The 56,861-nt window shown below is 45.7% G+C and carries 55 protein-coding genes and 1 pseudogene (1 of these 56 running past the window's edge); 29 read left to right on the forward strand and 27 right to left on the reverse strand.

All coding sequences use genetic code 11. The features are described from left to right. Positions 1-308: hypothetical protein (locus QUA20_RS15630; RefSeq protein ID WP_333189719.1), on the forward strand; the 308-nt coding region annotated here is incomplete at its 5' end. A 124-nt stretch (positions 309-432) separates the two neighbouring features. Further along, positions 433-1,674, forward strand: coding sequence for a protein kinase domain-containing protein (locus QUA20_RS15635; protein ID WP_333189720.1), 1,242 nt, complete (start codon positions 433-435; stop codon positions 1,672-1,674). A gap of 130 nt (positions 1,675-1,804) precedes the next feature. Here QUA20_RS15635 and QUA20_RS15640 read toward each other — a convergent pair whose 3' ends face one another. Continuing rightward, positions 1,805-2,023 carry a DUF4327 family protein gene (locus QUA20_RS15640; protein WP_006631282.1) on the reverse strand — a complete coding sequence of 73 codons (219 nt, stop codon included), beginning with the start codon at positions 2,021-2,023 and terminating at the stop codon, positions 1,805-1,807. A gap of 644 nt (positions 2,024-2,667) precedes the next feature. Here QUA20_RS15640 and QUA20_RS15645 point away from each other — a divergent pair. Further along, positions 2,668-3,648, forward strand: coding sequence for an aspartate carbamoyltransferase catalytic subunit (locus QUA20_RS15645; RefSeq protein ID WP_333189721.1), 981 nt, complete (start codon positions 2,668-2,670; stop codon positions 3,646-3,648). A gap of 137 nt (positions 3,649-3,785) precedes the next feature. Here the strand turns inward: QUA20_RS15645 and QUA20_RS15650 are convergent, their stop codons facing one another. Next, positions 3,786-4,241, reverse strand: a complete 456-nt coding sequence (locus QUA20_RS15650; RefSeq protein ID WP_333189722.1) for an SH3 domain-containing protein — start codon at positions 4,239-4,241, stop codon at positions 3,786-3,788. 578 nt (positions 4,242-4,819) lie between these two features. Between QUA20_RS15650 and QUA20_RS15655 the strand changes: the two genes are divergently transcribed. The 3 genes from QUA20_RS15655 (at position 4,820) to QUA20_RS15665 (ending at position 6,824) form a co-directional block, all read left to right on the forward strand. After that, the gene (locus QUA20_RS15655) at positions 4,820-5,311 is read left to right on the forward strand and encodes a molybdopterin synthase catalytic subunit (protein WP_190659969.1); all 492 of its coding nucleotides are present in this window, start codon (positions 4,820-4,822) and stop codon (positions 5,309-5,311) included. Positions 5,312-5,418: 107 nt separating this feature from the next. Then, entirely contained in the window at positions 5,419-6,078 is a 660-nt protein-coding gene (locus tag QUA20_RS15660; RefSeq protein WP_172193044.1) for a sigma-70 family RNA polymerase sigma factor, read from the forward strand. Positions 6,079-6,218: 140 nt separating this feature from the next. After that, the gene (locus QUA20_RS15665) at positions 6,219-6,824 is read left to right on the forward strand and encodes a zf-HC2 domain-containing protein (protein WP_333189723.1); all 606 of its coding nucleotides are present in this window, start codon (positions 6,219-6,221) and stop codon (positions 6,822-6,824) included. Positions 6,825-6,990: 166 nt separating this feature from the next. On the opposite strand, the gene QUA20_RS15670 is transcribed toward QUA20_RS15665, so the two are convergent. Next, on the reverse strand, positions 6,991-9,492 hold the full coding sequence (locus QUA20_RS15670; RefSeq protein WP_333189724.1) for an NACHT domain-containing NTPase: 2,502 nt from the start codon (positions 9,490-9,492) through the stop codon (positions 6,991-6,993). A gap of 202 nt (positions 9,493-9,694) precedes the next feature. Here QUA20_RS15670 and QUA20_RS15675 point away from each other — a divergent pair, with 202 nt between their 5' ends. Next, on the forward strand, positions 9,695-10,297 hold the full coding sequence (locus QUA20_RS15675) for an ATP-binding protein (RefSeq protein ID WP_333189725.1): 603 nt from the start codon (positions 9,695-9,697) through the stop codon (positions 10,295-10,297). An 85-nt stretch (positions 10,298-10,382) separates the two neighbouring features. Then, positions 10,383-11,102, forward strand: a complete 720-nt coding sequence (locus QUA20_RS15680) for a response regulator transcription factor (protein WP_333189726.1) — start codon at positions 10,383-10,385, stop codon at positions 11,100-11,102. Between the two features lie 20 nt (positions 11,103-11,122). On the opposite strand, the gene QUA20_RS15685 is transcribed toward QUA20_RS15680, so the two are convergent. Continuing rightward, on the reverse strand, positions 11,123-11,527 hold the full coding sequence (locus QUA20_RS15685; protein WP_333189727.1) for a gamma-glutamylcyclotransferase: 405 nt from the start codon (positions 11,525-11,527) through the stop codon (positions 11,123-11,125). 120 nt (positions 11,528-11,647) lie between these two features. Between QUA20_RS15685 and QUA20_RS15690 the strand changes: the two genes are divergently transcribed. Then, on the forward strand, positions 11,648-12,247 hold the full coding sequence (locus QUA20_RS15690) for a glyoxalase-like domain protein (protein WP_172193165.1): 600 nt from the start codon (positions 11,648-11,650) through the stop codon (positions 12,245-12,247). Between the two features lie 148 nt (positions 12,248-12,395). Here the strand turns inward: QUA20_RS15690 and QUA20_RS15695 are convergent, their stop codons facing one another. From QUA20_RS15695 to QUA20_RS15725, 7 genes are all read right to left on the reverse strand, one after another. Beyond that, the gene (locus tag QUA20_RS15695) at positions 12,396-13,673 is read right to left on the reverse strand and encodes a bifunctional sterol desaturase/short chain dehydrogenase (protein WP_333189728.1); all 1,278 of its coding nucleotides are present in this window, start codon (positions 13,671-13,673) and stop codon (positions 12,396-12,398) included. Positions 13,674-13,746: 73 nt separating this feature from the next. Next, positions 13,747-14,370: a restriction endonuclease subunit R gene (locus QUA20_RS15700; protein ID WP_333189729.1), complete on the reverse strand. Its 624-nt coding sequence runs from the start codon at positions 14,368-14,370 to the stop codon at positions 13,747-13,749. Positions 14,371-14,493: 123 nt separating this feature from the next. Further along, positions 14,494-15,390, reverse strand: coding sequence for a polysaccharide deacetylase family protein (locus tag QUA20_RS15705; RefSeq protein ID WP_333189730.1), 897 nt, complete (start codon positions 15,388-15,390; stop codon positions 14,494-14,496). Positions 15,391-15,651: 261 nt separating this feature from the next. After that, positions 15,652-17,295 carry a family 10 glycosylhydrolase gene (locus tag QUA20_RS15710; RefSeq protein WP_172192564.1) on the reverse strand — a complete coding sequence of 548 codons (1,644 nt, stop codon included), beginning with the start codon at positions 17,293-17,295 and terminating at the stop codon, positions 15,652-15,654. A 470-nt stretch (positions 17,296-17,765) separates the two neighbouring features. Then, entirely contained in the window at positions 17,766-18,164 is a 399-nt protein-coding gene (psb27, locus tag QUA20_RS15715) for a photosystem II protein Psb27 (protein ID WP_333189731.1), read from the reverse strand. A 147-nt stretch (positions 18,165-18,311) separates the two neighbouring features. Next, complete coding sequence (locus QUA20_RS15720) at positions 18,312-19,544, reverse strand: AAA family ATPase (protein WP_333189732.1); 1,233 nt, start codon at positions 19,542-19,544, stop codon at positions 18,312-18,314. Between the two features lie 307 nt (positions 19,545-19,851). Beyond that, positions 19,852-22,674, reverse strand: a complete 2,823-nt coding sequence (locus tag QUA20_RS15725) for a cation-transporting P-type ATPase (protein ID WP_333189733.1) — start codon at positions 22,672-22,674, stop codon at positions 19,852-19,854. A gap of 324 nt (positions 22,675-22,998) precedes the next feature. Between QUA20_RS15725 and QUA20_RS15730 the strand changes: the two genes are divergently transcribed. From QUA20_RS15730 to QUA20_RS15765, 8 genes are all read left to right on the forward strand, one after another. Continuing rightward, entirely contained in the window at positions 22,999-24,204 is a 1,206-nt protein-coding gene (locus QUA20_RS15730) for a transposase (RefSeq protein WP_333189734.1), read from the forward strand. Positions 24,205-25,365: 1,161 nt separating this feature from the next. After that, positions 25,366-25,884: a phycocyanin subunit beta gene (locus QUA20_RS15735; RefSeq protein WP_015175794.1), complete on the forward strand. Its 519-nt coding sequence runs from the start codon at positions 25,366-25,368 to the stop codon at positions 25,882-25,884. 102 nt (positions 25,885-25,986) lie between these two features. Further along, positions 25,987-26,475, forward strand: coding sequence for a phycocyanin subunit alpha (gene cpcA, locus QUA20_RS15740; protein WP_172185445.1), 489 nt, complete (start codon positions 25,987-25,989; stop codon positions 26,473-26,475). A 148-nt stretch (positions 26,476-26,623) separates the two neighbouring features. Beyond that, positions 26,624-27,439 (forward strand): phycobilisome linker polypeptide, encoded by an 816-nt coding sequence (locus tag QUA20_RS15745; RefSeq protein ID WP_333189735.1) that lies wholly within the window; start codon positions 26,624-26,626, stop codon positions 27,437-27,439. 219 nt (positions 27,440-27,658) lie between these two features. Continuing rightward, positions 27,659-28,528, forward strand: coding sequence for a phycobilisome linker polypeptide (locus QUA20_RS15750; protein ID WP_333189736.1), 870 nt, complete (start codon positions 27,659-27,661; stop codon positions 28,526-28,528). A gap of 115 nt (positions 28,529-28,643) precedes the next feature. After that, on the forward strand, positions 28,644-28,928 hold the full coding sequence (locus tag QUA20_RS15755) for a phycobilisome linker polypeptide (RefSeq protein WP_333189737.1): 285 nt from the start codon (positions 28,644-28,646) through the stop codon (positions 28,926-28,928). 233 nt (positions 28,929-29,161) lie between these two features. Beyond that, positions 29,162-30,001, forward strand: coding sequence for a HEAT repeat domain-containing protein (locus QUA20_RS15760; protein ID WP_333189739.1), 840 nt, complete (start codon positions 29,162-29,164; stop codon positions 29,999-30,001). A gap of 258 nt (positions 30,002-30,259) precedes the next feature. Further along, positions 30,260-30,520, forward strand: coding sequence for a hypothetical protein (locus QUA20_RS15765; protein ID WP_333189816.1), 261 nt, complete (start codon positions 30,260-30,262; stop codon positions 30,518-30,520). On the opposite strand, the pseudogene QUA20_RS15770 reads toward QUA20_RS15765, so the two are convergent. Further along, positions 30,412-30,636: pseudogene (locus tag QUA20_RS15770) on the reverse strand (IS1/IS1595 family N-terminal zinc-binding domain-containing protein); the annotation flags it as partial. The gene QUA20_RS15765 and the pseudogene QUA20_RS15770 sit on opposite strands and share 109 nt — an antisense overlap. A gap of 88 nt (positions 30,637-30,724) precedes the next feature. Between QUA20_RS15770 and QUA20_RS15775 the strand changes: the two are divergent. Together QUA20_RS15775 and QUA20_RS15780 are read left to right on the forward strand one after the other, a co-directional pair. Beyond that, complete coding sequence (locus tag QUA20_RS15775; protein ID WP_333189740.1) at positions 30,725-32,440, forward strand: hypothetical protein; 1,716 nt, start codon at positions 30,725-30,727, stop codon at positions 32,438-32,440. A gap of 198 nt (positions 32,441-32,638) precedes the next feature. Further along, the gene (locus QUA20_RS15780; RefSeq protein ID WP_333189741.1) at positions 32,639-33,265 is read left to right on the forward strand and encodes a HEAT repeat domain-containing protein; all 627 of its coding nucleotides are present in this window, start codon (positions 32,639-32,641) and stop codon (positions 33,263-33,265) included. On the opposite strand, the gene QUA20_RS15785 is transcribed toward QUA20_RS15780, so the two are convergent. Further along, positions 33,254-33,547 carry a DUF2103 domain-containing protein gene (locus QUA20_RS15785; protein WP_015175787.1) on the reverse strand — a complete coding sequence of 98 codons (294 nt, stop codon included), beginning with the start codon at positions 33,545-33,547 and terminating at the stop codon, positions 33,254-33,256. The two genes, QUA20_RS15780 and QUA20_RS15785, sit on opposite strands and share 12 nt — an antisense overlap. Before the next feature lie 100 nt (positions 33,548-33,647). Continuing rightward, entirely contained in the window at positions 33,648-34,115 is a 468-nt protein-coding gene (locus QUA20_RS15790; protein ID WP_333189742.1) for a response regulator, read from the reverse strand. Between the two features lie 429 nt (positions 34,116-34,544). Between QUA20_RS15790 and QUA20_RS15795 the strand changes: the two genes are divergently transcribed. After that, positions 34,545-34,871, forward strand: a complete 327-nt coding sequence (locus QUA20_RS15795) for an antibiotic biosynthesis monooxygenase (RefSeq protein ID WP_172185429.1) — start codon at positions 34,545-34,547, stop codon at positions 34,869-34,871. Here the strand turns inward: QUA20_RS15795 and cas6 are convergent, their stop codons facing one another. Next, positions 34,872-35,753, reverse strand: coding sequence for a CRISPR-associated endoribonuclease Cas6 (gene cas6, locus QUA20_RS15800; protein WP_333189746.1), 882 nt, complete (start codon positions 35,751-35,753; stop codon positions 34,872-34,874). A gap of 157 nt (positions 35,754-35,910) precedes the next feature. Next, positions 35,911-36,993, reverse strand: a complete 1,083-nt coding sequence (locus QUA20_RS15805; RefSeq protein ID WP_333189748.1) for a class I fructose-bisphosphate aldolase — start codon at positions 36,991-36,993, stop codon at positions 35,911-35,913. A 224-nt stretch (positions 36,994-37,217) separates the two neighbouring features. On the opposite strand from QUA20_RS15805, the gene QUA20_RS15810 reads away from it, so the two are divergent. The 4 genes from QUA20_RS15810 to QUA20_RS15825 all read left to right on the forward strand — a co-directional run bounded on the left by QUA20_RS15810 (position 37,218) and on the right by QUA20_RS15825 (position 41,600). Next, positions 37,218-39,854 carry a M1 family metallopeptidase gene (locus QUA20_RS15810; RefSeq protein WP_333189749.1) on the forward strand — a complete coding sequence of 879 codons (2,637 nt, stop codon included), beginning with the start codon at positions 37,218-37,220 and terminating at the stop codon, positions 39,852-39,854. 285 nt (positions 39,855-40,139) lie between these two features. Then, positions 40,140-40,556, forward strand: coding sequence for an NUDIX hydrolase (locus QUA20_RS15815; protein WP_172185421.1), 417 nt, complete (start codon positions 40,140-40,142; stop codon positions 40,554-40,556). A 124-nt stretch (positions 40,557-40,680) separates the two neighbouring features. Then, the gene (locus QUA20_RS15820) at positions 40,681-41,265 is read left to right on the forward strand and encodes a hypothetical protein (protein WP_333189751.1); all 585 of its coding nucleotides are present in this window, start codon (positions 40,681-40,683) and stop codon (positions 41,263-41,265) included. Next, positions 41,253-41,600: a hypothetical protein gene (locus tag QUA20_RS15825; protein WP_332957936.1), complete on the forward strand. Its 348-nt coding sequence runs from the start codon at positions 41,253-41,255 to the stop codon at positions 41,598-41,600. Before QUA20_RS15820 ends, QUA20_RS15825 begins: the two co-directional genes overlap by 13 nt. Positions 41,601-41,605: 5 nt before the next feature. On the opposite strand, the gene QUA20_RS15830 is transcribed toward QUA20_RS15825, so the two are convergent. The 6 genes from QUA20_RS15830 to petC all read right to left on the reverse strand — a co-directional run bounded on the left by QUA20_RS15830 (position 41,606) and on the right by petC (position 46,666). Next, the gene (locus QUA20_RS15830; protein WP_333189753.1) at positions 41,606-42,088 is read right to left on the reverse strand and encodes a hypothetical protein; all 483 of its coding nucleotides are present in this window, start codon (positions 42,086-42,088) and stop codon (positions 41,606-41,608) included. A gap of 51 nt (positions 42,089-42,139) precedes the next feature. Then, positions 42,140-43,270, reverse strand: a complete 1,131-nt coding sequence (locus QUA20_RS15835; RefSeq protein ID WP_333189755.1) for an FAD-dependent oxidoreductase — start codon at positions 43,268-43,270, stop codon at positions 42,140-42,142. A 192-nt stretch (positions 43,271-43,462) separates the two neighbouring features. Beyond that, positions 43,463-43,906 (reverse strand): photosystem II protein PsbQ, encoded by a 444-nt coding sequence (gene psbQ / locus QUA20_RS15840; RefSeq protein WP_172185415.1) that lies wholly within the window; start codon positions 43,904-43,906, stop codon positions 43,463-43,465. A 111-nt stretch (positions 43,907-44,017) separates the two neighbouring features. Then, on the reverse strand, positions 44,018-44,869 hold the full coding sequence (locus QUA20_RS15845) for an alpha/beta fold hydrolase (protein ID WP_333189757.1): 852 nt from the start codon (positions 44,867-44,869) through the stop codon (positions 44,018-44,020). A 105-nt stretch (positions 44,870-44,974) separates the two neighbouring features. Next, positions 44,975-45,964 (reverse strand): cytochrome f, encoded by a 990-nt coding sequence (petA, locus tag QUA20_RS15850; RefSeq protein WP_333189759.1) that lies wholly within the window; start codon positions 45,962-45,964, stop codon positions 44,975-44,977. A gap of 159 nt (positions 45,965-46,123) precedes the next feature. Beyond that, positions 46,124-46,666, reverse strand: coding sequence for a cytochrome b6-f complex iron-sulfur subunit (petC, locus tag QUA20_RS15855; protein ID WP_333189761.1), 543 nt, complete (start codon positions 46,664-46,666; stop codon positions 46,124-46,126). A 214-nt stretch (positions 46,667-46,880) separates the two neighbouring features. On the opposite strand from petC, the gene QUA20_RS15860 reads away from it, so the two are divergent. Further along, positions 46,881-47,198 carry a DUF3067 family protein gene (locus QUA20_RS15860; protein ID WP_333189762.1) on the forward strand — a complete coding sequence of 106 codons (318 nt, stop codon included), beginning with the start codon at positions 46,881-46,883 and terminating at the stop codon, positions 47,196-47,198. A gap of 411 nt (positions 47,199-47,609) precedes the next feature. Further along, positions 47,610-47,918, forward strand: a complete 309-nt coding sequence (locus QUA20_RS15865; protein WP_006631236.1) for a carbon dioxide-concentrating mechanism protein CcmK — start codon at positions 47,610-47,612, stop codon at positions 47,916-47,918. 196 nt (positions 47,919-48,114) lie between these two features. Here QUA20_RS15865 and pip read toward each other — a convergent pair whose 3' ends face one another. From pip to QUA20_RS15890, 5 genes are all read right to left on the reverse strand, one after another. Next, entirely contained in the window at positions 48,115-49,062 is a 948-nt protein-coding gene (gene pip / locus QUA20_RS15870; protein WP_333189764.1) for a prolyl aminopeptidase, read from the reverse strand. 50 nt (positions 49,063-49,112) lie between these two features. Beyond that, positions 49,113-49,958 (reverse strand): twin-arginine translocase subunit TatC, encoded by an 846-nt coding sequence (gene tatC / locus QUA20_RS15875; RefSeq protein WP_333189766.1) that lies wholly within the window; start codon positions 49,956-49,958, stop codon positions 49,113-49,115. 137 nt (positions 49,959-50,095) lie between these two features. Further along, positions 50,096-50,245 (reverse strand): hypothetical protein, encoded by a 150-nt coding sequence (locus QUA20_RS15880; RefSeq protein ID WP_246276607.1) that lies wholly within the window; start codon positions 50,243-50,245, stop codon positions 50,096-50,098. A 454-nt stretch (positions 50,246-50,699) separates the two neighbouring features. Beyond that, positions 50,700-51,647 (reverse strand): NAD(P)-dependent alcohol dehydrogenase, encoded by a 948-nt coding sequence (locus tag QUA20_RS15885; protein WP_333189768.1) that lies wholly within the window; start codon positions 51,645-51,647, stop codon positions 50,700-50,702. A gap of 401 nt (positions 51,648-52,048) precedes the next feature. Beyond that, positions 52,049-54,199 (reverse strand): EAL domain-containing protein, encoded by a 2,151-nt coding sequence (locus QUA20_RS15890; RefSeq protein WP_333189769.1) that lies wholly within the window; start codon positions 54,197-54,199, stop codon positions 52,049-52,051. Between the two features lie 419 nt (positions 54,200-54,618). Between QUA20_RS15890 and kaiC the strand changes: the two genes are divergently transcribed. The 3 genes in view from kaiC to QUA20_RS15905 are tightly spaced (at most 30 nt apart) and all read left to right on the forward strand, a layout consistent with a single transcriptional unit that may run on beyond the window. Next, positions 54,619-56,316 carry a circadian clock protein KaiC gene (kaiC, locus tag QUA20_RS15895; protein ID WP_333189772.1) on the forward strand — a complete coding sequence of 566 codons (1,698 nt, stop codon included), beginning with the start codon at positions 54,619-54,621 and terminating at the stop codon, positions 56,314-56,316. 25 nt (positions 56,317-56,341) lie between these two features. Beyond that, positions 56,342-56,668 (forward strand): circadian clock KaiB family protein, encoded by a 327-nt coding sequence (locus tag QUA20_RS15900; RefSeq protein ID WP_333189774.1) that lies wholly within the window; start codon positions 56,342-56,344, stop codon positions 56,666-56,668. A 30-nt stretch (positions 56,669-56,698) separates the two neighbouring features. After that, positions 56,699-56,861, forward strand: partial view of a circadian clock KaiB family protein gene (locus QUA20_RS15905; RefSeq protein ID WP_333189775.1) — the 5' portion only. It continues 230 nt past the right edge of the window; only the first 163 of its 393 coding nucleotides appear in the window; its start codon is at positions 56,699-56,701; its stop codon lies beyond the right edge, outside the window.

Below are 56,861 nucleotides of genomic sequence, written 5' to 3' on the forward strand. Positions count from 1 at the left end.
AAGCTTATATTATCAAGGGACTTGCGAGTTCATTCATCTTTCTAAATGCTGTTTTCTTACTTTTTCAGCAAGCCCTACATAAAGATGTGGGACGTAAATCACAACCTGCTGCTACAGCAAAGTTACCTAAAAGTTTAGCGATTGTTTACCTACTTTTTGTAGTTTCAAGTGTTAAATCGATCGAGTATGTTTTGAGGAGCGATCGACCACTCAAAAATTTTACTGATAATTGTTTACAAAAAAATATTAATAACTTAATTGTTTATGGAATCTGTAATCATAATCAGGATATTATAAAGTTTTCGTAAAACTAACCTGTGCAGCTTATAAGTAATTTTTAATTCCTAATTTTTCAAAGCCCTAGGCCCCAAATCTATAAATTCCCGCCAACTCTCACTGCCAAATCACGGATCTCAACCACATCAATCGAAAATGCTGCTGACTCTTTTAGATCCAGAAAAACAGACCCCCCTGCAACAGTGGAGTTTCCAGAGCGAATCCATTATTCGCATCGGCCGCTCTCCAGAAAATCACGTTGTGATCCCCAATGCTCTAGTGTCGCGGCAGCATCTGGAATTGCAAAGAGTTAATAGCGGCACGTCCAGTCAGTGGTACTTAGTCAATTCCGGGACAAATGGCACTTTGGTTAACGGTATTCTCATGTCTCAGGGTTGGATATCCGACGGTGCTCTGATCCAGTTAGCGCGGGGCGGCCCAATTCTGCATTTCCAAGTTATTACGATTGAACTCGGCGGCAAAATTGAGGCGAACCCCACCGTCAATTTCGCCGCCCCGAGGTGTACCCACGCGGGAAACCCGCCGGGGAATTTATTCTGTATCCACTGCGGCGAACCGATTAAAGTCGATCGCACCGTGCGCCACTACCAAGTGCTGCGAACTTTGGGCCAAGGCGGTATGGGGACAACCACTTTAGCTTGGGATCGAGAGAAAGCGAAAGCTCAACAACCGGGAAGTGCCCCCGCAGCATCTCTGGTAGTTCTCAAGGAAATGAATGCTGATATGGCTCAAATCGCCAAAGCTCAAGAACTGTTTGAACGTGAAGCTAAAACTCTCAAGGCCCTCCACCACCCGGGAATTCCTCAGTTTTTTGACTTTTTTGTGGAAGGGGGCAAAAAATACTTGGTGATGGAAATGCTCCACGGCGAGGATTTAGAAAAACGCATCTACAACCGCGGGCCTGTTGCTCCCCAACAAGCAATAGAGTGGATGATCCAAACCTGTGAAGTTTTGGACTACATTCACTCTCAAAAACCCCCGATCGTCCACCGGGATATTAAACCTGCTAATTTGCTGGTGCGCCACCGCGACAATTGCATTACACTGCTGGATTTTGGCGCCGTTAAAGAAATCGGCACTCCTCCGGGCACTCGCATCGGCGTTGAAGGCTACACCGCACCAGAACAAGACCGGGGACAGCCTCTACCTCAGTCGGATTTATATGCTATTGGGCCTACTTTGATATTTTTGCTGACGGCCCAAAGCCCTCAAAACTTTTACGGGAAAATAGCTGGAGGTTACGGGTTTAAGCTCGAAAATATTCCGACCATCGCCCCCAAGCTGCGAGAAACCATTTTGCGAACCACGGCAACTAAGCCTGGGGATCGCTTTCAAACTGCTCAACAATTAGCTCGAGCTTTAGCCGCTTCCCTTTAATAGAAGTCAGAAGTTAAAAGTTAGAAGCCATTAGGAAGAGGGAAGAAGCTAGCAACGGAAATTTATGAAAGAAAATTTACCCCATCGCCTCGGAATTTCTCTCCGACAGCCCAGTCCTCCGTCTCCTCTGTTATTCCTCGTCCCAAGCTTCTACAGCTATCAACTCGCTCACGGGGTCTTGCATAGAAAAATCAAACTCTAGCAATTGCTGTTTCCAGTACGGCCATTCGTCGCCGTAAAGCAGAGCAATTTTCCAAATGCTGTCTGTCGGCTTGATAATGTCAGACGTGACGAGAGAATGCACCTGACGCTGGAACTTAACCATCGGCTGTATAACCTGCTGGCTCATAATACCTCTTGAATTGTTTAAATCTTGTGTAATTACCACTTCCCAGCTCTCACTTTTTACCGCAGTTTCGCCAAGAACAGTCTCGCCAAGATACGTGTAGATTTTTGTCGGGAAGCTACATATTCAACTTGTATCTTAACACTGTTCGTTTTGACAAGGGGCTATAAGCAGGACTGAAGAGTCAAGACCGACTTCAAAGAATTAATCATCTTTAAAATGTCCCGCTATATGCTGTCGATCGGCGGTCGGAGGTTTGCCGCCTCGATTGTTTGCACGCAAGTGGCAGATGCAAGGGCTGCGTTCGGCTTGTTTTTGAGAAGGCACAGGAAAGCGAGAAACTGCAACTACTGCTCGAACGCTTGCGCAAGCCTAATTTCCGATTTGGGGCAGCTCTACCGTACCTGTTCCACCTTTAACGCTCGGTTTGGTGTGAGAGGGGTGTCTGATCTGCATAAACTAATTATAACTCTACTGACCGCAAACGCGGTCAAAATTTGTTGGATACTGTTGATCGGAATGCCCGTCAGGTCGATCGAACATTCTAGGCTGCCCCGCGCTGCCCTGCAGGCAAGTTCAAAACCCATCCTCCGTCTTGATTCAGTAAATCTAAAATCTAAAATCTAAAATCTAAAATCTAAAATTGTATGACTTGGACAAGGCGACACATTCTCACTCTGGCTGATTTTACCTCCGACGAATACGATACGGTGCTGCAAACAGCAGCCAGTTTTCGGGAGGTTCTCGGGCGTCGCACGAAGAAAGTGCCGGCCCTGCAGGGTCAAGTGGTCGCGAATTTGTTTTTTGAACCTTCTACCCGGACTCGCAATAGTTTTGAGTTGGCAGCGAAGCGTCTGTCGGCGGATACGCTAAATTTTACCCCGGGAAATTCTTCTCTGACGAAGGGGGAGACTATTCTGGATACGGCTAAGACTTATTTGGCGATGGGAACGGATTTGATGGTGATCCGGCACGAACAAGCTGGAGTTCCCAGCACGATTGCTTCGGAAATGGATCGTTTGGGTTCGAGAGTTAGCGTTCTTAATGCAGGAGACGGTCAACACGAACACCCATCGCAAGGTTTGCTAGACTTATTTACTATCTGTTGTCTGTTAGATACCGAACGTCCGCGGCTGGAACTTTTAGCGGGCAAAAAAATTGCTGTGGTGGGGGATATTTTGCATTCGCGGGTGGCTAGGTCTAATATATGGAGTCTCACGGCTTCTGGGGCAGAGGTTCATTTGGCCGGGCCGCCGACTTTGCTGCCGCTGTTGTTTGCTGAGTGTGGCGATGGTAGGGAAGGCAAGTTATTTTTGCACTGGCATCTTGAACCTGCTTTGACCGATGCTGATTTTGTGATGACTTTGCGACTGCAAAAGGAACGGATGAGCGAGCATTTGCTGCCGAGCTTACGAGAGTATCATTCTTTGTACGGGATTACGCGCGATCGGCTCAAACTCTGCAAGCCGAATGTGAAGGTGTTGCACCCGGGTCCGGTTAACCGTGGCGTGGAAATTAGTTCGGATTTGATGGACGATGCCCAGTTTAGCCTGATTTCTCAGCAAGTGACCAGCGGCGTGGCGGTGCGGATGGCATTACTTTATCTGATCGGCGGCGGTAAAGTTTAGGCTGTTAGTTGTTAGTCATGAATTTCGGATATTCGATTATTTTCAGGCTCGATCGCCTCTTTAAAATAATCGTTACCCAGTATGACCGGGTAACGATTAAAACTCTTTCTAGAAATGTAAAGTGATCTAGTTAAGAGTTAGGAGAGCCAGGACGCAGACACCCAGCCACCACCTTTCACTTGGGCCCAGCCGTTTCTGTAACGACCGGTCAATTTGATGTGGTCTCCATAATATAACTTGCCGATTACATGAGAACAGCTATCGGGGCGGTTGCGGATATTCAGTCGGCCGCCATTCGTGACAACTTTGGCGTAGCTGTGATGGCCGTGATGGCTTTTCTTGCCGCAGCGGGAGTAGCAAGCGGCCTGCGCTTCGCCACCGACACTGAGAACAGATAGGGCTACTGCCATACCTGCAACGCCTATCCATGCAGAATTAGGAATTTTCAAGCCCAGCTCGTCTAAGGACTTGACTTGAAGTTCGGACTCTGGAGATTCATAAGCAACAAAAGAGTGGCTCAATGCTAGTGCTTCCATAGTTTCCTCGTGATTGTTGTTAACATTTGTTGGTGCAGACTCAGGTAGAAACCTCAATTAACAGCCCAAACCATTAACTTCTGTTTCATAAAAGGCGCATCAGGGCGTTACGGTCTTGCTGTTCCCGAGTATCCGCGAATTTGCCTGAACCCTGCACAGGTATATCATGTCATCTAAGTAGCTTTCCGGAACAAAAAAATAAATAAAGTTTACATCTGCTGCTAAAGATTTGCCCGACGCGGATAAGTAAGAGGGCAGAATTAAACTTAACTGTGTCATTCAAAAGGGCAAGAAGCTATGGATTGGGGTTTGAAATTGCTTGTACTGAGTTCCCACTGACACTACTTATTGTTGTGCTTATTTATTGAGTTGCGACAGCAATATCGGCAGTTAATTAGATAAAAAAAGCATCCTACTCGTCTTCAAGCACGGTATTAGTTTGGTTCGGGCGAGTTACATTGTAGCCGATCGCACTGGTGCAAAAGTTCGGGGTGATGGCGTAGCGCCCTCGCCCGTGCTACGAGATTTGCCTTAAGATTAGCCACCCCGTCTCCGTGACAAGGATGCAATATCAATCGATCGCGACTTGATTTGTGTCAAGATCGATGGAGTTCTCCAGCACCACTTCTTTCGCAATGAACTCTAGCGCTGCACTTTCGATCGGCACAATTCCTCAACGCCATGAATCAGACAGCTTCGCCATTACCTTAGCGCCGTTGTCTGTAGAGGAAATATACGCTTTGGCAGATGACCCCGCGAACGGAGCCGTGGTAATGATGAGCGGTACAGTCCGCAACCAAACTGACGGTCAAGCTGTAGTTTCACTAGAATATCAAGCCTACGAACCGATGGCAGTGCGGGTATTCCAGCAAATCGCTACTGAAATCCGCCGCCAGTGGGCAGATGTGAATCGGGTTGCCATTCACCACCGCGTCGGACACTTGCAGGTGGGGGAAATCAGCGTACTGGTGGCTGTTGGCTGTCCCCACCGGGGGGAGGCCTTTGCAGCTTGCCAGTACGCGATAGATACGCTAAAACACAATGTACCGATTTGGAAAAAGGAACATTGGGCCGACGGTTCTAGTAGTTGGGTTAGTATTGGAGCGTGCGAAGTTGTTGGGCATTAGTCAATGGATTTTAGATTTTAGATTTTAGAGTCTAGATTGAAGAGGGGAACTTGTTACGATCTGGTAACGTCAAAAAATGTGGAATGTTCGATGAGCCAATTCCACCGATGAGCGACTTTATTTCCGTGTCCTGGTCTGCGGTTGTGGCGACCGTTCAAAGAGTGCAATTGCCAGCCGAAAAACTCTCTAATTATGACTTGGTGTTGCGTTGTCAGGAAGGAAATCGACCTGAGAGCACTGCCTTTTCAGAACTGTTGAAGCGGTATCAGTCCCACGTAGACAGGGTTCTATATCACTTGGCCCCTGACTGGCAAGACCGAGCAGACTTGGCTCAGGAAGTGTGGATTCGGGTCTACCGCAATATTAACCGCTTGCAAGAGCCTGTTAAATTTCGGGGCTGGCTGAGCCGCATCGCCACTAATTTGTTTTACGATGAGTTGCGGAAGCGCAAACGGGTGCGAACTCCGCTGTCGCTGGACGTACCCCGAACTCTCGAAGATGGCGAGGTTGATTGGGAAATTCCGGCCGACAGTCCGGGGCCTGATGAAGATTTGACGACTAGAGAATTTTACGAGCAGTTGCGGGTGGCGATCGCAGATTTGCCGGAAGTATTCCGCACGACAATTGTTTTAAGAGAAATTGAAGGTTTAGCCTATGAGGAAATAGCCGAAATGACTGGAGTTTCTCTGGGAACTGTCAAGTCGAGAATTGCTAGAGCTCGCCAAAGATTGCAGTTGGAATTGCAAAAATATCTCGATGGTAATTAGCAAGAGTGCTTTTAGAGGCCGGTCAAGAAGATTTGGTGATGTTTGCTGTCACATCAAAACTTCTCTTTTAAAATATAAATAAGCAGTAAATCATTCTAATAGCGAGGGCATCCTTCCCCCAATTAAAGCAAGTGAGAAATATGAATTATAAGTTTGAATCGGATAAAAATCAGAATCAGCAAGGTATCGGGGATTCACTCGCTGAAACTCAAGCTAACAACAATTATGCCCAGGGCAATGTAACTACTATGATGCGCGATCGCTTTGAATTACTGAGTGCTTACCTCGACGGCGAAGTGACTGCTGCAGAACGCCGGCAAGTCGAGGAATGGCTGACAAATGACCCCACTACGAAACGTTTGTACTCGCGACTGCTGATGATGCAGCGGGGTTTTCAGTCAATGCCGGTGCCTGCTTCGGAACAATCTGCACAGGAGTTGGCCGGGAAGGTTTTGCAGCGGGTGGAACGCAAGCCGAAACGGGCTTGGATTTTGGGCGGAGGTGCGATCGCAGCTTTGTTGATTGCGGTAGTGTCTGGTGTCGGTGGCGGCCGCCAATTGTTTGCTCCCCAGTTTGCTCGATCGCCACTTCCTGCTGAATCTGACGGTTTGATGGTGGCTTTGAACGAGCCTCTGGTGGAGATTGTTAATCCCAACGATTTGATGCTTGGGGTGAATGCACCGATAATGGATATTCCCAAAGTTGGTGTAACAACCCCTCAAAAGTCATTGCCAAAGGCGCAGTAGGATTTCTGTTTTGAGCATAACTGAAGTTGCTAAGCTCCCTAAAAAAGGGGGCTTTTGCCGTTTTTCCCAGTTTTTCAATGTGGATATATCCTGGGAGGCTTTCCTGGCTTTGAATGCCGAATTGTGGGGCATCGCATCTTAATATCTGAGTAGGTAGCTAGTGGAATTAGAGCGGGCGATCGCACTTGTCACCGATTTTTTGCAGATTTGCGATCGGCAACAGCAATGTCTCCTCAATTTCCTGCCGCACAGCAGGAGATACATTACAACCGCTATTGAGGCAATCTACCAGCAATTTATTAGCATCATAATACTTCCTCAGCAATGACTTCTGCTGTTCGCTAAATTGCCAATCGTGACCTATATTGCGATACTTAATCATCACATTTATTAATTGCTGAGTCCAATCATGACCTTTAGCTTCCCACCACTCCCGCTCGCTTTTCCACCACTCCTGTATTCTGTTTGTATATGCTGAAGCATATAGTTGGTCTCTGAGTTGTTGCAGAGATTGCTTCAATTCAGGTTCCAGATTTAAATGGAGAGTAAAGGCGAGGATAGAGAGAAGATTGCGACCTGATGCAGCAGCATAAAGATAGGGAATATTAAGGTCAATTGCATAGACCATTGCAACGTCAAGAACAATATCAGTAGCCAAGTCAGAGTCACGTTCAGTAGCCAATTCAGAGTCACGTTTATTGTCATAATCAGAAGTAAAGTTCAACAAAAAAAGTCTAAGGGGTGGTTTAAAGGTATGGTCAATGGCATAACCAAGAATACGGATCAAACTTAGGTCAAAATTCAAGTCAGAACGAGGGTTACTAACGCGCTCTACCTCTCGACCCAGATAAAAAGCACGGATAGCTGATGGTTTATAGGGAGCCTTAATAGAAAAAGATTTATTTCTTACCCACATTAGGAACTGCTGCAACTGCTCATCATCAGCGACCAGTCCATCAACTTGCTGTTTTATTGACAGCAACGAGTCATCAGCTTTTTGCAACATCCCAACTGCTAACAACAAGACTTCTCGCCAACGCTTCTCGGTTAGGTGGCTGACCAGTTTTCCCAAAGCTTGTGGAGCAGAATTGTTAACTATTTCTGTAGCAGTAAAATACTCTTGGAATGTTAGATGAGAAAACGAATAAATTCCTCTTGCCCTTTCTACTAATAATCCATGTTGTGCCTCGATCGCCTTCAGGACAACCTCACTATCCATTTCTAACTGAACGCGGTCAGTTGTGGCATCGCGTAAGTTAGCCAGATAGTCGGCAATCACTTGTTGGATTTGATTTTTTTCAAAAAAGTAATCGCCCCGATCAAAAGTAATAGCTGCCACAAAAGCAAGTAAATGTTTCTTGCGGCACAAATTCAAATCTCGATAAACTTCATCCCGTTGAATGCCTCTAGTTTCATCCCATTTTCTGAGCATAATTTCTAGTCCTTCCTCATACAACTTGGCTCGGTTGGATGGGAAATCTGCTTTTGCTTGGAATACTAAACAAGTCAGATTCAACAATATAGGCGTTACTGCCAGTTCTCGGATTTGCTGATTTTTTTGCAGTTTCAGCTTTTCTACAAATTGAGATGCTAAACCTTTCCCTGCCTCCATATTTTGGGAAAATGCCACAAACCAATTGCGAGCAAAGGCAGCGATTTGCTTGTTATTAAAATCGGCTACCTCAACACAGGTAAAAGCTTCGTCGTGAAATCGGTACTTAGCAGCGGCAATTCGACAGGTAATAATAAACTGATTTTTGTAATACTTTTGGACAAACTGACGAATCTGTCTGACGACTCCATCGCTATCTGATTCTGGCACTTCATCTAAGCCGTCCAATAAAATCAAACCTCTGCCTTGACTGAGTGCGAATTCAGTTTGCGCTCGCGCCTCAACTCCGCAACTGGCAAATTCGTCGCTGATATATTCTAATAAGTCAAGATTAGCGATTTCAGCAAAGGTTTTCAGAGGGATAAAAATCGGTATTTTGTTGGCTTCAAATTCTGAGCGATTGCACTGAATGGCGATGTGTTTCAAAAAAGTAGTTTTACCGGAACCCGGTTTGCCGAGTACCATCAATTTAGAGTGAGATTTCACCGCATCCAATCCTGGTACTCGTTTCTGGCGCACTTTGCCTAAACCCAAGCGGTTAAAGTTATCTGCATCTGGGTTGAAGTCTCTCAGTAAATCGCGAATTTCTCCTGGCTGCCAACTGGTAATTTCCTCCAAAATGTTGACTTCAACGTAGAGGTTGCTGACATCAACGGGCTGTGCAATATCCAACAGTTGCATTCTGCTGTAAAGCTGTTGGATTTTGCTGTGGCATTTTTGCCGTATCTTTTCCACTACCGAATCAATGTCTAAATTCGAGGGCTGCGGATTTTCTGGTGGAGGACGATCGACAATTTGTTCCCAATTCAACTGCAAAACCGTGCAGAAAGCCTTGAAAGCATTAGCTTTAATGGGTTCTCTCCCTCGTAAAAAACGCCTCCAAGTTGGCAGCGACAGGCCATCGGCATAGGGCCCGGCCTCTGTCCAAGTTCGATCGGGCTCTAATGTTTGACTAGCTTCTACTAGCCATCTGGGGTCTTCTATCGTCGATCCCCTTTCTCTTCTAGCTTGCCTAATTTTTACTAATCCCTCCTCAGAGGCTTTGAGGGTCGTCATTATATAATTTACTTGTCTAATTGTCAATGTCTGTTTTCGCTCAGTTTAGCGATCGCAAACTGAGTTTGTCAAGACCCCAGCAACAAAGAGAAAATGATCGTGACAACAACTGCACGGCATACGGGAAAAGTCAGGCATAAATCATGCAAACTTAATCGTTTAGAATGCCACTCTCTTTTTTAGGTAAAAAAGTACACATTAAATGATGACAAAGGACAGCACCATGAGAGATAACATAGATGAAATTCCGTCAGGTGGGATAGGTATAAAAATTATTGGCAAAATTGCCGATAAGCTAAGTTATACCCGCACTTCTGACGGTCGAAACTGTCTGTTAATTGTAAAATATTATCAGCAGCCTGGTCTAGTACCATCCCAACACAGCATTCAAGATGGTTTTTTTAAGCGATCGATCGATGTTTTAAACAGATTGAATTTTTTCGGGGTTCAAAAGCAACGAAATCGCCAACCCGATCCAAGTTCTAACGAGCAAGTTCCAAAAACTAGCCTTCAACTAAAACTAAATACTGATATTAAGGCTGTTGCTCAAGTTTTATCGTGGCTTGAACTGTTAGATCCTCTACCAATTCCCCTAGGCGTTTTGCATCAGTGTAAACTTGCTGTGATTGAAGGGTTTACGAATGCTGTTCGCCACGCTCACAAAAATCTGCCATTAGAAACTCCGATAGAGATTGAAATAATGGTATTTAACGAACACCTAGAAGTAAAAATTTGGGATTGGGGAGAGCCTTTTGACATTCAAGCGAAGTTTAAAGAAGAATTGCACCAAAAAAGTCTGTATTAGTTGGAACGACATAGGATTTACGCTTCACTAAAGCTGTTCTGTAATTGCCAGCTTTAAGTTGACAAGAGAAAGAAACTTTTTTGTGATGACTACTGATACTACTGCCAAGATTCTCGTTGTGGATGATGACCCATCCATCCGCACTCTAGTTCATCGTTTTTTAACTCAGAAATATCAAGTAGATTCGGCAGCAGATGGCGAGACGGCTTTAGAATTGTTTGAGAAATTCAAGCCACTGCTAGTAATTCTCGATTGGAATTTGCCGGATACTACAGGCTATCACCTCTGCCAGGAAATGCAGCGCCGTACTAATGTTTTTGTGGTAATGCTAAGCAGCCGCACCGACGAAGCCGATCGACTTAAAGCCCTGTCCGCCGGTGCAGATGACTATATCTGCAAACCGTTTGGTCTGGCGGAGTTGGCAATTCGTATAGAAGTTGTGTTGAGACGCATGAGGCCTGTCACTCCATCGCGTATTGTATTCGATCGATTCGCGATCGATTCAGCCTGCCGGGAAGCAACACTCAACGATCGCATTATCAAGTTAACAGCCTTGGAATTTAATATTTTGTATTTGTTGGCTAGTCATTCCGGTCAATCTTGGAGTCACCAACAGCTAATCGAAAAAATCTGGGGGTGGAACTGCGACGACACAGGAGAAAAGCAACTTGTTACCGTACATATTGGTCAGATTCGCAAGAAAATGATTCACGCTGATGCTACGGGGTCGCAGTTTATTAAAACTATTCGGGGTTACGGTTACAGGTTCGATCCGCCCGATCGCACGGCAATGGCAATTTACTAAGCTCATCGGCATTAACCACTTTATTTGGTGAAAAACCGATTTTCCCACCTGCCGTGGGGCAGCCAGATGCCTCCTAGGGAACGAACGCGATCGGGTAACATGAAGTATGCCCAAGCTGCGCCTAGAGGTTTGAGGTGTCGATCGAAGATTTCGATTTCCTGTCGCTGATATTCGTTTTGTGTCGGTTCCCGCAGCGGATGATAATCTTCAAGTCGGTCTAAATCGTCCAAAATAGCCGAATTTGCGAAACAGAGGAGAAAACCGCAGACTGTGCCATCTCCGGCCATCATCGCAGGATAGCCGATCGGCAGGGCAAAAAGTTGACCGCGGGCGATCGCGGGGCAAGCATCCACAACTTTTCCTTCGCAGTAGCGGAGGTAGTTGCACTCCCCCGGTTTGAGAGTGCCGTAGACAAAGACTTTCATCGGGTAGGGCCTAACCGCTAGTTTTTGCTAACATAGATGGCTAAGCTAATAGTTTAAGTCTCGCGGGCGATCGCGACTGCAATCTTGATAAATTTCGTTGTTTACCCTTTCTTATAATTCATGACTCTAGCAGTTAGTTTTATTGCTTTTGGACTTCGGCCTTTGTACTTGAGCTCTTTTTTGCCGTCCCTGCCCCTTGACAGCTTGTTTTCGACTCAAGGAATTATGGTGATGTTGCTTGCCGCCTATGCGGGGGCGATGTGGATGTTTCTCACCAGTGCTCCGAAGGTACACACGGTGATGGTATCGGATCTCGGGCAAGCGAGGGAGTTCTATGAAGGTATGCTAAACCTGCCCGTAGCAGAAGTGCCACTGCACTACTACTACAACTACGAGCAAACTTTGGGGACAACTGGCATCGATCCGCTGTATTTGTCGCCGAATGTCGGGAGGGCAACGAGCTCTCAAACGATGGGGAGTCCGGATGGTTTGTGGTATCAGTTGATGAAAAATACCCAACTGCACATCATTAGCGGGGCCGGTGTAGGGGAAAAAAATCGCCAGCGTCACGTTTGTTTCGATCGCGATTGTTTGGATCAGCTATTGATGAGGGTACAAACTCGCGGCATTAGTTATAAAATTCGCCGGGAAAAGCCGCTGAATTTTTTGGTCAAGGATTACGATGGTCGCGTCATTGAAATGGCTGAGGTTAGTAATTAGAAAAGACTCAGCGGTTGAAACTAATCCTACACAAACTTTGGTCTCCGCAGAGAGGGACAAAAGAATCAAAGGGGGTATTAAAGCCGAATTTGGTATTACATCCCAAGTGAGAAACCCGGTTGATCTAAAAAACCGGGTTTCTTGTTTGTCAATTAATCTTAGATTCAAGGCTAGATTTTTCCGAAGCCGCCGCTGCTTTAATCTGTGAAATCGCTTTCCGGCTGAAAAGTTGGAAATAAAGAGAAACAAAAAATTCTTTAACTGGAAAAACGATAAAAGTCAAAGGATTAATTGTCACGATGATATTGCGCGCATCGGTTTTAGCTTGTTTGACAACTTGCTGCGCTACCCAGTCGGGAGACATAATGCCGATCGGGTTTAAGTTGCTTTTAAACGGCCCTAAAATCAGTTTGCGAACGATGCAGGGTGCGTCTAGCCGGCGCAGGGTGACTAAATCTCCCAGGGCGCGTTTGCTGAGTTCGTACAGGGGACTGACAGCGGGAATTACTTCTGCTTCTGAAGTGTTGATCCAGACTTCTTTGCAAGCGATGTTTTCGTTAGTGCGGACTGTTAAGAAAAAGAGTTCCATCAGCCGCCACGCGGAAAAAGTGTTAATTTCGTATGAGTTTGCGATCGCCTCTCCTGTTCTTTCTCGCTGTACGTTAATCCCGTGATTGATGACGAGAATATCAATTTTTTCGAGCAATAGGGCTAAGTCTGCCTCTTGGCCAGCTTGCCAAGTTACGGTTTTTACAGGTAAATTTTCGCCGTCTATATTCAAAGTAATTTCCTCATTTCCCGAGGAGAGGGCGATAACTTTTGCACCAGCTTTGTGCAGGTGTTTGAGAAGCAAACGTCCTAAAGATCCCGATGCACCGGTGACGGCTACAGTTTTGCCTTTGAGAGAAAGTGCTGTACCCATAAGTTTGTCTATTAAGGTGAAAGTACCGCAATAGTAAGCATTTTGATTGTCGAAGTGGTGCCGCCAATGATAAGGTTTATTAACTAACCACTTGCCAGGGGGAGTAAGGAAGTCTCCCGGTTGGTGGGTGATGTCGGTTAATTCGTCTGCGCCTTTGATGCCGCACCCGCGGGCGATCGCGCTCAACAAAAAGCCTAAAGTATAAATACAACCCGCTGCTGCGCCCCAGTGATATTGCGGCAGCCCCAAATAAGCTACAACCCACAGCAACAAGCCCAAAACCATCATCGCCGCAGCTTCGGGCACGTCGTGACGCCAGTGTGCTTGCTTGTAAATTGTCTCGCTGACGGCTGTCAAATTCGGGCGGAAAACGCGGTGATGCCAAGTGTGCAGCTTTTGCAGGGGTGCCCAATAATGGGACACAACGTGATAAAAGTCTCGTATTATTTCTGCCCAGCAGACAGAAGCTATTGCCACAGCGCCGACTATCCAGTAATTTACCATGCTCGCACCAGTTTGAAATTTGAGATATTAGATATTGTCTGCTTTGAAAGATAACTCAAAATGGCTTTTATTGCTAGTCTGGAAGTTGACTCAGGCGTTTTAAAATCTGCAAAACCCGGTACAATTCATTGCCGGGATTGGAAATAACAAATTCAGCCGATCGCGCATACTGGGGAGTTTCGCCTCTAACTAACTTGACAAAATTGAAGTTAGCACCTGTGGCAATCATCCCAAAAGTAGGATTTTCTGGGTTCGGATATGCCAGCATATATGTCAAAAGTTGGGCAAGTGCTTCGTCAGTTGAAAACGAAAGTTGTTTGGATTCAATTACTGTCACCCACAAGTTTGCTTTCATCATTAGGATATCTATTCTGCCTTCGATGATTCTGTCTTCATCTTCCTCTTGAATGGCGATCGAATTTTCGGCTTTGACTTGAAAAGGAGACTCATACAGACCGGCAATAAACAAAATGGGGCTGATAATTGTTAGCTTGACTGCATTTTCCAATACAGGCGGGGTGTCTACCAAGTTGAAGTATATGTCTTGGACGCGATCGAGCAATTGTTTTTCTGAGTCTGTTACTTCGGGTAAGTTTTCTTGCCATTCTCGGAAAAATTCGCTGTTGCGAACTCGCTGCAAGCCGAAGTTATCGATTAGATAGCGGAGGTTTATATCTCTTGCTTGTAGTTTTTGCATAATAATTAATAAAGGGTTTTATTGTTATTAATAAGTTTAGCATAATTTGGATTTTTAACCGCAGATGAATGCAAATGAACGCAGATGAAATTCTGAGTAAGTTAATTTGGCTGAGATGTGTATTCATTGGGATTTGCGATCGGCAATTCGCTGTTTTTGTCCAGCTTGCATTTGCAGCAATTGCGGTACGGTTACAAAACGATATCCCTGCTGTTTGAGTTTGGGAATAATTGCAGATAGTGCCTCGACTGTTTGCTGGCGATTTCCGCCGCCGTCGTGCAACAACACGATCGCCCCCGTTGAAGCTTGGGATAGCACGCTACGGGCGATCGCAGCGGCCGGAGGTTGCAGAAAGTCTTTAGGGTCGATCGACCACATCACGACTACATAATTTTTCTTTTTAGCGTAATTTGCCAAACCGTTATTTAAGCGGCCGCCGGGAGGGCGAAACAAGAAACTTTTTGCCCCAGTCGATCGATAAATATGAACACCAGTATTATCTATTTCATCGGATGCTGTTTTTTCGGTAACATTGTGAGAATAGTGATGCCAAGTATGATTGCCGATCGCATTTCCCGCTTGCACAACTCTTTTCGCAATTTCTGGATACTCCCGCAAATTGGCACCCAAGCAGAAAAATGTGCCAACAACTTGATGTTTGTGCAAAACTTCTAATATTTTAAAAGTTTCAGGCGAAGGGCCATCGTCAAATGTCAGGGCGATAACTTTTGAGTTGTTAATACTTGCTTTATAAACAATTTGGCTGCGAAATTGCGCGGGCGGTGCGAAGACTAAAGGTTGTTCGGGAGGTTTGGGAGAGGGAGTTGCGGGGGGAGAATGGGGTGTTTTTAGTTTTCGGGGTTTCAGCAGGTTTGGAGGCTGATTTTCAACCGGTGCGATCGGTATTAGCGGATTTGAATTGGCGGTTTTTCTGTTTTCCCACAACAGGGAAAGTGTGAGGCTCAATCCGATAAGTATAACGGTTTTAATTACCCATCTTTTATTAATGTTGGGACTCATCAGGTAGAGGATTTATTTTGAACAATCTCATTATGCCTGATTGTTCTGCCAGCTTTAAAGTTTTGTAAATTATTTTGTTTTGCAAAAGGTCGATCGCACTAAAGCAAGACTGAGGCAAAAACCGGGTTTTTTTAGGCAAATCAATGGCGTTTCGCCGCCGATTCCGATAAAACCCGGTTTATTGAGAAAAAATGTAGGCTTTAAGACTCTTTCCGCGACCATAAAACAAGGTAATCATACCCTGTGCGTCAAGAAATTTATCTACAATCGGCAAGTTTGCCGTGCCCTTTCATCCTCCGGTTCTTGCCACCCAAAAGCAAAATGGCTCACCGCATTAATTTGCGGCGTCGCAGAGCGAATTGCTCGCATTTGAATCTCCAAAGACGGCCGATTTTTTAGAGGTTTTCCCCAATCTCCAGCAATGGCAGGAATAATTTTTGCTCCCGCAGGCGCTAAACTCACTGTCCGCTGCACCTGTGGCACAATGCAGCTTACATCCCCGCAATTGCCGTAAGACATGGCGTGGAATTCCACAGCAGGCGGAAACTTGTCCCAAGGCTGCAATCTCGAATCAAATCCCCCTTGATTTATCGTTTGATTTGCGGTGGGAAAAAACACCGCTCCTACAGGAATTCCCATCCTTTGAGCTGGCTGAATTGCTATTCCCAAAAAATCTAAAATCCCTTGGACTGCGTGAGCCACGCTCAGTGTCCAGAGGTCTTTTTGCAGTATGCCGGTATCGGGAAGTGGCGCTGTCGGTTTTGGTGTTGGACGTGCAGCGTTGGGATTGTTAGTGGCGGGAGTTATTGAAGCCGATCTTGATACGGCATTCTCCCTTCTAGAAGCTGGATTTGCTATTGGTATCGGTCGCGGAGTTCGCCCTTGCCAAAGAGGTTCTTTCTCAGTTGGATACTGTTTGACTACTGCTTGAACGTCATTAGGATTGATAAATCCCTTAGTCAAATATCGCTGAATTAAATCTCGCCCTTGCTGATTGTTAGCCCGCTGCAAAAGAACTTGCTGCGATGCTGGGCCGTAAATCCACAAGTCTTGAACTTTGGTAGCAACTGAAGCAGGCCCGACGCCCCGTAGATAGCGAATGTAGTCGAATAGCATTCCTTGGGGCTGGCGCTTGACTATTTGATTTACTAACAAACTATAGTCTTGCCTCGCTTGCGGACTGTAGGGGTCGATAAAGGCTTGATTGCCCGGAACTTCTCCTAAGTCATCGTTAATTCCTGGGTCTTGAACTACTGTTAAAGTTGTCTGATTTTTACCGTTGATAGCCAGGGTTTGCTGTCTGTCGGAACGCTGAGAATAGGTATACCCAAAGTTCATGGTGAACAACCAGGCGTATACTTTTAAACCTCGCTGTTTGCCTTTGGCGATCGCCTTTTCTAACAAGTCGTATTTCTCGTAGCCGCGATTTCTCAAAACAGAAGGCCAAGCCGTAGGATTGTCTGCGACTGGTAGCAGCACTTGACCGTCATAAAATGTTTCTATATAGACTTGGTTGTAGCCTTTATTCACAACTTTGTCTAATACCCGATCGATTTCTCCGGGTCTGACATCGCAGGGATACAAACGCAGCCAAACTGCTTGGGTTTCGGGCCAAGTTTTTTGGCGGCATTCTGCTATTTCCCGCGCGTGTTTGCTCAAAACAGCGAAATATGCTTGCTGAGATTCCCGTTTTCCTGACAGCGCGGCGCGACGCAAGTCTTCTTTTTGATTTACCTGTTCTTTGGATAATTGGCAATAGGCTGATGTTTCGGCAAAAGCTGGTTGAGTTTCGATAAACGGCCAAACAAGCTGGCTGATGAAGCTACTGGTTAAAACAGCAGTTACCGCACTTAAAAAGCGTCGCTGGTGTTGAAAATTCGCGATGCGAGTTGGTGCAATTTTCATGGGAGAATGGAATGGGGTTTTCTGGTTTAAATTGGGTGGCGATCGCCTTTTTGCGATCGCGCTCAACAAGCAGCTACAAATTTTCTACTTTTTTCCGTTGACCTAGTTATGGCACAAGTCGATCGCACAATGCAAATTCTATCTGGCGGCTATTTAAATTTAATAAGGGCGGGCAAGATAAGACTCGGTGATTAAACCGCTGCTATGTTATACAAACTTTCCTCTGCCTAAGTGTTGGCGCGCAGGCACGCGCCTTCGCGGACTCAAAAATAAAGGGCGTAAAAAGCCCAAATTCGATCTCATCTCCAGTTCAATTTTTCAGTATTTTTTCACTAAATGATGCTGAAAAAAGCGCCTGGGTACAGCGGGCGCTAAAAGCAGTTGATATTTCTACTAAAAATTGTTAACACTCAAATATCAAGGATGAAAGATGAATTATTAAAATTTATCCTTTATCCTAAATTGTGAGATTAAGATCCTCTGTTGAGAGCAGCTTCTACCTGTTGAAATTCTGCCTCAAGACGCTTTTTCAACTTTTCAGGAACGGGACGGTTTGGATAGGAACTGTAATGTCCTGCCAAAGAGTTTAATGCCGTGCGCATTGTCGTGAAAGATGCCAGCTTGGTAAGAGAGGGATCGCGGCGGTATGCAGCAAAAAAATCGTTGATACTTGTGCGAGCAGCGACTTGGGCGGCTGCTTTTTCCGGCGCGCCCTCTGGTAAAGTGAGCGCTGTTCTCAAGCTGTTCACTAATGCTAATGTGTCTGTGCCATAATCTCCACTCAGAGTGGCCGGAACATTGGTACAGCCCGCTATGCCGATGACAACAACTAATACCAGAGCTAACAGACGGGAAATGTAATGCTTCATAAGGTTTAGAAAAATGGAAGCGAAAGCGGTAATCAAAATTAACCTTTATCCTATCTCGAATTGAGCTAATAATGCCAATTTTTCAATTTTTTTGTATCTTTACCATGAAACAGAAAATTTGTCAATCTAAAATCTAAAATCTAGAATCTAAAATCGATTGATTTGTCCAGCAACGACGGAGAGAATTTGGGTTTGTCGCAGCCACTGAGTGTCAAAAGCGCCTAAATGAGTCGTAGTAATCAGAGTTTGAAATCGTTCTTGAATTGTTTCTAAAAGTTGATTTTGGCGGCTGAGATCGAGTTCTGCAAGTACGTCGTCGAGCAACAGTAAAGGTGCTTCGCCGACGACTTCTTCAATAAGCTGCAATTCGGCTAATTTTAATGCTAATACCAGAGTTCGCTGCTGGCCTTGGGAAGCGTATTGACGAGCTGGGGTACTGTTAATTGTAAATGTAATATCGTCGCGGTGGGGGCCGACTAAAGTTGTTCCTTGAAACTGTTCTGCGATCGCCCTTTTTTGAATTTTCTCTAAAAATGCTTGCCGCACTCCTTCGAGATTCTCTTTAGCGATTAATTCCGAACTTACTTCAATATTAGCATCGTATTTCACATCTAAAACTTCTGCTGAACCGCTAATTGAACGGTGCCAATTTCGAGCTAAAGGCATCAAACGCTCCAAAATTCGATCGCGCCTGCGGATGACGCGAGCGCCCGCTGTCGCCAACTGCGCGTCCCACAAAGCTAATTCTGAACTGGGAATTGGGAATTGGGAGTTGGGAATTGCTAAGTCTTCTTTATTTTCCGGTTCGGGACTTTCGGGTGCAAGAAATTGCATTTTGTCAAAACTTTCGGAAAATTCCGCTTTCCTGATTTCTTTAGAACGTTTCAACAGAGCGTTTCGCTGGCGCAAAATTTGGTTGTACTGCTGCAAAATGTGAGCGTAAATCGGTTCTAACTGGATGACTAGACGATCGATCCAATTGCGCCTTCCTTCGGGCCCGCCGCGCACTAAGTCCAAATCCAAACAAGAAAATTGCACTACATTTAAGACGCTCAAAAAGTCTAAATGGCGGCGCAGCGGTTCACCGTTGAGCTTTAGTGTCCGACGCGCCTGAGAGCGAAGAGTTAAAGCTAAGTCTATCGGTCCGGCTTGACGTTCGAGTGTAGCATCAATTTGCCCGCTCGGCTTTGAGTCGAGTATTAAATCGCGATCGCGCCCTACCCTATGGCTTTTTAATGTAGAAAGTAACTCTACCGCTTCTAACAAGTTAGATTTTCCTTGAGCGTTATTTCCTACTAAAATGGTTTTGGGAGCGTCAAAGGCTACCTTTTGATCGAAGTAGTTCCGAAACTGCCGTAGGTGCAGCGTTTTCAAATACATAATATGAGTAATTGGTAATTGGTAATTAGTAATACACTCATCGTAGGGTGAACGACCGGGCGCACCTTACAGGTTGGCCACGGATCGCCTTTACGATTGCGATTTTCGCCGAGCGTTGCGCTCGCAATCACATTATAACGAACTAATAAATGTTTAATTGTGACACAATCTATTGAGTCTTCATAGCGATGAATTTGGCTGTGAGCCAGGGGTTGAAACCCCTGGCGGATGTGAAGAGAGAATAGTGCCAAATGCGAGGGATATAGCTAATAATGAAACATCGCTCAGTATTCGTCAGCCGTTAACACTATTTTCTAGATTTGTAAAAGCGCAAGAACAGTTTTTCCATTTCAATCCAGACAAACATCAGGGCGCTGAAACCGAAGCAAACCATCAATTCAAACGCCGTTAAATAATGAGTGCCGAAAAATGCTCTCAGCGGCGGAACGTAAATCAGCATCAATTGCAGAATAGTAGTCACAATTACAGCCCCCCACACAAAAACATTAGTGAAGGGATTTAACTCGATAGTTAGCTGGGTGTTAGACCGAATTGCGATCGCGTGACCCATTTGTGCCAAACAAAGAGTTGTAAACACCATTGTTTTCCAAGCCTCCGGATCTCCAACATGGTTAGGGTTGGTGGTATATCCGTAAGCCCAGGACATCATCGCGATCGTCAAAATTGCAAAAATAATCCCGATCCGAATCATGTAAGAACCCAAACCCCGCGCAAAAATACTTTCTCGCGGACTGAAAGGAGGCCTTTTCATCACGTTTGGTTCCCCCGGTTCCACAGCCAAGGCCAAAGCGGGAACGCCGTCTGTTACTAAGTTCATCCACAAAATTTGCAGCGGCGTCAGCGGCACTCCTCCCAAACCCATTAAAGGTGCGGCCGCAATTGTCAAAACTTCGCCGATGTTGCTGCCCAAAATGTATTTAATAAAGCGGCGAATATTGCTATAAACCACTCGCCCTTCTTCAGCGGCGGCGACAATAGTTGCGAAGTTGTCGTCGAGGAGCACCATATCGCTAGCTTCTTTGCTGACATCGGTGCCGGTAATCCCCATGGCGATGCCGATATCGGCTTGTTTCAAGGCGGGGGCGTCGTTAACTCCGTCGCCGGTCATCGCGACAAATTTGCCCCAACTTTGCAAAGCTTGGACAATCCGCAATTTGTGTTCTGGGGAGACGCGGGCGTAAACGCTAACCTGTTCGACTTGCTGTTTGAGTTCTTCTTGGCTGAGCTTTTCTAATTCTTGACCGGTGAGAACTCGATCGCCCTCTGTTGCAATACCTAAATCGTAGGCGATGGCTTTTGCTGTCAACTGGTGGTCTCCTGTAATCATCACCACCCGAATGCCTGCATCGCGGCACTTCACCACAGCTTCCCGCACTTCCGGGCGCGGGGCGTCCAGCATACTGACGAGTCCCAGCCAAATCATGTCTTGTTCGCTGGTTTCCTCAGAACCTTCGGGCGGTATGTTTTCCCAGAGTTTGTACGCAAACCCGAGGACTCGCAAACCGCCGCTTGCCATGTTGTTGTTTTCCACAAGGATGCGATCGCGCATTTCCTGGGTTAAAGGTTGTACTCGATCGCCGACTATAATGCCTTTGCAGCGCTCCAAAGTCAACTCTGGAGAGCCTTTGGTCAGCATCAAATAATTCGGCTGCTGTCCTTGTGCTGCGGGAAATCCCGAATTTCCAGATCGGCCCGGCACTTCGCAAATTACGCTCATCCGTTTGCGTTCGGAAGAAAAAGGAAATTCCGCCGTCCGCGGCAGCAATTGAGACTGTTTTTCCTTATAAATGCCTGCTTTTCCCGCTACACACAGCAGAGCTCCTTCTGTGGGGTCGCCTAAAATCTGCCATTCTTGCTGTTCTTGTTGCAATACTGCGTCGTTGCAAACTGCACAGGCAATTAATAAAGATTCGAGTTCTGGATATTCCTCTAAATTATTAATTTTGGCCGATGTCAGGCGATCGGTAAAATCTCCGATCGGCGCATAGCCGTCGCCTGCGACGGCGACTGTGCAGTCGCCCGTAGACACTAGCTGAACTACCATTTTATTTTGAGTCAGAGTACCTGTTTTGTCAGAACAAATGGTAGTTACCGAGCCCAAAGTTTCTACTGCAGGCAGTTTGCGAATCAGGGCGTTTCGCTTCACCATCCGCCTAGTTCCGAGTGCCAGAGTAACTGTCACGACTGCTGCGAGTCCTTCGGGGACCACAGCCACAGCCATGCTCAGAGAAACTTCTAACAAATCTTCCCACCTGCTGGTATCGAACCCGAGGCTGCCGTTTTGGAAGGTAATCATGCCGCCGATGACGACAATTGCGACTAAGGTTAGGGCACCGGAGACTAGAACCTTTCCCAACTGATCCATCCGCTGTTGCAGGGGAGTCGGTTCGTTTTCTACTGACTGAAGCATGGCGGCAATTTTGCCCAGTTCAGTTTGCATTGCGGTGTTGGTGACGATCGCCTTTGCTCGTCCCTGAACAACTTCTGTGCCCTGAAAAATCAGGTTGAGTCGATCGCCCAAGGAAGCATCTTCTGGAAGTTCTAGCTCTGCTTGCTTGGTAACTGCTAGAGCTTCTCCCGTCAAAGCAGATTCTCGGACTTGCAGATTTGATGTTTCGATCAAGCGTGCGTCTGCTGCTATTTTTACCCCAGCCTCTAACAGCATCACATCTCCGGGTACAAGTTCCTTGGCTGCTATGTCGGAAGTTTTGCCGTCCCGCAGGACTCTGACTAGGGGGGAAGCAAGGTTTTTGAGGGCTGCGAGGGCTTTTTCAGCACTTTGCTCTTGGAAAAAGCCGAGAATGCCGTTGAGTATGACGATCGCAAAAATGGCGATCGCATCTTTGGGAAAAGTATTTGACCTGATGTCCAAAAAAGCCGAAATCACGGCCACACCCATCAGCATCAACAACATGATGTTGGTGAACTGATCGACAAAAATCGACCACGGACTGCGGCCTCCTGTTTCTTCTAGTTCGTTGGGGCCGTATTGCTGCAAGCGTTCTGACACCTGTTGGCTGCTCAAGCCAGCGTCTTTGTTGCTGCTTAGCTGCTGGAGAGTTTGGTCAATTGCTACGGTGTGCCAAGAAGAGGGAGAATTTGAAGACATAAATTACGATCGGTCATGGGGCATAAAGGTGGTTGCGGCCGGACAGCTACAGCCGATCCATCTGGCTGATTACAGTAAGAGAGTTTTAAGTTTTGAGTTCTGAATAAAAAACTGTTTAACTTGGGATTGGTTTTGGGCGGTTCGATGCCGGGGAAGCAAAAAGCTTTTAACTTCATTGCGTCTGGCTGCTCGATCGCGCCGTTTGTAGACCTACCGCTGATAGCACTTATCCACCTTACCAAAAATAATGGGTTTAAAGCCCCGTCCTTCTAGGACGGCTTTCTTTAACGGTGGTATGCTTACGCTAGTTATGTCAGCGTAAGTATGCTTGTTTTTGAGGCAAAACTAGAGGGATTTGCACAGCAGTACGAGCGGCTCGATGAAGCCATTCGCACTGCTCGCTTTGTCCGCAATAGCTGCCTTAGATACTGGTTGGACAACAAGGGGATTGGTAAGTACGAGTTGAGCGCCTATTGCGCTGTTCTCGCCGCATTGTTCCCTTGGGCTGGCAAACTTAACTCCCAAGCTCGACAAGCTTGTGCTGAGCGGGCTTGGAGTTCTATCGCTCGGTTTTATGACAACTGCAAAAAAAACAAGCCCGGGAAGAAAGGCTTCCCACGCTTTAAGAAGCATCAAACACATGGCTCTGTTGAATATAAAACAACGGGCTGGAAGTTGTCGTTCGATAGACGAACTATCACCTTCACTGATGGGTTTGAAGCAGGAAGCTTCAAGATGTGGGGAACTCGTGACCTGCACTTCTACCAGTTGAAGCAGATTAAGCGAGTGCGTGTTGTTCGTAGAGCTGATGGGTACTACGTTCAGTTTTGCATTGACCAAGAACGGGTAGAGAAGAGAAAGCCAACGGGTAAGACTGTTGGACTGGATGTGGGATTGACTCACTTCTACACCGATTCGGACGGTCAAACAATCGAGAACCCCCGTCATCAGAGAAAGTCCGAGAAAGCGCTCAAGCGTCTTAGTCGTAAACTTTCTCGCACGACCAAAGGGTCGAAAAACAGAGCCAAAGCGAGAAATCGCCTCAGTCGAAAGCACCTCAAGGTAAGTAGGCAGCGTAAAGATTTTGCCGTGAAGTTAGCAAGATGCGTCATCCAGTCTAACGACTTGGTTGCCTATGAGGACTTGCAGGTGCGTAACATGGTTAGAAACAGAAAGCTGTCAAAGTCTATATCTGATGCTGCATGGTCGGCTTTCCGTCAATGGTTGGAATATTTTGGCAAAGTGTTTGGTGTGGTAACGGTTGCGGTACCACCGCACTACACTTCTCAAAACTGCTCCAAATGTGGGGAAGTCATCAAGAAGTCTTTGAGTCAAAGAACACATCGCTGTCATCATTGTGGTTTTGTACTAGACCGAGACTGGAATGCGGCAATTAACATACTTGAGTTAGCACTCCGTACCGTGGGACACACGGGAACGTTAAACGCCTCTGAAGACATCGACCTCTGCATTGGTGAGGTAACTCCTCAATGTAAGCCGAGTCGTGGAAAGAGGAAGCCCAAGAAGTGATTCTTGGAATCCCCGTGCGTTCACGCCGGGGAGGATGTCAATACTAAAAATTAGCAATTCCTTCGACTATTCAACAGAAAAGAAGCCGAGAGCAAGAGTGATTTTAGTCCGGGGATGCCAGCCTGCGCCGCAGGTCAAAACCTACCTGAAAAAAAACTTAATCAAACGCTCGTATCCGAACCCATCTATTCCCGTTGTTAAAAGAAAAATGGCGCTGCGTTGACAGGTCTCGATCGCCTATGTTGGTTTTCTCACCCTCCACAATGCTCAGCTTGCCACACGCTTGCGTGGGACTATTCTGTGGGAAGCAGAACATATAACAGATAGATGAAGAAAGTTTTTTTGCAACCGCTGCGGGCACAGAGTAGATGCTTGGTCTTGGGTCAAGTCCAAGGACTCCCCATGATACAAGAGAATCCCCGCGTTATGAAAGACCGGGCCGGGTCTTTCAACTTCCAAGCGCTGAGTTTGGTCACTAAATGCTGATATTTCCGGCAAAAGCTGAGGCTGTGGCGAGCGGGTTCACAATCTTTTGGATTTTGCCCGCACCGAATTCTGCAGCCATCCTGACATTGGGCAGAATTTTTGGTTTTTTCCCTATTCCCCCAGCCTTCTTTTACCAAAACTTTAATTTACTTAATACTTCTTAACAATTGGGCTTTTCCAGAGAAAGCCCACAAAGGCGATCGGGCCACGGGACGGTTCCGGGCGGTTCCACCCCCACTGCAGGGCGATAGAAGCAAACTCTTTGTTTAGAGGTACCCTCGCGCATCTACCCTCAGAAGGAGATTTGCCCGCACTTGCCCCGGAGATGTTTACATTCTTAGAGAGATAAGTTTCTGTAATAATTTGTAATAAACAAAGGCGGGCGAGCGTTGTATAAAGATTATCAGAGGGTTGAAACGACAGGCCAAAGTTAACAAAACACTGATTGACAAGGTTTGTCGCATCTCATAAAAGATGTAAAAAATTCTAAGGTTTCTTAAACGTCCGTTACGATGTAACAATAGTGCAGGTAGCGGAAAGGGAGAACTCGATGGAAGCAGCAGATTAGCTGGCATCCTATTTCAACCCTTACAGGCACTCGTAGCCTGAACAAATTTAACTTAACGGTTTTATACCGCAACCAAACTCAATTAACTCAAGTAGGAGAGTTCTTTCATGTTTGACGCATTTACAAAAGTGGTTTCCCAATCTGACGCTCGGGGCGAATTTCTAGCTCAGGGTCAACTCGATGCTCTCAGCAGCATGGTTTCCGACGCCAACAAGCGGATTGACGCAGTAAACCGCATCACCGGCAGCGCATCCACCATCGTGGCCAATGCAGCTCGCACCTTGTTCGCCGAACAGCCTCAACTGATCGCTCCTGGTGGCAATGCGTACACCAACCGCCGCATGGCAGCTTGCTTGCGCGATATGGAAATCATCTTGCGCTACGTCACCTACGCAACATTTGCAGGCGACGCCAGCGTTTTGGACGACCGCTGCTTGAACGGTCTGCGCGAAACATACCAAGCTCTGGGAGTTCCCGGTGGCTCAGTTGCAGCCGGCGTGCAAAAAATGAAAGAAGCAGCAATCGCGATCGCTAACGACCCCAACGGCGTTACCCGTGGTGATTGCAGCTCGCTGATGTCTGAAATCGGCAGCTACTTCGACCGCGCTGCCAATGCAGTCGGCTAAAAATAGCCAAGCGAACCTTTCTTGTAAAGAAGCGAGCATCGCATTTTTGCAAACAATCATTTTTGTACAAAAACAACACAACATTAGGGAGAAACCAGAACAATGAAAACCCCTTTGACTGAAGCAGTAACCGCAGCCGATTCTCAAGGCCGTTTCCTGAGCAGCACAGAACTGCAAGTCGCCTTCGGCCGTTTCCGCCAAGCAGCAGCAGGTTTGGAAGCAGCTAAAGCGTTGACCGCCAACTCTCAGCGCTTGATCGACGGTGCAGCTCAAGCTGTGTACAACAAATTCCCGTACACGCAACAAATGCAAGGCCCGAACTACGCTTCTACCCCAACCGGTAAAGCCAAGTGCGCTCGCGACATCGGCTACTACCTGCGGATGGTAACCTACTGCTTAGTTGCAGGCGGCACCGGTCCGATGGACGAGTACCTGATTGCAGGTGTTGACGAAATCAACCGGACATTTGAATTGTCTCCTAGCTGGTACGTTGAAGCTCTCAAGTACATCAAAGCCAACCACGGTCTGAGTGGCGACGCTGCAACTGAAGCGACTTCCTACATCGACTACGCAATCAACGCCCTGAGCTAGATTTGCGTGATGCCCGGGATTGTAAGCTGCTGTTAGCTTAAGTGTTAGCGGTTGTTTACAATTCCGGGCATCTGCGATCGAAGCCTAGTTTTGCAAATACTTTTTTAAGCAGTTTTCAGTTTTTAAACCAAAAAAGGGAGAAGCAAAGATGGCGGGATTAGGTGCAGCAGAACGGTTGGGAATAAAAGCATTTGAAGAAGCGGGACGGGTAGAACTGCGCCCCCACTGGACGCAAGACGATGCGAAAGCAGTAATTCGCGCTGCTTACAGCCAAGTTTTCGGCAACGAGTATTTAATGTCGAGCGAACGACTTACCAGTGCTGAATCTCTGCTGCTGCAAGGGCAGATTTCAGTAAAAGATTTTGTGCGGTCAATTGCACATTCCGAAACCTATCGGAAAAAGTTTTTTTATCCGAACTCGCAAACGCGGTTAATTGAGCTTAATTACAAGCATTTGTTGGGCCGCGCTCCTTACGACGAGTCGGAAATTGCTTTCCACGTTGATTTGTACAATGCAGAAGGCTACGAAGCTGAAATCAATTCTTACATTGACTCCGTTGAGTATCAAGAAAATTTTGGCGAAAGTGTAGTGCCTTACTATCGGGGTTTTGCGACTCAAAGAGGTCAAAAAACCGTCGGTTTTAACCGGATGTTTCAACTGTACCGGGGTTTTGCTTCTAGCGATCGATCGCAAAACCAAACCCAAGCCCGGCTGACTTGGGAAGTAGCGAGAAATATGGCTTCGCCGATATACACGGCCTCCACCGGAAAAGCCCTTGGCGGCACGTCCGGCGGTTCTCGCGACCAACTCTACCGAGTCACCGCAATGCAAGGTTCGGCTAATTTTTCGCCCCAAGTGCGGCGGACTACTACCGAATACCTCGTGCCTTACGAGCAACTTTCGGGCCGCTTGCAGCAAATCAACAAACGTGGCGGCAAAGTGGTAAGTATTACCACAGCTTAAAGTTTGTGTATTGACGTTTTTTTGAAACGTCTTTAGCAAATTAGGACTAAGGCTAAAAAATTCTTCAATTTTATGTGTATAGGTAAGGTGCGCAGTGCGCACCCTACTTTGAGCAGGCGCGCAGTGCGCGCCCTACTTTGAGACATATTAGCCTTAGTCCTAAAAATCTCAAGTGCAACAAAGCTTTAAACTTTTGTCATTAATTTAGGAGAAAATCTGGTGGCGATTACAACAGCAGCGTCCAGACTGGGAACATCCGCATTGAGCGATGCGCCGAAGGTAGAACTGCGCCCAAACTACACCAAAGACGACGTTGAAACGGTGATTCGTGCGGTTTACCGTCAGGTGTTGGGCAACGACTATTTAATGAAATCCGAGCGACTTATAAGTTCCGAGTCTTTGCTGCGGGACGGCAGTTTGAGTGTACGAGAATTTGTACGCGCTGTAGCTAAGTCAGAACTGTACAAAACCAAGTTTTTCTACAACAGTTTCCAAACTCGGACGATCGAACTAAACTACAAACACTTGCTCGGTCGCGCTACCTACGACGAATCTGAAGTAATTGAGCACTTAGATTTGTACCAAACAAAAGGCTACGATGCTGATATTGATTCTTACATCGATTCAGTAGAGTATCAAGAAAACTTCGGCGAAAGTATCGTGCCTTACTACCGCGGCTTTAACACGCAGCGGGGGCAAAAAACCGTCGGTTTTACCCGGATGTTCCGGTTATATCGCGGCTATGCAAACAGCGATACATCTCAACTAGAAGGCAATAACTCTCGCTTAGCTGTCGAACTCGGCACTAACACCGCTACTGCTGTAGTTGGGCCTTCTGGCGGTAACGAAGGTTGGGCATATCGGCCTTCTGCCAGAAACGTAACTCCCAGCAGCACTTTCGGCGGCGCGGCAGCTTACGGCAAAGAAGGGCGGCTGGTGCGCGTGGAAGTTTCGGGCATTCGCACGGGTGGCTATCCCAGCGTGCGCCGCAGCAGCAAAGCTTTCATCGTACCTGTTGAGGAGTTGTCCTCGCAAATGCAGAAATTTCAACGCATGGGCGCGAAAATCGCCAGCATTACTCCAATTTAGTCAGTTGGCAGTTGGCAGTTGGCAGTTGGCAGTTGGCAGTTACTAGCTTTTAGTCAACAGTCAACAGTCAACATTCAACAGTCAACAGTCAGAATTACCAATTACCAAAAAGCTTATGTTGGGTCAAATTGTAGCTGGAAAAAGTGGCAATACAGCTTCTGCTGGTCGCTGCTTTCGGTATGAAGTTGTGGGCTTGCGCCAAAGCGATGAAACAAATAATGTGGATTATTCGATTAGATCGAGCGCGAGTACATTTATCAACGTGCCTTACAATCGGATGAATCAAGAAATGCAGCGGATTACTCGCATGGGCGGGAAAATTGTCAGCATTCATCCTTGGAGCGCGGGTGCAGAATCATCCCATGAATCATCCCATGAATCATCGAGTGATCACCAATAGTTTGGTGGGAGGGGCGATGAAAATCGCTCCGACACAGGCTAGAAGGTGCGATGAAAATCGCTCCTAGACAAACAAAGTCCACTCCAAGCGGACTAAGAGTTAATGTAACCCGCGCAGGCGGGTTTTGTCTGTTTACTAGCGATTTTAATCGCCGAGTTTCCCCAACCCTTGCCTTGCAGGTTTTGTCTGTATAACAGCGATTTAATCGCCGAATAACTAATAACTAATAACTAATGACTATGGATTATTACGAATCCGACTCACCGCCGGCGGGTGTAGCTGAGGGCGAGTCTTTAACTGTGGAACAGGCGATCGCAAATTTGCACTCCCAAGATTACAGTCTCCGGTATTATGCTGCTTGGTGGGTTGGCAGATTTCGAGTCAAGGAACCGGCAGCTATTGCAGCTTTAATTGCCGCATTGCAAGAAGAATCAGAACAAACAAAAATCGGCGACTATTCCCTATTGCGAAATGCGGCGCGGGCACTGGGTAAATTGGGCGACAAACAAGCCTTGCCGGCCCTGATTCGCTGTTTAGAATGCGCCGATTATTACGTGCGGGAAGCGGCGGCTCAAGCTCTAGAAATGCTGGGCGATCGCGATTCTATTGGGCCGCTAATGAAGTTATTGGATGGGGGCGTAGTTGTTGCTGTGCGAGTGCCAGGAAAATCGCACCTCGTGCAACCTTACGACTCGGTAATTGAAGCTTTGGGAACGCTGCAAGCGACAGAAGCAATACCGCTAATTTCACCTTTTTTAGAACATTCTGTGGAGCGGGTGCAGTACGCTGCGGCGCGGGCGATGTATCAGTTAACTGGTGAGCGGATTTACGGAGAGCGGTTGGTAAGCGCTTTGAATGGGGATAATTTGCAGTTGAGGCGATCGGCTTTGATGGACTTGGGGGCGATCGGCTATTTGCCCGGAGCGCAAGCTATTTCTGAAACTTTAGCAGAAAATAGCCTAAAATTGATTGCGCTGAAAGGAGTTTTGGAGCATCACCTAAATCAACAAGAATCACTATCTTTATCAGATGATGCTATCCGGGTTATGGATTTAATGGATAGTTTACTTTAAAAAAAATTAGTTCACAGCTCAAATAGGATTGCTGTAGCGATTCTCAATTGTCTGCCGTACATTCAGGAGACAGCACATTTCAGGACAAAGCAGTGCTGTTTCCCTACCCCATATCTGTATTTCAGGTAATTGAGAACTGCTATTTTCTCGCTTTTCTCAGGGTGAACTGGTGGCTGATGATTTGATGGAATGAGGAATGAGGCTTTAAGTATTAATTTTCATGGGTTTTGAGTAAAAATATTGAGGGTAGTAGCTGTTATGAAAGATCAAAATTTTTATGCAGAATTTGCATTCCTAGTGGTCAAATATACAGCAACTCATAAAGGAAATAAATATCGGGGAATTCCTCTTTCTAGTATATGTGGCACGCTGGAGTCAATTATGAAGATCCCTAGAGAAAGCCTACATTATTGTAACCACCGTTCCGAAACCCCAGTCGCCCTCACAATCCCAGCCAGAGATATCTTTTCTAATAAAAGTCGATCAATCAACTCTTTTGTTGCTTCTGAAATCGGTTGATGTCTGGAAGTCATGACAAATTGTCTGACACAATCTCGACATTTAAAATTTTGCTTGCCGGAGCGAGTGCGACCACTTTTCAAGATGTATTCAGAGTTGCACTTGGGACAGTTCATAAGCTAAAATTGAAGGTAGGTTAAAAGAGTAAAATTATAACACATTTTCCTTGCGATGCAGGACTACCAAATAAAAAAAGAGATACACTTGGCTGAACTAGCGAAAAAATACCGAGTTAGTCGCTCGTATTCATCTATCTCTCATCGTCTGTATGACCTCCTTTGCCAAATAGACAGAGGAGATGGACTGAGTTGGTCAGAGCAGGAATGGATGAAATTCTATCGGTTTTATGAAGCGATAGATATCTATCGGCAAATGCAGGAGTTTACTCAACTGAAATTCAGTTACAAAGCTACTACTTATGAGGATTCATTCCCCTCTAGCAATCTCTATAAAATTCTGAAGAGACTGGACAAAAACCAGCCAATTAGCCCTAAAGATTGTCAATGGTTGAAAGAAGAAAACCTGTTAGAAACACTTGCTATTATCGAGAAACGAGATACATTACAAAAAACTGTATTTGCTCAGCTAAAGAATAAGTATCAAGCCACGGCTCACCAGGATTTATCTGCCTCTAGTCCACTCTATAAAATCCTGAAAAACCTGGATGCAGATATACAGTTGAGCGAGTCAGAACTTAACTGGCTGGAAGAGCATCAACTGAGCGAAACGCTTAGCATGGTTTTGGAGATTGAACAAACACGGCACTTTGCTGAGCTGAAAGTTAAGTATAAAGCTAATAAATCTGAGGATTCATCCCTCTCTAGCCATCTGTATAAAGTTCTCAAAAAAATTGATTTAGAAAATCAGCTAGGTGAGCCGGATATTAACTTTCTGAAAAAGCGTAAACTGACTGAGACAATTACTCTGGCGCTTGACAAATTTGCTGCTAGTCTCAAGTCCAAAATTCAATCTGGGGAGCCGTTGAGTGAGGCTGATTTTGATTGGATCAAACAGAATGGACGTGATGATGTAATTACTTTTGCTATTGAAAACTATGTTGCTAGTCTGAAATCCAAAATCCAATCGGGAGAGCCGTTGAGTGAGGCTGATTTTGATTGGATCAAACAGAATAAACGTGAAGACATAATTACTTTTGCCGAAAAAAAGAGATTTGCTGCTCTGAAGTCTAAGTATGAAGTCTCGGACTATAAAGATCAAACACCTTCTAGTCCATTGTACGCAATTCTGCAAAAACTGGATAAAGGAGAGCGACTGGAACCAACAGATGTTGCTTGGCTTGAGGAGAATAAACTTGAAGCATCTCAACCGAGCAATAGCTATTATGGGTGGCAGGAACAACGCCGAGATCAAGGGCAGAGACTGTTCTCTGGCAAGATTTTTACAGCTTACCACAAAATCGAAGCACTTTTTTATGAACAGGAGTACAAGAATACTGGAAATAAATGGAAGTTGCCTAATGCTAGCAGTCATTGGCGCAAGGCAGGGCAACCGAGAAGTGCATTGAAGCTGACAGAAAATCTGGACTTCGACAAAATAAAAGAAAATAAGCTCAAGTCAGCTTTGCTAACAACTAGGGGCGGTGCTTTTCGAGATATTGATAAATTAGATGATGCACAAAAGTGTGCGCTAAAAGCTATTGAGTATCAGCCTCAGAGTCATCATCCTTACACTTTGATGGGAGCTATTTGTTTTGAGCGGGGTCAATTTTTAGAGGGTGAGCGTTGGTTTAACGAGGCAATTAAACGCGGTGCTTCACCCAGAGATCAGGATGCGGAAATGAAGCGGGTTGTCAAAAATGCTAAAAATGGGAAGCGTCGGGAAGTTGTGGAATATCTGCTAAAAAAAGATCCGCAGCGGTATGCTTGGGCTAAGTTTTATCGAAACCGCCAAGACGGTTAGGATGCACAGCGCAAGACCTCCTAGCGCGGGTATCGAGTCGAGTTTTTTGCCGATTCGACTCTTTAACCAAGACTGTCCTACTTTGAGTAGGCTAAGCTTTTCAAGTAGATCGCCGCGCCTCACCCACGCTGCAAAAAGTTCGATCGCGCGATCGACCCAACTTACAATTAAAATGGTCACGGTAAAGCTTACAAATAAATGGCATTAGAACTAATTCAGGCTGTCGAACAAGCAGATTCTTCCGAGGGCTTGTTAAACTCAGTCAAAGCACTGGCGGCGGCTTCCTCACAACAAGCAATTCCTACCTTAATTACAGTGCTCGGTTACAACAACCCAGGCGCTGCTGTTGCCGCCGTTGACGGGCTGATTCAACTCGGGGAAGCTGCGGTGCTGCCGCTTCTAGAACAGCTTGACGGCTACAATTACGGGGCGAGAGCTTGGGCTGTTCGGGCTTTGGCGGGAATTGGCGACCCCAGGGGTTTGGAGATTTTGCTCGATGCAGCGGCGAATGACTTTGCTTTGAGCGTGCGGCGGGCGGCGGCTAGGGGTTTGGGGACGATTTGCTGGGAACTGATGCCGGCAGAACAAATTGCCGATGCTCAACTTCGCGCTGTGAAAACGCTGCAGCAAGCGTCCCGAGACCCTGAATGGGTGGTTCGCTACGCAGCAGCGGGGGGTTTGCAAGCTTTGGCGGGTGCTGCGGCTGTTAAACCCGATTGGTTAGCGGAAGTTTCGGCCAGGCTTGAGGAAATCGCCCAAACCGATGAAACTGCTTCAGTTAGGGCCCGGGCTTTGCTTGCTAAGCAAAAATTGTCACTTGGCTAGGGTTTGGGCGATCGTCTCTTCCAAGTCCCCTTGACTGAGAGTGGTTAATATAAAGACTTCTTGTACGGTTTTGCCCTGTCTGGCGATGATTTTAAATCCCCCGCGGATCGGTACTGACACTCTTAATGTCATGCGGGGGATGTGTCCTTTAACTTTGTTGATGACGCCTGGAGTAACGGTTTGAATGCCCATTTTTAGGGTGAGGCGCTCTAAAATTGGTATCAAACCGGGAAGGTGGGTAGAGTGATTCCAAACTAGGCGGCCTTTGGGTTGTGCGTTCATAAATTTTTAACCAAATTCAACATACCCAGTCTAAGCCACCTCTGGCTGGAAGCAGTTTGAAATTCCCTCAACTTGTGTATCAATAACGTTACTGTGCGTGTTATTGCGAGCAAAGCCACGCAATCTCAAATCGAAATTTTTGATTCCAGCCGCGCAAGCTGAGATTTGATGGTGCAAAATTGTCCTGTACTTTTTGATGTTGTGGGTTGGTAATTGTCGGTTTTTCTAGTTGAGCGGCGATCGCCCCGAGTATTTTTGCGGCGCTGCAAGGTTTCTTGATATAGCCGTCTGCTTTAAGTTCTAGAACCCCTTCCATTTCTGAACCAGTCATAAAAATAAACGGAATGCTGGCGGTTGCAGGTTGCGATCGCAAAACCGCGAAAACTTCTAAACCGTCTACTTCGGGCATCATGACATCAGACAAAATTAAATCGGGAATTTGGGCAGCTAACTCGATACCGACTTCTCCGTTTTCGGCGCCGACAGCTTCAAAACCTCGCGATTTCAGAAGTTCTAATACGGTTTCTCGGATTAAGTCGTCGTCTTCTATGACTAATATTTTTTTCATTTGTTGTACTTTCCTCTTTACTTTGTTTATATTTGTATGTTATGATTCTGGCATTTGAGTTTTAAGAAATTCAATAGGGTTATTGCAAAAACCCACTTTTTACGGGCTACTTTTTACTTCAAAGCCTGCGATCGCAGCTACGCACGCTTATTCGATCTATCAGCAGCTTTACCTTTTGTACTAGCGCTCGAAATCGCTCCGGCGTACCTAGCATTGTGAAGACCTAAAATCTTGGGTTCAACAGTTTATTTAATAGAGATTGCAGCCGGCTAACTCAAAAAGCTTCTATTTGAGTTGCGATCGCAGCTACGTGTAATTAATAAATCCGCCGATGAGCTGAGCGCGAAACTACAAACTGTGAATTTCACAAATTTCTGGCGATCGGGTAAAATATACCTTGCTGTATCGCGATTTGTTGAGGAAAAGGATATGTCAGAATTTCTAGACTTTCTCAGACATCAGTTTGCTTACGTTGCCATTGGCGAATTTAAACCAGGAAAATTTAAAGAAGCAGAAGAACTTTTTGAAAAAGCTGTTGCAACTTATGCGACAGGTTTTAAGGGAGCATACCTGCTGCAATTGCCCAATACAGACAAAGGTATTGCCATCATTTTTTGGGAAAGCGTAGAAGAGATGGCCGCCAATCAAAGCCAAGCTTATCAGGAAATATTGAAACAGATGACGCCTTTGTTTGCCAAAATTCCAGACACTGATGTTTATGAAATCGTCAGTGAAATTCAGCCTAAAAGTAAATGATTAAAAATCCTGCAACCTGCGCGTCATTCCCATTCCCATCGGCGTCTTTCGCCCGACTCCGCTGTAAAGCGCAAAATCTGCTAAAGTGTTAATTTGCTTGATAGTATCAGGAGCTATATCTCCCATAATTCGATAACTAATATCGCCGACGCAGCCAATAAATTTACTTCGAGAATCCGTACTAACTTCTGTTCGGATATCGAAGAAACTGGGGAAAATAGCTTCGGTGAAAGTAGGTTCTATCGCAATCCTGCTGTACTTGTTCCAGCGATTAACTAAACTGCCAAAAATACTCTCACGAGTGGGCATAGCACTATCGTACACACCTTGCCTAAAATTAGTAGGAGTGCAAAAAGTAAAAGCAATTTGGCGCTCAGTTTCCGAAGCTCTATCGAACAATTCGGCGTAAGTACAAAAGTTAACCCACGGCTGGTTTGATTGCGGTTCGCTCAAAATATTAGTAATGTATATATTTGTCGGGCCAAGATGCCAAGGGCGATCGAAATTGAGTTGCTGCCAAAGTTGAGTTAGGCGATCGAACAAACCGTCATCCAGCAGAGAAATTCGCCACCAAATCGGCGTATTTTCCTGAATAGCTTGCTTGTAGTCCCACTGTACAGCCTGCGAAATTGTGCGGGAAGCAGGAGGCCAAACTCTCTTTTGTAGCTGCGGCGTGCTGCTTTTGTAAGCCTCTTTTCTGCTTACTTGAAAAGGGCTTAAAGTGAAAGCTTTTTCATGAGATTGATCGTGCAGGTACGCACTCAAATCGCTGTCTACAGCACTCACAAGGTTCAAAAATAAAGCGTGGAGATGCCGTCCCGTTAAAAACTGAGATGGAATTGGTGCAACTGGCAGCAGGTTTAAAACAAGGCTGTGGGGCATTTTAAAATTAAATACTGTCTCTCTATATGTGTTCAGCTAGTATTAATATTACAGCTAAGTTGCAACTTATATTAAGGAATTTTAATCAGGTAAGGTGCGCAGTGCGCACCCTACGTTTAGGTTGTGATATTGAGGCAAATCTCTGCACTATGAGTTTTTAGGCGATCGAGATTTCTGGCGACAAATAAACGTCTTGGATTGCGTTGAACAATTTTACACCTTCTTCAAAAGGACGCTGAAAAGTTTTGCGACCGGAAATTAAGCCGCAGCCACCAGCGCGTTTGTTGATTACCGCCGTGCGAATTGCTTCAGCAAAATCGCTTTTCCCGGAAGCACCGCCGGAGTTAATTAAACCCATCCTTCCCGCATAACAGTTGAGCACTTGATAGCGAGTTAGATCGATCGGGTGCTCCGTTGTCAAATCCGAATAAACGCGCTTGTCGGTTTTGCCGTAACTGTGACCGCTAGCTTTAGCAACTGCTTCGTAACCGTTGTTGCACTCGGGCAATTTCTGCTTGATAATGTCAGCTTGAATTGTAACTCCCAAGTGATTTGCTTGCCCGGTTAAATCCGCTGCAAGGTGATAATCTTTGTCTTGTTTAAAGATATCGTTGCGCAGGTAGCACCACAAAATTGTCGCCATTCCGTATTCGTGAGCGTGGGCAAAAGCTTGACTGACTTCTTGGATTTGTCGCGTCGATTCCGGGGAACCAAAATAAATTGTTGCTCCCACTGCAACTGCTCCTAAATTCCAAGCTTGTTCGACAGAAGCAAACATTATTTGGTCGTATTGATTGGGACAAGTCAGCAATTCGTTGTGATTGAGCTTGACAATAAAAGGGATTTTGTGCGCGTATTTGCGAGATACGCTTCCCAAAACTCCTAGCGTTGTCGCGACAGCATTGCAGCCTGCAGAAATTGCTAGTTTGATGATGTTTTCGCTGTCAAAATAGATGGGATTCGGTGCAAAAGAAGCGGCCGCCGAGTGTTCGATTCCTTGGTCTACCGGCAGGATAGATAAATAGCCGGTATTTGCCAAGCGTCCGCTAGAATAGAGTTGCTGAAGCGATCGCAAAACTTGAGGAGATCGATCGGTTTGAGCAAAAATGCGATCGACCCAATCCGGGCCCGGCAGGTGCAACAAATCTTTAGGAACTTTCGCTTGATGGGTGAGCAAGTCTTCGGCTTCGTCGCCCAGCCAAGATTCGAGCGAACTGGGAACTGATAGTGTAGCTGTCATGCAGATTTCCCTCTCTATTTCAATTGCAGGCTGATGATTGCAGACATTAGCCTTGCTGATATTGTAGCGAAAAAATCTTATTTTCCATCCCGGCAACGATCGACCCAGTTTTTAACAAGTTAGCGACAACAGCAACTAGGACGCGCTACTCTATAATAAGCTGGCAATTCAGCCGGATCTGCGCTGCCAGCGATCGCCGATCGATTCACAACTTTGCCATCACAATGTCAAATACTTACTTTGATTCTGAAAACAGTCACAAATCCTTCGAGATGCCCGGTGCTCGACCGCATTACAATCCAGATCGCCCCGGTCAAGTAGAGCATATTTTTCTCGACTTAGTGCTGAATATTCCCAAACAAAGCTTTCGCGGCACTTGCAGCATCCGCATCAATCCAGTCCGCAGCGGCATTGACAAATTAACCTTAGATGCGGTAAACCTGAACATTGAATCGGTAAAAGTTGGTGAAACCAAGCAAAATTTCGAGAGCGACGGCGAAGTGCTGCAAATTCAACTGCACGAACCAACAGAAGCTTACCAACCAATTACTATTGCGATCGAATACTGGGTCGAAAAACCCCAGCGCGGTCTCTATTTCGTCGGCCCCGACAAAAATTATCCAGACAAACCAACACAAGTTTGGACTCAAGGCGAAGACGAAGATTCCCGCTTCTGGTTTCCCTGTTTCGACTATCCCGGACAGTTGGCAACTTCCGAAATTAGAGTGCAAGTTCCCAGACAATTTTTTGCCATTTCCAACGGCGAATTAATTAGCACAAAAAACGATGGCGACGATAAGATTTATCACTGGTCGCAAACCCAGGTACACCCGACCTATTTAATGACTTTAGCAGTCGGAGATTTCGCAGAAATCAAAGACGAATGGAACGGCAAACCAGTTAATTATTACGTTGAAAAAAGCCGCGAAGCAGACGCTAGGCGCAGCATGGGCAAAACGCCTCAAATGATTGAATTCTTCTCTGAAGCATTTGGCTATCCTTACCCTTTTCCGAAATATGCTCAAGTCTGCGTCGATGATTTCATTTTCGGCGGTATGGAAAATACTTCGACAACTTTGCTAACAGATAGGTGCTTGCTAGACGAACGCGCCACTCTCGACAATCGAGGTACTGAAAGCTTAGTCGCCCACGAATTAGCTCACCAGTGGTTCGGCGATTTAGTAGTAATTAAACATTGGTCTCACGCTTGGATCAAAGAAGGCATGGCTTCTTATTCCGAGGTGCTGTGGACTGACAAAGAATATGGCAAAGAAGACGCGGCTTACTATATGTTAAATGAAGCCCGCAATTATTTAGCTGAAGATAGTTCCCGCTACCGCCGCCCGATCGTTACTCACGTTTACCGCGAAGCAATCGAATTGTACGATCGCCATTTGTACGAAAAAGGCGCTTGCGTTTATCACATGATTCGCGCCGAGTTGGGTGACGAATTATTTTACAAAGCAATTCACACTTTTGTGCGGGATAACGCTCACAAAACTGTAGAAACGATCGATTTGCTGAGGGCGATAGAAAAGGCTACCGGTCGCAATCTAATGTTTTTGTTTGACCAGTACGTTTATCGCGGCGGTCATCCAGATTACAAAGTTGCTTATTCCTGGGATGGCGACAGCAAATTAGCAAAAGTGACTGTTACCCAAACCCAGGTAAAAGATAGCAAAAATGACAACGGGAACGGTAACAGGAAAGATTTATTCGATCTGAAAATTCCGATCGGCTTCGGTTACAAGCCGGAAAAAGAGGCATACGATGACAGTTCTGCGCCTTCAACCCCGAACCTAAAAACTTTTACAGTGCGAGTCTACGAACGCGAGCAAAGCTTCTATTTCCCCCTAGAGGAGAAGCCTGCATTTATCAGTTTTGATGTCGGCAATAAATACTTAAAAACAGTTGTTTTAGAATATGGAGTTGCGGAACTAAAAGCTCAGTTGCAATTCGATCCCGACCCGGTTTCTCGGATTTATGCTGCCCACGCTTTGGCGAAAAAGGGAGGACTGGAAGCGGTGAAAACGCTGTCAGAAGTTCTCAAGAAAGAGCCGTTCTGGGCTGTGCGGGCGGAAGTTGCCAGTGAGTTAGTAGAAATTAAACTTGACCAAGCTTTTGAAGGTTTAGTAACTGGTTTGAGAGATAAAGATGCTCGCGTTCGCCGTGCTGTGGTGGCGGCGCTGAGTAAAATCAAAACTCACGAAACTTATAAAGCGCTAAGATCGATCTTAGAAAAAGGCGACGCCAGCTATTACGTAGAAGCAGCCGCAGCGAGTGCTATTGGCGGAATATCAGCAGCTAACCCCGACGAAAAACCGACCGACGAACAGGTACTGAAAGAGTTAAAATTCGTGCTGAAAGAACGTCAGGGGTGGAATGAGATCGTGCGATCGGGTGCGATCGTTGGTTTGGCACAGATGAAAACTTCTGAAGATGCGCTGAATCTAATTTTGAAATACACTGCTGCGGGTACTCCGCAAGCTTTGCGCTTGGCTGCAATTCGCTCTTTGGGCACAATTTCGACGGGTCAAACCAAGGTCAATTTAGAACGGATTTTGCAGCGATTGGCAGAATTATCTAAAGAGACGTTTTTCTTGACTCAAGTCTCTGTAGTAGCGGGATTAGGACAAATGCAAACTCGCAAAGCAATTCGCATTTTGGGTTCTTTAGCTGACCAAACTCCCGACGGCCGCGTCCGCCGCATGGCTGATGAAGCTGTGCAAAGAGTGCAGAAAAATGCTGGTTCTGATGCAGCGGTAAAGCAGTTGCGGGAAGAATTAGACCAGGTGAAAAAGGAGAATCAAGATTTGAAGAGTCGTATGGAAAATTTGGAGGCTAAGGCGAAGAAAGATTAGACGTAAAACCGCATACCGGCGCAGCTAAAGGCAGATATTGTCGATCGGCTTTTATCTGCTTGTCGGTAGAGGATTGCGCCCGGTTATTATAATAATATTATTGTTCAGTGGGAGTGCAGGGGAATTTCCTATTTTCCACAGAGGGGAAAAGCCAACTATCTCTATTCTCGACTTTGTTGTCTCAAGTGGGGAATTATTTAGAATCTGGAGGCAATTTTTATTGTTTAGTTGTAAACCTTTGATGAACTAGCAGCAGCTTTTGCACCCAGAAATATTGCAGAAATTATGAGTATAAGAACCGCTGTATTGGTAGAACAATCCGGGGTAATTCCCTATCGTATTGAAGACGGAGAAATTGAAGTAATGCTGATTACTTCTTCGGCTAGCAAGCGCTGGGTTATTCCCAAAGGATTAATTGAATCTGACATGACTCCCCAAGATTCCGCCGCCAAGGAAGCTTGGGAAGAAGCAGGTTTGTTGGGTAAAGTGTTCCCGGATTTGCTTGGAACTTACGAGTATCAAAAGTCCGGCTGTACTTGGCAGGTAGGGGTATTTTTAATGCAAGTGCAAGCAGTTCTGGAAATTTGGCCGGAAGCTAGCAAGAGAAAGCGGCAGTGGGTAAGTATTCCTAAAGCAATTAAGCGGGTTAATGAACCGGAACTCAAACTCATTTTAGCGGATTTGCAGAATAGGTTCTGGTGAAGAGTCGCTCGGTAAGGGCGGGTTTACCAATACTTTGGTTTTCAACCATAATTTCGGGTGAACCCGCTAAAAGAACAAAATGACTGAAGACTATATGCTGTAAGATTCTGGAGATGCGATCGCCATGCCATCTCCTCTGATGACCCACCTTAACCCGATTAAAATTCTCTCCCTCAATGACCTGCGCGACAACAAGCCCGAACGTCCAGGCTGGTCACTCACCTTCGGAGCCATCTGTGCAGATGCAGCCGCCGTTTGCCTCGACGATGGAGGACACTCTATCCCTGTGAAGCTGACAATCGAGGGGATTCAACCCTGTGAAATCCAAATTCAATGGGATGCGATCGATGATACCATCCGTCGCTTCAACGCCGATCGGGAAGTTGCCACTGAATATGGAGCCTACGGTATCGCAGCGTTGATCCTGCCTCACCTCACTGGACTCACCATCATCGAACGCTCTGTCAAAGGTAAAGGGTTAGGTTTTGACTTTTGGCTTGGTTCGCTCGAAGATCCAGGCACGCTATTTCAGCGTAAAGCCCGCTTAGAAGTCTCCGGGATTCGTAAAGGTTCTGACAGCATTATTCAAGCCAGAGTTAACATAAAATTAGAACAAATCCGCCCTTCAGATGACGTAGCTCCTGGCTATGTATCTGTAATTGAGTTCGGTACTCCCAAAGCACGGATCGTCAAAAAATGCAGACCGTAGAAGCCCTTCACCACGAAGCAATGGAACTGGTCGATCGAGCTGTTCTCGCCCGTCAGTGCGGTGATATCGACCAAGTGACTGCACTCACCAGAGCCGCCTTTGCGAAAGAACGGGCGGCAGCGGATTTAGTAGCAAACGAATGGGATTTTGAGCCTACTCGTTCTATACTGCATCGGAGCGCCGCCGTACTTGCCATTGAGTGTGCCCAACTCCGGGAAGCAGAACGGCTGATTGGACGCGCCCTCGCAGGCAACCCTCCCACGGACATTGCGGATGAACTGCGTGACCTGCTTATAGAAGAAATTTACTCGCAGCGCCAAGCGATTGGAGCTTAATTTATTTAAGCGTTAGCTGACAGAAAAGGAATGCTTTCGGCTAAGTTATCCTTAACTTCAATTTCCTGTTTTTTCGCCCAAAACTGGCTCAAAAAATGAATTTGCCGCAAGCCGACAACTAAATTTAAACCTGGTACAAAAATCCACCAAACTGTTAGCGGTTCTTTGATTCCTTCTTGGCGGTACAATTCGTTAACTGTGTTGTAAAGTTTGAACTGCACGATGTAAATCCAAGCAATACCGAGCAAGGAAAACCAACCAAACCATCCGGGAACGTCAGGGTCGAATATGCGCAAAGCTTGGGGGACGGCTACTCCTAAAACAAAGGGAAGCAAGCAAAGAGTTCCCGACCAACCGCTGCCGTTATAGCGACGCAATTCTTCTTGAATAATCCATTTGTACCATCCGTAATATAACAGCAAGCTGACTGCAGACAGCAAAATTACTCGCCACAAAGAGCGGGGTTTACCTAAAGGTTTGTCGGACATATTGAGATGTAAGATATGAATCGCTATCTTGATTGTATTAACATTTGTTAATTATTGCAAAATCATTTCTCGAATCGATCGCGCTGTTGCAGGGGCCAGCAAAACACCGTTGCGATAGTGGCCGCTGGCGATGAGAACGCGATCGTTACCCGGAAGCGTCTCGATAATTGGTGCCGGTCGTCCTTCCGGCCGCGGGCGCAATCCCGACCATTTCCTGATGATTTCAGCTTCTGCTAAGCCCGGACAAAGTGCGATCGCCCTTGCCATCACTTGCCCCAACATATCAGCATTTGCCTGAATTTCCCCACCATTTTCTGAAAACTCAACCGTCGCCCCCACCCAATATTCCTGATTTTCCAAAGGCACAATGTGAACGTCATCGCACGTAATTACCGGGCTAAAATCTCGGTTTCCTAAAGGATTGGGCGATCGCAAATGCAGCGCTTGTCCCAACACCGGGCGAATGTCAACCAACTGATTTAACGATGCAGTCACAGCAGCAGAACCCAAACCAGCCGCCACAATTAGTCGATCGAAATTTTCAATAACAGGCAAGATGCCTGTTCCACTAGACATATTGACAGTAATGGAAGATGGAAGTTGAATCTGAGACACCTGAGAATTCAACTGAGTAATTCCTTCAACTTCCACCCCAAACTCAAAAATCACTCCATTTCGTTCAGCAGCATCAACCAAAGCCAAAGTTAGCGCCGTCGGATCTACTTGTCGGTCTTGAGGCGAATAAATCGCAGCAATAATCTTATCATTTAAATAGAGATGAGGGCAGCGATCGCGCACTCGCTCCACATCCCAAATTTCTAATTTCCAACCTTGAGACTCGCGAGTTGCTACCAACTTTTCCCACTTACTTAAATCCTCTCCCTCCGCCGAACAAAGCATTAAAATTCCTTGTTTGTTAAAAGGAATTTTTCGCCCCGTAACTGCTTCCAATTCAGGAATCAAAGTTTCGTAGCGCTGAAGGCTAGTTCCCCTCAACTGCCAATTTCTGCCCTTAGTTTTGTGGCTGATAACTCCCATCAAAACACCGAGGGCAGCGCCAGTAGAACCTTGTGCCGGCGGCTGTTTGTCGAACACAGTAACTTTCAGTTCGGGAAATTGACTTAGTTCAAAGGCGATCGAAGCCCCAACAATACCGCAACCAATAATTGCAACACGAATCATTCAATTTTAGATTTTAGATTTTAGATTTTAGATTTTATAGAAATTTATCGTAGTTTTTCGTTGAGTGTGTACGGAGTACCCTACTAAAGATTAGTAGGGTGCGCACGGATCAAATTATCTCGCTGATCCGTGCGCACCCTACCTTGGTGAATTATCTTGGCGATCCGTGCGCACCCTACAAACCCAAAGTTATTAGGCTTTAGGAATTAGCTGCAAGAAGGTATCGAAATCATTCACGGCTTTTCGATAACTAGCCGTGATTTTCGCATAGTCAGCCGCTTTAGCAGCGTTGTCAATCTCTACCAAATCAGCAAACAAACTTTTAGTCAAATCAACAGCTTGTTCTTGAGCTTTCGGCAACAAACTACCAGACACGGTTCTCATGGCGCTGCGCAATTCGCCGAGAGGCCCGTGAATGTAAGTTCTGGTATCAACCCAATTTCGCTTTTGAATTAGGGTTCCCAATTTGTCCATGCGCGATCGCAACTCTGTCAGGGTAGGAACAGAGCGCTGAATTTGCTGGATTTGGGCTGCTGTGTAAGTCGTTGGAACTTTTGCTTCGACACTACTGCAACTAACCAGAAATGCCATCAAAAACGCCATCATCAAGGCAAAAATTGAACGGGGACGAGTCATATCGATTTTAGATTTTAGATTTTAGATTTCTAGTTCTCAGGCTCTGCCTGGGAATGCAGCTCGGCGAGGAGCTGGTTCACTGACCTAGCACCGAGAGTTATGTACAAAATATTATTTTACCTCCTGGCGGCGCAGAAAAGTTATCAGAGCATCGCCAACTTTTTCTGACCAATGTTCTTGAGGATAATGCCCCGCTTGTTCGAGTGTGACTAACTCTGCATTTTGCAGGGAACCGACTAGCTTTTGAGCTGGTTCAACACTCAGCCAAGGGTCTGTCAAACCCCACACAAATAAAGTTGGTCGAGTCCAGGCTTTCAAGCCGGATTCAATTTCTGCCATTGACTGCGGCAATTGAATATTGCGGACTGTATTCATGAGCGATCGACCCGCATCCGAACTCTTCAAAAACGGGCGGCGGTAAACATCTAAATCTTTGTCTGATATCGTCTGGCGGCTGCCACCTTCGAGAGTTCTGTCAACCAAAAGCGGGTCTTGCGTCATCATGTCGCCAATAAAAGGCAGCCCCAACTGCTGCATTTTCCAAGGCAATTTTATATCTGCTGAAACTGGTGTATTGATGATAGCTAAACGCTCTATTTTATCGGGATTTCGCAAAGCGTATTGAAGGCCGGCTGAAGCTAAAAATCCTTGGACAACGAGGTAAAATCGGTCTAATTCTAGAGTTTGAATAAAGCCAGCGAGGGCGTCAACAAAAGCATCGGGAGTATAGGCAAAGTCGCGCTTGTCTGGTTTTGTCGATCGCCCGTAGCCCACCCAATCTGGGGCGATCGATCTAAATCCCTGGGCAGCTAAATCCGGCATAATTACAGTCCAGGTAAAACTCTGGGACGGCAAACCGTGCAGCAGCAGTACGGGTAATTTACCAGTTTCGTTAACCGGATTTGTTTCCCGATAAAACCATTGCAGCGGGCCTACTTCTACTATTTTCTCATCAATTGACATTATTTTACTTGTTATTTATTAAACAATAAGGCGGGGAATACCCGCCCTACTTACATAATAGTTAGGTATGCACAGAGTACCTTACCCAACTAATTACAGCCGCACTTAGAAATTCATTTCAGCAGCTTGAACTTTTTCGACCTGTTTCTTCTTGAGAACCAGCATAATTTGAGCCAGCATGGTCAAAGCCACGAAAGCCATCAATCCTTTAACTCGATCGGCACTTTGCAGCACAATCTCCACGTCTTTTTGACCGAAGCCGCCCACATTAGGATTGTTCGTCAAAAGTTCGCCTGCTGCAACTGTTTGTCCTTCGGTAACAATCAGTTCAGGGCCTGCGGGAATCGTATCAACAACGGCTGCACCTTCGGCAGGTTGAATTGTCACTTGATAACCGCCATCTTCAGGTTGAGCAATCTTAGAAATGGTGCCAGCTACCGAAGCATTATAAACACTATTATTGCTCTTTTCACCAGTAGGATAAACCTGACCGCGACCGCGGTTGCCTCCGACATAAATTTGGTATTTGCCGTAGTGAACCGACTTGTCTGTTTCCGGATTCGGCGACAAAACGGGGAATACCAATTCTTTGTACTGTTCTCCCGGCACCGGGCCCACTAAAACAATATTTTCTTGGGTTTCGCTGTAAGGTTGGAAGTAAAGATCGCCGACTTTTTCCTTCATTTCTTCGGGAATTCTGTCAGCGGGAGCAATCTTGAAACCTTCGGGCAACATCACAACTGCGCCGACATTCAAGCCGCCTTTGGTGCCGTCGCCGACAACTTGTTGAACGTTAGTATCGTAGGGAACCTTGACAATAGCTTCAAACACTGTGTCAGGCAAAACAGATTGCGGCACTTCAACTTCAGTCACTTTTGCACCGAGGTGACAGTTAGCGCAAACAATGCGGCCTGTTGCTTCGCGGGGAGTAGCGGGTGCTGTTTGCTGGGCCCAGAAAGGGTAAGCAAATGCTGCTTGGGGAAGTGCGATGTCGCTGGTGAGGAAAAATCCTGCTGCTGCGATCGCAATTAAGGCTGTTTTCGCGATCGTCCTGGCACTGTGGCGAAATATCGCAGATAAATTAGTTTGTGGCATCAGAGTATTCAATCTCAAAGGTCAGACAATGCGTGAATTTTAGATTTGGAATTTGGAATTTTGGATTTTGGATGATTAGACTGTTTTAGGGATGCAATTATCTGTAATTTTCACCGCCGATCCCCAATCTAAAATCTAAAATCTAAAATCCAAAATCATTTAAGACCACCAAGGTGCTTCGCCGGTGCGGAAATCAGTTTCTTTCCAAGGGGTAAAAGCGATCTTGTCATCTGCGACAGTGGCGTGGGCCAGGGCCAGAGACAAAGGCGCTGGGCCGCGCACCACTTTGCCCTCATTGTTGTATTGAGAACCGTGGCAAGGACAGATAAACTTGTTTTCGCTAACATTCCAAGGCACGACGCAACCCAAGTGAGTGCAAACTGCATTGATGCCGTAGTCGGCGAGAGATTGGTCATTTTCCACCACAAGATAAGTGGGGTCGCCTTTGAGACCTTGGGCTAAAGTGCGATCGCCCGCAGGGTGCGAAGCCAAATATTCGCTAACGAGGATGTCGTTGCCCAAGGCATCTTTAGCTGTCACTCCGCCGCCAACTGCCCCACTCGACGGAGGAACAAAATATTGGACAACGGGATAGAGTGCGCCCAGTGCAACACCTGTGACTGTACCGAACGTCAGCAAATTCATAAATTGGCGACGCCCCATATCGGGGACATCGGGATTTCCAGCAGAAGATTGAGCCATGACCTGCCTTTACGGTTTTAAGTTACGTTTGTTTGTTAGCTGTTAGCGAACCTGTACGTGCAGAGGAAGGAGGATAATTGCCGTTAATCTGCTCGCACAAATTTTAGGCCGCGAAAATTCCTTTTAAGAATGCGCCTTCCAGCCTTTATTAGAGTATTATTACATTTTTTGAACTTTGTCTTTTATTGTTTAATGGATTAACTCAGGAGCAACCATGACGGGTAAGGATTTACACCAGCTACTGCTAGAAAAATGGGGAAAGTCTTACGATATCAGATTGCGGCGGACGCGGGGCAAGATTTTTGTGCAAGTTATGTGGAAATATCTAGAACAGGCATCTTTTCCGATGACGGAGGCTGATTATTTCGAGCATTTGGATGCGGTGGCCAATTACCTCAACGGCTGGGGCAGCACGGCACAGGTGAGAGAATTTATCGTAACTACTCGCGATCGCCCGCGCTTGGGCAAAGCTGTCAGCGTTCCCCTAGATTTGGGTGAAAGAGCCTCGGAGTGGTTGCTAGACGAGTTTTGAATCGCTCAGTCGATTTTAGATTTTAGATTTTAGATTTTAGATTGACTCCACAGCCGGGATCTGGGGGAGTTCCCTAAAGTTTTGTGTCGCGCCGCGGCTGGATTAGTTGAGTCCAAAGTCCCGAAAATCGATCTGCGAGCTTGTCATACGACTTGCCGCTGGTGAGAAACTAAGATGTCGCGCATCTAATTTGCACAGGTGTTTTGATTCAAAGTCTTGTGTGGCGGGCTTTGCTGCGCGCGGCCTGCTGTGGGATTTAAATGCCGCAACAGCTTGTGGGGCTTTTTAGGGGCTTTTTTAATTTTGGGCGATCGTCCTTCATTCTTACCAAAATCATCCGAACCAATTTCTGTCAACAATTTCACATACAATGAAGGTCAGATATCTTGTGAAACTTAGGAGAATGTTGTAATGGGTGTTGCACTGGGAATGGTTGAAGTCTTAGGATTTCCCGCTGCCGTAGAAGTTGCAGACTCTATGGTGAAAGCAGCCCGTGTTACTTTAGTTCGCTATGAGAAAATAACCCGCGCCTACTGGACAATTATAGTGCGAGGAGATGTTTCTGAAGTGCAAGCAGCCGTTGCTGCTGGAATTGAATCAGTTAAAAAGGTCGATGGTGGAAAGTTGCTATCGTATCACATAATTGCTCGTCCCCACGAGAATCTGGATTACGTTTTGCCGATCGGCTATACTCCCGAAGTAGAACAGTTCCGAATGTAGTCAAAGTTTTGATCAAACTTTGGTGTTGAATTTTAACTTTTAGTAATTATAGAGGCGCGGGCGATCGCGTCTCTATATTTTTGATCGACCTTAAAATTGAGCGAGCGCCCAATACTCAGCAATAAATTACCATCACGCGGAAAATATTTATAGGACTAATTTTAAATTAGCAATTAACCATTAGCAATTTGGATGACTACCAGTCTGCGAACTTATCTGTTGCCTCCATTAAACAGGTGCGAATTCCCGGTTCGCTCATCGAATGTCCGGCATCGGCAACTACAATGAACTCAGCTTCAGGCCAAGCACGATGCAGTTCCCACGCCGACATCATCGGGCAAACAACATCATATCTTCCCTGAACGATAACCGCCGGAATCTTGCGGATGCGATCTATATTTAAAAGCAATTTATCTTCCGGATCTATAAATCCCTTATTGATAAAATAATGGCACTCAATTCTGGCAAACGCCTCCGCGAAAGCATCAATTCCAAACCTTTGCTTTAAATCTAAATCTGGAAATAATCTACTCGTACTCCCTTCCCAAATTGACCAAGCACGAGCCGCTTCTAATCTAATTTGATCGTCTGGACTCGTCAAGCGTTGGTAATAAGCTGTTAGCAGATCATCCCTTTCATTTATGGGGATAGGTTTAACATATTCCTCCCAAGCATCCGGGAAAATATAACTTGCTCCTTCTTGATAAAACCAGCGAATTTCTTTTTTTCTCAACATAAAAATGCCCCGCAAGATTAAACCCTTGCAACGGTCGGGATGGGTTTGACTGTAAGCTAAAGATAGAGTGCTTCCCCAACTACCACCAAAAACAACCCATTGATGAATATTTAAATATTCTCGAAGTTTCTCAATATCGTTGACTAAATCCCAAGTGGTATTTTCTTGCAATTCTGCATGAGGTTTACTTTGACCGCATCCGCGTTGGTCAAACATCACCAAACGCCACTTTTCCGGGTCAAAATATTGTCGATAAAAAGGCGGACATCCACCTCCTGGTCCCCCGTGTAGCAATACAATAGGTTTTCCCTCTGGGTTGCCAGATTCTTCAAAATGAATGGTATGGAGGTCAGAAACTTTGAGTTTTCCTTCGTTATAAGGGTGTCTAGGCGGGTAAAGTTCTCGCATTTTTTCAAGGATTTATAACTCGATCGTGTTTATTTTAGATCATTAAGAAATCACCGTCCTAAAAGCTTTACCAAACCAACCCCGCCAAAATACAAGCCGAGCACCGCACCTCCTAAAAGACTTTGCGTTAAAGGGTCAGTAGAAGGCGTTAAAACCGCTCCCAAAACGGCCGCTCCCAAGACTACATACCGCCAGCCGGAGAGCATTTGGTTGGAAGAAACTATGCCCAAAACGCCGAGCAATACTTGGACGATCGGGATTTGAAAAGCTAAGCCGGTGCTGAACATTAACAGCAGCACAAATTTAAAGTATTTGTCGATCGACCACAACTGCTCTACAACATCCGCCCCATAGCTAACAAAGAAGTTGAGCGCCGCCGGAATCAGAGCGATGTAAGCAAATACTAACCCGCCCAAAAATAGGAAACTCGAACCGAAAAACACAGGCCCGAGCAACCTGCGTTCTTTGCGGGTCAAGCCGGGGAGAACAAACAGCGCTATCTGGTAAAAAATAAACGGACTGGCGACGAGCAAACCGCTGTATCCGGCTACTTCGATAGAAACAAAGAAATACTCGCCGGGAGCTAGTTGCAGAAACTTGACGGGTCCGGCCGGTACTTCTAGCAGTTGCACGATGGGTTTAACTGTGAAAAAGCAACCGATTACAGCGATTGCTACTGCAATTAGCGAGTAGAAAAGTCGCTGCCGCAATTCTTCTAAATGGTCGAACAAAGACATCTCAACTTCGTCGGGAAGTTCGTCTAGAAATTCGTTTTCTAGGTTGCGGGAACCCATCGCACCGCCTGCGATTGGTGCAATGCTGTTTTCCGGGCTAATTGCTTCGAGATTGTTGTCGGAACCTTGTTCGGATGTCTCCAAGTTTGAGGGAACAGTCATAGGAATTTTTGATTTTATTTAGGTTTTAGGTTTATTAGTCACGGACGCAGATGGATTCAAAAACCAGGTTTATGGGTGAATTTACCTCGCTCACAACGAAGATTTTACCTAGAAACCGGGTTTTTTGGGCAAGCGTCCTATTTATGCAAACTGCGGGCGATCGCTCTTTTACTGTAACTCCAACCGCGCATTTTTTGGTGGACTTTTGCCACGTACCACATATAGTCATCGGGCTGGGATTCTGACACTGCTTTGAGAATGCAGGTTTGCGATCGCTCTTCGGTCATTTTCCGCTTCCGAGTACAATCCTAAGTATCAGTGGCTCTAGAAACTGCCGCGCTTGCCTTCTTTTTTCTCTGCCGCTCAAACACGGTCTGGCTTGCAGTTTCCGGCAAAAACTTCCTAAACTTGCCGTATCACCAATCAGGCGTCATTTTTAACGCCAAGCACGGTTTCCTGTACGTCTTTACCGTTGACTGTTAAGTTGATTTCAAACTGTTTTCCTCCCTCGGCAAATCTGGCAACTTAGTAGGAAAGTCCGCGCTGCCACAGCTAAGGTATAATGCGCCAGTCTAGTTTTTCGGCGGTGTCGAAATAGGCGATAGACTCGGCAATTTGTCTTAGTTTAAATTTAACCATCCCCGCCGAATGTAAGCTTGAGTTTCTTCCGGTCGCGATTGGATTATCAGGTTCCAACCAGAGAGTTGTATTTCTAATTGCTTTTGGTTAAACATGATTTTTTTAACTGTCAATCCCGATCGCAATTTTGCCGACAGCGCGGCAAGTTTCGCTGTAAACGTGGGCTGCTGCTACTTCTTGTAAGCTGTAAGTGCGATCGACAATCGGCTCAACTTTACCGCATTCTATTAATTCCCGCAAAACCCCTAAATCGCTGGTGTTGGCATTGGCAACAATTAATTTAGCTTTTTTACCCGATACAAACCAGCTCGTTAAAATTGGTACGAGGTTGTCAAAGCTTGGCAAAGTCGAGATATAAACTCCCTCGGGTTGCAGGACTTTTTCGCACTCAGCAAATGTTCTTGTCCCGACAGCATCCAAGATTATATCATATTTATCCGGCTGTTGAGTAAAGTCAACTTCCGCGTAATCCAGGACAAAATCTGCTCCCAAACTCTTGACAAATTCTCTGTTTTTAGCGCTGCAAACTCCTGTTACTTCCGCGTTCATTGCTTTTGCGACTTGCACGGCAAAAGTTCCGACTCCGCCGGAAGCGCCGTTAATCAATACTTTGTTTCCTGCTTGAATTTGACCCAAATCCCGGAGTGATTGCAAAGCTGTTAAACCTGCGATCGGTACCGCTGCTGCTTCTGTATGAGTGATGTTTTTAGGTTTTATTGCCGCATCCGATTCTGCCACGGCAGCGTATTCGGCACAAGCACCCCCATTGATGGGATTTAAGAAAGTATAAACTTCATCTCCGGGTTGAAATTGGGTTACTTCTGGGCCGACTTCCACGACAACTCCCGATATGTCAGAACCGACAATTCGAGGAAAGTTAAATCCTGTCAATAATTGCAGGTGTCCTTGCCGGATTTTCCAGTCTACTGGATTGACGCTGCTAGCGCGAACTCGCACTAATAATTCATTGGATTTGGCGATCGGCTTTTCTAATTCTCGGTACTGCAATTCCTCGGCTGGACCGTAGCGATCGAACGCAACTGCTTTCATGGCAAATTTTCCGGTTTATTTCTAATAGAACACTCAATCCTGTACAATTACAGCACATTCCATCTCAAGGTGACACAGTAAATTGAGTCAGGCTTGTAGCAGCGGCCGATCGACTTTCTTGAAACCTCCAGACAGGGCGCAGGGGTCAGGCAATCAGCCCGCTGGCTGAGTGCGATCGATCGGCTGTACGTCATTTTACAGGCTGGCGATCGGATTTCTTACCTTGTTTATTGATAATTACCTGTTCAATGAATCAGATTTAACTCACGCCCGCAACGAATTTTCCTCAAGGCTTTAGCAAAATATCAGGATATTTTTTCTACCCAAAATACCCATGCCTTGCTCATTATCTCATGATCGAGGTTTTATCCCAGAGTGACACAAGAGAGATAATGGGACGGCTAGCGATTAAAGTTAATAGGGACGGGATGGCCGATCCCATACCCCTGAGCATAATCTACTCCAATCTCCTGCAATTTTTCTAAGATAGTCTCGTCTTCGACAAACTCAGCTATAGTTTTAAGATTCATCGCATGGGCAATACCATTAAAGCCTTCAACGATCGCTTGAGAAATCAAATTATGACTAATATTCTTGACAAAAGTACCATCAATTTTTAGATAATCAACTGGTAAATTGATCAGATACGCAAAGGAACTCAACCCACTGCCAAAATCATCTAAAGCAAAGCGACACCCAATCTTTTTGAGTTCGCTCATGAAATATCTGGCTTGCTCAAAATTCGCGATCGCGGCGGTTTCCGTGATTTCAAAACAAATGCTCTGAGGAGGAATTTGGTAGCGAGGAAATTGGTCGATTAAAAACATCATAAATTGATTGTTACTAATGCTAGCGCCAGAAATATTGATCGTATATAAGCCATCAGTAAGAACTTGTTGCCCTGATAAATTATGATAATTAGAGAAAAAAGTTTCGATTACCCAACAATCGATCTTAGTTATCAATCCATAACGCTCGGCGGCGGGAATAAACTCATTGGGAGCGACTATTTCTCCATTTTCGTCTAGCATTCTTAGCAAAATTTCATAATGCTCTAATGATGGGCTAGAGCTAATAGAGACAATCTTTTGGAAGTAGAGACGAAAATGATTGGTTTCCAACGCTCGGCTGATTTTGGAAACCACGAGCCTCTCACCACGTTGTCTAATTAGTTCGCCATCATCTAGGCTATAAACATGAATACAGTTGCGACCTTTGGCTTTGGCGGCATAACAAGCTGCATCAGCCGCTCCCAGAACAGGCATTAAATCTTGGCTGGTTTGGTCAATGGCAACAACTCCAATGCTGACCCCGATGATAAAGGTTTTGTTATTCCAAATAAACCGAAACTCATGCACTAAGTCTTTGAGTTTTTCCGCAATCAGAGCTGCTTGAGATAGTGGACATTGAGTGAGCAAAAGACCAAATTCATCACCTCCCAAGCGAGCCAGCGTGTCATTAGCGCGCACTCCCTTTTGTAACAGTGCAGTGATTTGGCGCAGCAGCTCATCGCCAGCAATATGACCTGCGGTATCGTTAACGACTTTGAACTGATCTAAATCTAAATAACAGAGAGCGTGCTGCTGATGGCTAACTTGAACAGAGGCGATCGCCTCAATTAGCTGCTGTTCAAATCCTCTACGGTTGATTAAACCCGTCAGGGCATCGTGACTGGCTTCCCAATAAAGTTGCTTGGCAAGATAGCGCGATTCGGTAACATCATGAAAGACGATGACTGCCCCGATAATTTGGCCTTGGCGGTCTCGAATTGGTGCTGCTGAGTCCTCAATACCGTACTCCGTCCCATCGCGAGCAATGAGAATAGTATGGTTAGCTAAGCCCACAATTTTCCCCTTTGACAGAGCTTGAGTTATAGGATTCTCTGCTGGCTTTCTCGTTACTTCATTAACGATTATGAAAACTTCAGACAGAGGCATTCCTTCAGTTTCCTCCGATGTCCAGCCTGTTAGTCGCTCAGCAACAGGATTGAAATATCTAATATTACCTTGAGCATCAGTAGTAATGACGCCATCGCCAATCGATTGCAATGTCACCTGAGCCAATTCCTTTTCGGCAAAAAGGGCATTTTCGAGGCGTTGATGTTCCTCAATCTCTTTAAGGAGGCGCAAATTTTGTTCTTGAAGGCTTTTGCGGAGTCGTTGGATAGTCAGGTGAGTTTCGACACGCGCCAATACCTCTTCGACTTGAAACGGCTTGGCAATATAATCTACTCCTCCTGCTGCCAGCCCTTGCACCTTATTGAAAGTGTCATTGAGCGCACTCAAAAAAACAACTGGAATGTCTGCGGTGCGAGCTTCAGATTTTAATTGTCTGCAAACTTCATAGCCATCCATATCTGGCAACTTAATGTCTAGTAAAATTAATTCCGTCGCTGGAGATTGGGCGGCTCTGAGCGCCATTGTCCCTGTGGTCGCACTACGAACCTTATAACCGTGTTCGCTCAATGTATCCCTCAGCAAACGCAGGTTTTCGGGTAAATCGTCAACGATTAAAATGTTGCCTAGATAGCTGGTAACTGAATCGCTAATCATATTCAGTAAGACTGTTAGTACAATCCATTAGGTATGGGTCAGTTGTTTTGGTAAGTGGGTCTGATAGAATGTTGGTAACATTTTTTGGGAACAGGCTAGTCTATAACCATTCGGCTGCCTATCTTTTGTTACCATAAGTTAGCTCAATCTTTACTCGATCGTGGTTGCAGCCGGGTTATTACCCGCCCAGATCTATAGAAAGGCTCTATTCCCCGCCTTCTCTCAATTGCCGCGATGTAATCCGCCACCTGCTGGCGCTTCCCTCAAGAAACGAAAAGCTATGGATACTCGATCGACAAAAAGTGATATTGTTAATCATACACGGGTAATAAAGACAATAGCACAGATTCCTAGACTGTCACAGGTAGGATACTTGTGCGCTTATGTAAGTCCTATCAAAAATCATTTTTTATTTGTTTATGGAAAAAAATCAACATCTACAATTATCCAAATGCCCAACGGGTATTCAGGGGCTTGATGAAATCACAGATGGAGGTTTACCCCAAGGCAGACCAATCTTAATCTGCGGGTCAGCGGGTTGCGGTAAGACATTATTTGGTGTGGAGTTTCTAGTGCGCGGCGCAACACTGTACGGGGAACCTGGAGTTTTACTTACCTTTGAAGAAACTGCGGCAGAAATCACTAAGAATGTCACATCTTTAGGCTGGAATTTAACTGAATTGAGCGCTCAAGGCAAAATATTAATCGATCATATTTATATTGAAGCCAGCGAAATTGAGGAAACAGGAGAATACGACCTAGAAGCCCTATTTATTCGTCTAGGCTATGCGATTCAAAAAATAGGGGCTAAACGGGTAGTTTTAGACACGATAGAAGTCTTGTTTGCTGGTTTAGGCAATGCCAACATTCTCCGAGCAGAATTGCGCCGTTTATTTCATTGGTTAAAAGACCAAGGTGTGACAGCCGTAATCACTGGGGAGAGAGGAGAACTGACCTTAACCCGTCAAGGTTTAGAAGAATATGTTTCGGATTGTGTGATCAAATTAGATCAAAAAACCGTTGGAGATATCGCCACAAGAACCATCCAAGTTGTCAAATATCGCGGCTCTCGCCACAGTAATAATGAGTATCCGTTTTTAATTGAAGAAAATGGCATTTCGGTCTTACCAATTACTTCTTTAACGTTAGACCATGAGGTTTCTAACGAGCGCATCTCAACGGGCATCCCGCAACTTGATGAAATGTTTGGCGGGCAGGGGTACTATCGGGGTAGCAGTATTCTTGTTACAGGCAGGGCAGGAACGGGGAAAACGACTCTTGCCGCTTATTTTGCCCAAGCAACCTGCCTGAGGGGCGAACGGTGTTTATATCTCGCCACTGAAGAATCCCCCCAACAAATTCTCCGTAATTTAAACTCGATTGGTCTTGACTTAGCCCCCTATGTAGAGCAGGGATTATTGCAATTTGATGCGGTACGTCCCACTAACTATAACTTAGAAATGCGTTTGTTTAAGATCCATCGCTGGGTCAAAGAATTTCAACCAAGTGCGATCGTAATAGATCCGATGAGTAATCTCATTTTGAGTGGAAGCTTTATGCAAACAAAAAGCTTTTTCATGCGCTTAATTGACTACTTAAAGAGTAAGCAAATCACCGTTTTCTTGACAGATTTAACTCCCGGTGATACTGACCGCGACCACGAACAGACAGAAATGGGTGTTTCCTCTCTGATGGATACTTGGTTAGAACTCCAAACCCTCAAGGTCAATGGGGAGCGCAATCGGATTCTCTATGTCCTCAAATCTCGCGGCATGATGCACTCAAATCAAGTACGAGAATTTGTGCTCACCAATCAAGGGGTAAACTTGGTGGAGGTTTACTTGGGAGATGGCAAGGTATTAACAGGAACGCAACGAATCAATCAATCACTAGAGGAACAATCTGCCGCTAGAAAACGGCGACAGAGTTTTGAACTCAAAAAACGCGAGTGTGAGCGAGAAAAACATCTCATACAAGCTCAGATCGAAGCTCTGCAAATGCAATTAACCAATCGAGATGAGGAATTCACTTTGCTGATAGAAGAAGAAGAAGAATTTCAAAAAACGGTGCTGGATAATCGAACCTCTATAGGAAGATTACGCCATCTTAACCCCTAAAATCTATTTTCTAAGGAGAAAAAACATGACCGATCATTTATCAGATACCGCTAACACAAAAAGAGCAGAGATTTGGCACCTGCGCTTATATGTGGCGGGACAAACCCCTAAATCTCTGGTTGCTTTTGCTAATTTAAAGAAAATCTGTGAGGAATATCTTAACGGTCAATATAGCATTGAAATTATTGACTTAAGTAAACAGCCCCATCTCGCTATAGAAGATAACATCGTTGCTCTACCGACTCTCGTCAGAAAATTGCCCGAACCGATTAAAAAAATTATTGGTGATTTATCGAATACTGAAAAAGTTTTAGTAGGACTGCACATAAGTCCTCTTATGGATGAACACTAACTCAATATTTAGGCATTAACGGCACTAACGATGATTGACTCAGAAGATTTTAACCTAATAACCACAGAACTTTTTGAACAGGCTTTGTCCCAATCGCAGCAGGAACAGCATTATATCCTACGTCTTTATATTGCAGGTACAACGCTCCAATCGGTGACGGCGTTGCAAAATATCAAAAAAATTTGTGAGCAAC

Source organism: Microcoleus sp. Pol7_A1, assembly GCF_036701085.1.
Lineage (GTDB): Bacteria > Cyanobacteriota > Cyanobacteriia > Cyanobacteriales > Microcoleaceae > Microcoleus > Microcoleus asticus.

Excerpts from the sequence above, each read along its gene's own strand:
- QUA20_RS15635 (WP_333189720.1), top strand. The coding sequence starts at position 433 with ATGCTGCTGACTCTTTTAGATCCAGAAAAACAGACCCCCCTGCAACAG.
- QUA20_RS15640 (WP_006631282.1), bottom strand. The coding sequence starts at position 2,023 with ATGAGCCAGCAGGTTATACAGCCGATGGTTAAGTTCCAGCGTCAGGTG.
- QUA20_RS15645 (WP_333189721.1), top strand. The coding sequence starts at position 2,668 with ATGACTTGGACAAGGCGACACATTCTCACTCTGGCTGATTTTACCTCC.
- QUA20_RS15655 (WP_190659969.1), top strand. The coding sequence starts at position 4,820 with ATGAACTCTAGCGCTGCACTTTCGATCGGCACAATTCCTCAACGCCAT.
- QUA20_RS15660 (WP_172193044.1), top strand. The coding sequence starts at position 5,419 with ATGAGCGACTTTATTTCCGTGTCCTGGTCTGCGGTTGTGGCGACCGTT.
- QUA20_RS15665 (WP_333189723.1), top strand. The coding sequence starts at position 6,219 with ATGAATTATAAGTTTGAATCGGATAAAAATCAGAATCAGCAAGGTATC.
- QUA20_RS15670 (WP_333189724.1), bottom strand. The coding sequence starts at position 9,492 with ATGACGACCCTCAAAGCCTCTGAGGAGGGATTAGTAAAAATTAGGCAA.
- QUA20_RS15675 (WP_333189725.1), top strand. The coding sequence starts at position 9,695 with ATGATGACAAAGGACAGCACCATGAGAGATAACATAGATGAAATTCCG.
- QUA20_RS15680 (WP_333189726.1), top strand. The coding sequence starts at position 10,383 with ATGACTACTGATACTACTGCCAAGATTCTCGTTGTGGATGATGACCCA.
- QUA20_RS15685 (WP_333189727.1), bottom strand. The coding sequence starts at position 11,527 with ATGAAAGTCTTTGTCTACGGCACTCTCAAACCGGGGGAGTGCAACTAC.
- QUA20_RS15690 (WP_172193165.1), top strand. The coding sequence starts at position 11,648 with ATGACTCTAGCAGTTAGTTTTATTGCTTTTGGACTTCGGCCTTTGTAC.
- QUA20_RS15695 (WP_333189728.1), bottom strand. The coding sequence starts at position 13,673 with ATGGTAAATTACTGGATAGTCGGCGCTGTGGCAATAGCTTCTGTCTGC.
- QUA20_RS15700 (WP_333189729.1), bottom strand. The coding sequence starts at position 14,370 with ATGCAAAAACTACAAGCAAGAGATATAAACCTCCGCTATCTAATCGAT.
- QUA20_RS15705 (WP_333189730.1), bottom strand. The coding sequence starts at position 15,390 with ATGAGTCCCAACATTAATAAAAGATGGGTAATTAAAACCGTTATACTT.
- QUA20_RS15710 (WP_172192564.1), bottom strand. The coding sequence starts at position 17,295 with ATGAAAATTGCACCAACTCGCATCGCGAATTTTCAACACCAGCGACGC.
- psb27 (WP_333189731.1), bottom strand. The coding sequence starts at position 18,164 with ATGAAGCATTACATTTCCCGTCTGTTAGCTCTGGTATTAGTTGTTGTC.
- QUA20_RS15720 (WP_333189732.1), bottom strand. The coding sequence starts at position 19,544 with ATGTATTTGAAAACGCTGCACCTACGGCAGTTTCGGAACTACTTCGAT.
- QUA20_RS15725 (WP_333189733.1), bottom strand. The coding sequence starts at position 22,674 with ATGTCTTCAAATTCTCCCTCTTCTTGGCACACCGTAGCAATTGACCAA.
- QUA20_RS15730 (WP_333189734.1), top strand. The coding sequence starts at position 22,999 with ATGCTTGTTTTTGAGGCAAAACTAGAGGGATTTGCACAGCAGTACGAG.
- QUA20_RS15735 (WP_015175794.1), top strand. The coding sequence starts at position 25,366 with ATGTTTGACGCATTTACAAAAGTGGTTTCCCAATCTGACGCTCGGGGC.
- cpcA (WP_172185445.1), top strand. The coding sequence starts at position 25,987 with ATGAAAACCCCTTTGACTGAAGCAGTAACCGCAGCCGATTCTCAAGGC.
- QUA20_RS15745 (WP_333189735.1), top strand. The coding sequence starts at position 26,624 with ATGGCGGGATTAGGTGCAGCAGAACGGTTGGGAATAAAAGCATTTGAA.
- QUA20_RS15755 (WP_333189737.1), top strand. The coding sequence starts at position 28,644 with ATGTTGGGTCAAATTGTAGCTGGAAAAAGTGGCAATACAGCTTCTGCT.
- QUA20_RS15760 (WP_333189739.1), top strand. The coding sequence starts at position 29,162 with ATGACTATGGATTATTACGAATCCGACTCACCGCCGGCGGGTGTAGCT.
- QUA20_RS15765 (WP_333189816.1), top strand. The coding sequence starts at position 30,260 with ATGAAAGATCAAAATTTTTATGCAGAATTTGCATTCCTAGTGGTCAAA.
- QUA20_RS15780 (WP_333189741.1), top strand. The coding sequence starts at position 32,639 with ATGGCATTAGAACTAATTCAGGCTGTCGAACAAGCAGATTCTTCCGAG.
- QUA20_RS15785 (WP_015175787.1), bottom strand. The coding sequence starts at position 33,547 with ATGAACGCACAACCCAAAGGCCGCCTAGTTTGGAATCACTCTACCCAC.
- QUA20_RS15790 (WP_333189742.1), bottom strand. The coding sequence starts at position 34,115 with ATGAAAAAAATATTAGTCATAGAAGACGACGACTTAATCCGAGAAACC.
- QUA20_RS15795 (WP_172185429.1), top strand. The coding sequence starts at position 34,545 with ATGTCAGAATTTCTAGACTTTCTCAGACATCAGTTTGCTTACGTTGCC.
- cas6 (WP_333189746.1), bottom strand. The coding sequence starts at position 35,753 with ATGCCCCACAGCCTTGTTTTAAACCTGCTGCCAGTTGCACCAATTCCA.
- QUA20_RS15805 (WP_333189748.1), bottom strand. The coding sequence starts at position 36,993 with ATGACAGCTACACTATCAGTTCCCAGTTCGCTCGAATCTTGGCTGGGC.
- QUA20_RS15810 (WP_333189749.1), top strand. The coding sequence starts at position 37,218 with ATGTCAAATACTTACTTTGATTCTGAAAACAGTCACAAATCCTTCGAG.
- QUA20_RS15815 (WP_172185421.1), top strand. The coding sequence starts at position 40,140 with ATGAGTATAAGAACCGCTGTATTGGTAGAACAATCCGGGGTAATTCCC.
- QUA20_RS15820 (WP_333189751.1), top strand. The coding sequence starts at position 40,681 with ATGCCATCTCCTCTGATGACCCACCTTAACCCGATTAAAATTCTCTCC.
- QUA20_RS15825 (WP_332957936.1), top strand. The coding sequence starts at position 41,253 with ATGCAGACCGTAGAAGCCCTTCACCACGAAGCAATGGAACTGGTCGAT.
- QUA20_RS15830 (WP_333189753.1), bottom strand. The coding sequence starts at position 42,088 with ATGTCCGACAAACCTTTAGGTAAACCCCGCTCTTTGTGGCGAGTAATT.
- QUA20_RS15835 (WP_333189755.1), bottom strand. The coding sequence starts at position 43,270 with ATGATTCGTGTTGCAATTATTGGTTGCGGTATTGTTGGGGCTTCGATC.
- psbQ (WP_172185415.1), bottom strand. The coding sequence starts at position 43,906 with ATGACTCGTCCCCGTTCAATTTTTGCCTTGATGATGGCGTTTTTGATG.
- QUA20_RS15845 (WP_333189757.1), bottom strand. The coding sequence starts at position 44,869 with ATGTCAATTGATGAGAAAATAGTAGAAGTAGGCCCGCTGCAATGGTTT.
- petA (WP_333189759.1), bottom strand. The coding sequence starts at position 45,964 with ATGCCACAAACTAATTTATCTGCGATATTTCGCCACAGTGCCAGGACG.
- petC (WP_333189761.1), bottom strand. The coding sequence starts at position 46,666 with ATGGCTCAATCTTCTGCTGGAAATCCCGATGTCCCCGATATGGGGCGT.
- QUA20_RS15860 (WP_333189762.1), top strand. The coding sequence starts at position 46,881 with ATGACGGGTAAGGATTTACACCAGCTACTGCTAGAAAAATGGGGAAAG.
- QUA20_RS15865 (WP_006631236.1), top strand. The coding sequence starts at position 47,610 with ATGGGTGTTGCACTGGGAATGGTTGAAGTCTTAGGATTTCCCGCTGCC.
- pip (WP_333189764.1), bottom strand. The coding sequence starts at position 49,062 with ATGCGAGAACTTTACCCGCCTAGACACCCTTATAACGAAGGAAAACTC.
- tatC (WP_333189766.1), bottom strand. The coding sequence starts at position 49,958 with ATGACTGTTCCCTCAAACTTGGAGACATCCGAACAAGGTTCCGACAAC.
- QUA20_RS15880 (WP_246276607.1), bottom strand. The coding sequence starts at position 50,245 with ATGACCGAAGAGCGATCGCAAACCTGCATTCTCAAAGCAGTGTCAGAA.
- QUA20_RS15885 (WP_333189768.1), bottom strand. The coding sequence starts at position 51,647 with ATGAAAGCAGTTGCGTTCGATCGCTACGGTCCAGCCGAGGAATTGCAG.
- QUA20_RS15890 (WP_333189769.1), bottom strand. The coding sequence starts at position 54,199 with ATGATTAGCGATTCAGTTACCAGCTATCTAGGCAACATTTTAATCGTT.
- kaiC (WP_333189772.1), top strand. The coding sequence starts at position 54,619 with ATGGAAAAAAATCAACATCTACAATTATCCAAATGCCCAACGGGTATT.
- QUA20_RS15900 (WP_333189774.1), top strand. The coding sequence starts at position 56,342 with ATGACCGATCATTTATCAGATACCGCTAACACAAAAAGAGCAGAGATT.